50 protein-coding genes, 1 tRNA gene and 2 pseudogenes (1 of these 53 running past the window's edge) are annotated in these 56319 nt (G+C 66.9%); 26 read left to right on the top strand and 27 right to left on the bottom strand.

Features of this window, described 5'->3' with window-relative positions:
- The 3 genes in view from prmC to hemA are tightly spaced (at most 3 nt apart) and all read right to left on the bottom strand, a layout consistent with a single transcriptional unit that may run on beyond the window.
- Positions 1 to 784: the 5' portion of a peptide chain release factor N(5)-glutamine methyltransferase gene (gene prmC / locus AR540_RS18395; RefSeq protein ID WP_059230763.1), read on the bottom strand. It extends 47 nt beyond the left edge of the window; the window shows 784 of its 831 coding nt (coding positions 1-784); its start codon is at positions 782 to 784; the stop codon falls past the left edge of the window.
- Positions 785 to 787: 3 nt separating this feature from the next.
- Positions 788 to 1870 (bottom strand): peptide chain release factor 1, encoded by a 1083-nt coding sequence (gene prfA, locus AR540_RS18390; RefSeq protein ID WP_059230761.1) that lies wholly within the window; start codon positions 1868 to 1870, stop codon positions 788 to 790.
- Positions 1867 to 3135 carry a glutamyl-tRNA reductase gene (gene hemA / locus AR540_RS18385; protein WP_059230758.1) on the bottom strand — a complete coding sequence of 423 codons (1269 nt, stop codon included), beginning with the start codon at positions 3133 to 3135 and terminating at the stop codon, positions 1867 to 1869. Before hemA ends, prfA begins: the two co-directional genes overlap by 4 nt.
- A 245-nt stretch (positions 3136 to 3380) precedes the next feature.
- Here hemA and AR540_RS18380 point away from each other — a divergent pair, with 245 nt between their 5' ends.
- From AR540_RS18380 to AR540_RS18340, 9 genes are all read left to right on the top strand, one after another.
- Positions 3381 to 5105 carry a tetratricopeptide repeat protein gene (locus AR540_RS18380; RefSeq protein ID WP_059230757.1) on the top strand — a complete coding sequence of 575 codons (1725 nt, stop codon included), beginning with the start codon at positions 3381 to 3383 and terminating at the stop codon, positions 5103 to 5105.
- Positions 5102 to 5722 carry a lipoprotein insertase outer membrane protein LolB gene (gene lolB, locus AR540_RS18375; protein ID WP_059230755.1) on the top strand — a complete coding sequence of 207 codons (621 nt, stop codon included), beginning with the start codon at positions 5102 to 5104 and terminating at the stop codon, positions 5720 to 5722. Before AR540_RS18380 ends, lolB begins: the two co-directional genes overlap by 4 nt.
- Positions 5719 to 6579, top strand: coding sequence for a 4-(cytidine 5'-diphospho)-2-C-methyl-D-erythritol kinase (gene ispE, locus AR540_RS18370; RefSeq protein WP_059230753.1), 861 nt, complete (start codon positions 5719 to 5721; stop codon positions 6577 to 6579). Before lolB ends, ispE begins: the two co-directional genes overlap by 4 nt.
- Positions 6580 to 6604: 25 nt before the next feature.
- Positions 6605 to 6679: transfer RNA gene (locus AR540_RS18365), tRNA-Gln, on the top strand.
- Positions 6680 to 6720: 41 nt separating this feature from the next.
- Entirely contained in the window at positions 6721 to 7662 is a 942-nt protein-coding gene (locus AR540_RS18360; RefSeq protein ID WP_017641089.1) for a ribose-phosphate pyrophosphokinase, read from the top strand.
- A 262-nt stretch (positions 7663 to 7924) separates the two neighbouring features.
- Positions 7925 to 8545 carry a 50S ribosomal protein L25/general stress protein Ctc gene (locus tag AR540_RS18355; protein ID WP_059230751.1) on the top strand — a complete coding sequence of 207 codons (621 nt, stop codon included), beginning with the start codon at positions 7925 to 7927 and terminating at the stop codon, positions 8543 to 8545.
- A gap of 34 nt (positions 8546 to 8579) precedes the next feature.
- A complete protein-coding gene (gene pth, locus AR540_RS18350) occupies positions 8580 to 9164 on the top strand; it encodes an aminoacyl-tRNA hydrolase (protein WP_059230749.1) in 585 nt (194 codons plus the stop codon).
- A 41-nt stretch (positions 9165 to 9205) separates the two neighbouring features.
- Positions 9206 to 10306 (top strand): redox-regulated ATPase YchF, encoded by a 1101-nt coding sequence (gene ychF, locus AR540_RS18345; RefSeq protein ID WP_059230747.1) that lies wholly within the window; start codon positions 9206 to 9208, stop codon positions 10304 to 10306.
- Between the two features lie 170 nt (positions 10307 to 10476).
- Positions 10477 to 11355, top strand: coding sequence for a LysR family transcriptional regulator (locus tag AR540_RS18340; protein ID WP_059230744.1), 879 nt, complete (start codon positions 10477 to 10479; stop codon positions 11353 to 11355).
- A 5-nt stretch (positions 11356 to 11360) separates the two neighbouring features.
- Here AR540_RS18340 and AR540_RS25785 read toward each other — a convergent pair whose 3' ends face one another.
- Together AR540_RS25785 and AR540_RS18325 are read right to left on the bottom strand one after the other, a co-directional pair.
- Positions 11361 to 11876: a hypothetical protein gene (locus AR540_RS25785; protein ID WP_177339255.1), complete on the bottom strand. Its 516-nt coding sequence runs from the start codon at positions 11874 to 11876 to the stop codon at positions 11361 to 11363.
- 109 nt (positions 11877 to 11985) lie between these two features.
- Complete coding sequence (locus AR540_RS18325; protein ID WP_059230743.1) at positions 11986 to 13173, bottom strand: MFS transporter; 1188 nt, start codon at positions 13171 to 13173, stop codon at positions 11986 to 11988.
- Positions 13174 to 13275: 102 nt separating this feature from the next.
- Between AR540_RS18325 and AR540_RS18320 the strand changes: the two genes are divergently transcribed.
- Together AR540_RS18320 and AR540_RS18315 are read left to right on the top strand one after the other, a co-directional pair.
- On the top strand, positions 13276 to 14151 hold the full coding sequence (locus AR540_RS18320) for a LysR family transcriptional regulator (RefSeq protein WP_059230741.1): 876 nt from the start codon (positions 13276 to 13278) through the stop codon (positions 14149 to 14151).
- A gap of 124 nt (positions 14152 to 14275) precedes the next feature.
- Positions 14276 to 14566, top strand: a complete 291-nt coding sequence (locus tag AR540_RS18315) for a VOC family protein (protein WP_236712088.1) — start codon at positions 14276 to 14278, stop codon at positions 14564 to 14566.
- 795 nt (positions 14567 to 15361) lie between these two features.
- On the opposite strand, the gene AR540_RS18305 is transcribed toward AR540_RS18315, so the two are convergent.
- Entirely contained in the window at positions 15362 to 15730 is a 369-nt protein-coding gene (locus AR540_RS18305) for a hypothetical protein (protein WP_059230737.1), read from the bottom strand.
- A 265-nt stretch (positions 15731 to 15995) separates the two neighbouring features.
- On the opposite strand from AR540_RS18305, the gene AR540_RS18300 reads away from it, so the two are divergent.
- Complete coding sequence (locus tag AR540_RS18300) at positions 15996 to 17255, top strand: MFS transporter (RefSeq protein WP_059230735.1); 1260 nt, start codon at positions 15996 to 15998, stop codon at positions 17253 to 17255.
- Here the strand turns inward: AR540_RS18300 and AR540_RS18295 are convergent.
- The 7 genes from AR540_RS18295 to AR540_RS18265 all read right to left on the bottom strand — a co-directional run bounded on the left by AR540_RS18295 (position 17233) and on the right by AR540_RS18265 (position 24365).
- The gene (locus tag AR540_RS18295; protein ID WP_059230733.1) at positions 17233 to 18144 is read right to left on the bottom strand and encodes a LysR substrate-binding domain-containing protein; all 912 of its coding nucleotides are present in this window, start codon (positions 18142 to 18144) and stop codon (positions 17233 to 17235) included. The genes AR540_RS18300 and AR540_RS18295 overlap by 23 nt on opposite strands.
- Positions 18145 to 18212: 68 nt before the next feature.
- Positions 18213 to 18836: an isochorismate family cysteine hydrolase YcaC gene (gene ycaC, locus AR540_RS18290; protein WP_017641105.1), complete on the bottom strand. Its 624-nt coding sequence runs from the start codon at positions 18834 to 18836 to the stop codon at positions 18213 to 18215.
- Between the two features lie 46 nt (positions 18837 to 18882).
- Positions 18883 to 20481, bottom strand: a complete 1599-nt coding sequence (locus tag AR540_RS18285; RefSeq protein ID WP_059230731.1) for an MFS transporter — start codon at positions 20479 to 20481, stop codon at positions 18883 to 18885.
- A gap of 10 nt (positions 20482 to 20491) precedes the next feature.
- Positions 20492 to 22333, bottom strand: a complete 1842-nt coding sequence (locus AR540_RS18280; protein ID WP_177339265.1) for an amidohydrolase — start codon at positions 22331 to 22333, stop codon at positions 20492 to 20494.
- Positions 22334 to 22498: 165 nt separating this feature from the next.
- On the bottom strand, positions 22499 to 23317 hold the full coding sequence (locus AR540_RS18275; RefSeq protein ID WP_059230727.1) for an alpha/beta fold hydrolase: 819 nt from the start codon (positions 23315 to 23317) through the stop codon (positions 22499 to 22501).
- Positions 23314 to 23943 carry an antibiotic biosynthesis monooxygenase gene (locus AR540_RS18270; RefSeq protein ID WP_059230725.1) on the bottom strand — a complete coding sequence of 210 codons (630 nt, stop codon included), beginning with the start codon at positions 23941 to 23943 and terminating at the stop codon, positions 23314 to 23316. The genes AR540_RS18275 and AR540_RS18270 overlap by 4 nt, the downstream gene beginning before the upstream one ends.
- Positions 23940 to 24365, bottom strand: a complete 426-nt coding sequence (locus AR540_RS18265; protein WP_059230723.1) for a DoxX family protein — start codon at positions 24363 to 24365, stop codon at positions 23940 to 23942. Before AR540_RS18265 ends, AR540_RS18270 begins: the two co-directional genes overlap by 4 nt.
- A gap of 296 nt (positions 24366 to 24661) precedes the next feature.
- On the opposite strand from AR540_RS18265, the gene AR540_RS18260 reads away from it, so the two are divergent.
- Positions 24662 to 25072 (top strand): DoxX family protein, encoded by a 411-nt coding sequence (locus AR540_RS18260; protein ID WP_059230721.1) that lies wholly within the window; start codon positions 24662 to 24664, stop codon positions 25070 to 25072.
- Between the two features lie 35 nt (positions 25073 to 25107).
- On the opposite strand, the gene AR540_RS18255 is transcribed toward AR540_RS18260, so the two are convergent.
- A complete protein-coding gene (locus AR540_RS18255; protein WP_059230718.1) occupies positions 25108 to 26028 on the bottom strand; it encodes a LysR family transcriptional regulator in 921 nt (306 codons plus the stop codon).
- Between the two features lie 97 nt (positions 26029 to 26125).
- Between AR540_RS18255 and AR540_RS18250 the strand changes: the two genes are divergently transcribed.
- The 4 genes from AR540_RS18250 to AR540_RS26125 all read left to right on the top strand — a co-directional run bounded on the left by AR540_RS18250 (position 26126) and on the right by AR540_RS26125 (position 29461).
- Entirely contained in the window at positions 26126 to 27340 is a 1215-nt protein-coding gene (locus AR540_RS18250; protein ID WP_059230716.1) for an MFS transporter, read from the top strand.
- A gap of 171 nt (positions 27341 to 27511) precedes the next feature.
- Complete coding sequence (locus AR540_RS18245; protein ID WP_059230715.1) at positions 27512 to 28234, top strand: pirin family protein; 723 nt, start codon at positions 27512 to 27514, stop codon at positions 28232 to 28234.
- A gap of 80 nt (positions 28235 to 28314) precedes the next feature.
- Positions 28315 to 28905: a DedA family protein gene (locus tag AR540_RS18240; protein WP_059230713.1), complete on the top strand. Its 591-nt coding sequence runs from the start codon at positions 28315 to 28317 to the stop codon at positions 28903 to 28905.
- Between the two features lie 115 nt (positions 28906 to 29020).
- Complete coding sequence (locus AR540_RS26125; RefSeq protein ID WP_082707043.1) at positions 29021 to 29461, top strand: helix-turn-helix domain-containing protein; 441 nt, start codon at positions 29021 to 29023, stop codon at positions 29459 to 29461.
- A gap of 621 nt (positions 29462 to 30082) precedes the next feature.
- Here the strand turns inward: AR540_RS26125 and AR540_RS26300 are convergent.
- The 3 genes and pseudogenes from AR540_RS26300 to AR540_RS18220 all read right to left on the bottom strand — a co-directional run.
- A pseudogene (locus tag AR540_RS26300) lies at positions 30083 to 30775 on the bottom strand (winged helix-turn-helix domain-containing protein); the annotation flags it as partial.
- Positions 30776 to 30955: 180 nt separating this feature from the next.
- Positions 30956 to 31909, bottom strand: coding sequence for a GlxA family transcriptional regulator (locus tag AR540_RS18225; RefSeq protein WP_177339254.1), 954 nt, complete (start codon positions 31907 to 31909; stop codon positions 30956 to 30958).
- A gap of 229 nt (positions 31910 to 32138) precedes the next feature.
- On the bottom strand, positions 32139 to 33638 hold the full coding sequence (locus AR540_RS18220) for an MFS transporter (protein WP_059230707.1): 1500 nt from the start codon (positions 33636 to 33638) through the stop codon (positions 32139 to 32141).
- A gap of 140 nt (positions 33639 to 33778) precedes the next feature.
- On the opposite strand from AR540_RS18220, the gene AR540_RS18215 reads away from it, so the two are divergent.
- Positions 33779 to 34702 (top strand): LysR family transcriptional regulator, encoded by a 924-nt coding sequence (locus tag AR540_RS18215; protein WP_059230705.1) that lies wholly within the window; start codon positions 33779 to 33781, stop codon positions 34700 to 34702.
- Here AR540_RS18215 and AR540_RS18210 read toward each other — a convergent pair.
- The 5 genes from AR540_RS18210 to AR540_RS18190 all read right to left on the bottom strand — a co-directional run bounded on the left by AR540_RS18210 (position 34683) and on the right by AR540_RS18190 (position 40587).
- Positions 34683 to 35801 carry a metallophosphoesterase gene (locus tag AR540_RS18210; protein WP_059230703.1) on the bottom strand — a complete coding sequence of 373 codons (1119 nt, stop codon included), beginning with the start codon at positions 35799 to 35801 and terminating at the stop codon, positions 34683 to 34685. The two genes, AR540_RS18215 and AR540_RS18210, sit on opposite strands and share 20 nt — an antisense overlap.
- A 98-nt stretch (positions 35802 to 35899) precedes the next feature.
- Positions 35900 to 37192, bottom strand: a complete 1293-nt coding sequence (locus tag AR540_RS18205; RefSeq protein WP_059230701.1) for an NTP/NDP exchange transporter — start codon at positions 37190 to 37192, stop codon at positions 35900 to 35902.
- A complete protein-coding gene (locus AR540_RS18200) occupies positions 37193 to 38110 on the bottom strand; it encodes an aldo/keto reductase (RefSeq protein ID WP_059230699.1) in 918 nt (305 codons plus the stop codon).
- A gap of 321 nt (positions 38111 to 38431) precedes the next feature.
- Positions 38432 to 39508 (bottom strand): UV DNA damage repair endonuclease UvsE, encoded by a 1077-nt coding sequence (uvsE, locus tag AR540_RS18195; protein WP_059230697.1) that lies wholly within the window; start codon positions 39506 to 39508, stop codon positions 38432 to 38434.
- Positions 39509 to 40209: 701 nt separating this feature from the next.
- On the bottom strand, positions 40210 to 40587 hold the full coding sequence (locus tag AR540_RS18190) for a hypothetical protein (protein WP_059230695.1): 378 nt from the start codon (positions 40585 to 40587) through the stop codon (positions 40210 to 40212).
- 287 nt (positions 40588 to 40874) lie between these two features.
- Between AR540_RS18190 and AR540_RS18185 the strand changes: the two genes are divergently transcribed.
- The 8 genes from AR540_RS18185 to copD all read left to right on the top strand — a co-directional run bounded on the left by AR540_RS18185 (position 40875) and on the right by copD (position 49155).
- Entirely contained in the window at positions 40875 to 41672 is a 798-nt protein-coding gene (locus AR540_RS18185) for an outer membrane protein OmpK (protein ID WP_059230694.1), read from the top strand.
- A gap of 70 nt (positions 41673 to 41742) precedes the next feature.
- Entirely contained in the window at positions 41743 to 43119 is a 1377-nt protein-coding gene (locus AR540_RS18180; RefSeq protein WP_059230692.1) for a uracil-xanthine permease family protein, read from the top strand.
- A gap of 70 nt (positions 43120 to 43189) precedes the next feature.
- Positions 43190 to 43846, top strand: a complete 657-nt coding sequence (locus AR540_RS18175) for a TetR/AcrR family transcriptional regulator (RefSeq protein WP_059230690.1) — start codon at positions 43190 to 43192, stop codon at positions 43844 to 43846.
- On the top strand, positions 43843 to 44427 hold the full coding sequence (locus AR540_RS18170) for an IMPACT family protein (protein WP_059230689.1): 585 nt from the start codon (positions 43843 to 43845) through the stop codon (positions 44425 to 44427). Before AR540_RS18175 ends, AR540_RS18170 begins: the two co-directional genes overlap by 4 nt.
- Positions 44428 to 44623: 196 nt before the next feature.
- A complete protein-coding gene (locus tag AR540_RS18165) occupies positions 44624 to 45835 on the top strand; it encodes an ammonium transporter (RefSeq protein ID WP_059230687.1) in 1212 nt (403 codons plus the stop codon).
- Positions 45836 to 46058: 223 nt separating this feature from the next.
- Complete coding sequence (locus tag AR540_RS18160; RefSeq protein WP_059230685.1) at positions 46059 to 47837, top strand: SulP family inorganic anion transporter; 1779 nt, start codon at positions 46059 to 46061, stop codon at positions 47835 to 47837.
- A 34-nt stretch (positions 47838 to 47871) separates the two neighbouring features.
- Positions 47872 to 48246, top strand: coding sequence for a copper homeostasis periplasmic binding protein CopC (copC, locus tag AR540_RS18155; RefSeq protein ID WP_059230684.1), 375 nt, complete (start codon positions 47872 to 47874; stop codon positions 48244 to 48246).
- Positions 48247 to 48261: 15 nt separating this feature from the next.
- Positions 48262 to 49155 carry a copper homeostasis membrane protein CopD gene (copD, locus tag AR540_RS18150; protein WP_059230681.1) on the top strand — a complete coding sequence of 298 codons (894 nt, stop codon included), beginning with the start codon at positions 48262 to 48264 and terminating at the stop codon, positions 49153 to 49155.
- Between the two features lie 34 nt (positions 49156 to 49189).
- Here the strand turns inward: copD and AR540_RS18145 are convergent, their stop codons facing one another.
- From AR540_RS18145 to AR540_RS26295, 5 genes and pseudogenes are all read right to left on the bottom strand, one after another.
- Entirely contained in the window at positions 49190 to 49795 is a 606-nt protein-coding gene (locus AR540_RS18145) for a hypothetical protein (protein WP_059230680.1), read from the bottom strand.
- A 166-nt stretch (positions 49796 to 49961) separates the two neighbouring features.
- Positions 49962 to 50972, bottom strand: a complete 1011-nt coding sequence (locus AR540_RS18140) for a class 1 fructose-bisphosphatase (protein WP_059230678.1) — start codon at positions 50970 to 50972, stop codon at positions 49962 to 49964.
- Positions 50973 to 51138: 166 nt separating this feature from the next.
- Positions 51139 to 53235 (bottom strand): glycogen debranching protein GlgX, encoded by a 2097-nt coding sequence (gene glgX / locus AR540_RS18135; RefSeq protein WP_059230676.1) that lies wholly within the window; start codon positions 53233 to 53235, stop codon positions 51139 to 51141.
- A 201-nt stretch (positions 53236 to 53436) separates the two neighbouring features.
- Positions 53437 to 55878, bottom strand: coding sequence for a glycogen/starch/alpha-glucan phosphorylase (locus AR540_RS18130; RefSeq protein ID WP_059230674.1), 2442 nt, complete (start codon positions 55876 to 55878; stop codon positions 53437 to 53439).
- A gap of 321 nt (positions 55879 to 56199) precedes the next feature.
- Positions 56200 to 56319 (bottom strand): annotated as a pseudogene (locus AR540_RS26295) (IS30 family transposase); the annotation flags it as partial.

The raw sequence follows: 56319 nt of genomic DNA, 5'->3' as shown, positions 1-56319 counted from the left end.
CGCGCCGACTCTCGACCGCGCGGAAGCCCTGGCGCTCCAGCAGCTCGCGCACCGCGGCGGCCTGCTCGAAGCCATGCTCCAGCCACAGCCAGCCATCGGGCTGCAGGTGGGCGGGTGCTGCCATGATCAAGTCGCGGATGTCGTCCAGGCCATCGGCGCCGGCGACCAGGGCGCTGCGCGGCTCGAAGCGCACGTCGCCCTCGTCCAGATGACGATCGCTACCGGCGATATAGGGCGGGTTGCTGACGATGAGCGCGAAACGCTGGCCTTCCAGGGCGCTGAACCAATGACTCTCGACGAAGCGGACAGTGCCCAGGCGCAGGCGCTCGGCATTGCGACGGGCCAGTTCGACTGCGGCGGGAATACGATCCACCCCGAGGACCTGCCAGCGCGGCCGTTCATGGGCCAGGGCCAGGGCGATGGCGCCGGTACCGGTTCCCAGATCCAGCACCCGGGCCTCGTCGGCCAGCGGCAACGCGAGGGCGGTCTCCACCAGCACCTCGGTGTCCGGGCGGGGAATCAGCGTATCGGGGCTCACCTCCAGATCCAGCGACCAGAAGCCCTGCTGCCCAAGGATGTAGGCCACCGGCTCGCCCTGGCGGCGGCGCTCCAGATCGGCCTGGAAGCGCGCCAAGACCTCGCGCGACACCAGCTTTTCCGGCCAGGTGCGCAGGTAACTACGCGGCTTGCCCAGGGCGGCGGCCAGCAGCAGCTCCACGTCGAGGCGAGCGCTGGACGAGTCCGGCAACTGGGTTTCGCGCAGCAAGGCGCCGATGGTGGCCATGGGTCAGTCTCCCAGCGCCGCCAGTTGATCGGCCTGGTACTCCTGCAGGAGCGGGTCGATCACCTGCTGGACATCGCCGTTCACCACCTCACCCAGGGAGTAGAGCGTCAGGTTGATGCGGTGATCGGTGACCCGCCCCTGGGGGAAGTTGTAGGTGCGGATGCGCTCGGAGCGGTCACCGGAACCCACCAGCAGCCGACGGGTATCGGACATCTCCTTGTGCGCCGCCGCATCCTGCTGATCGTTGAGCTTGGCCGACAACCAGGCCATGGCCTTGGCGCGATTCTTATGCTGCGAGCGCTCTTCCTGGCACTCCACCACGATGCCGGTGGGGAGGTGGGTGATACGCACGGCGGAGTCGGTCTTGTTGACGTGCTGACCGCCCGCGCCGGAGGAACGATAGGTATCGACGCGCAGATCGGCCGGGTTGATCTCGATGGCCTGCTGCTCGTCGGGCTCGGGCAGTACCGCCACGGTGCAGGCCGAGGTATGGATGCGACCCTGGGATTCGGTCTCCGGCACCCGCTGCACCCGGTGCGCACCGGACTCGAACTTGAGCTTGGCGTAGACGTTGTCGCCCTCGACCCGGGCGATGACTTCCTTGAAGCCACCGTGCTCGCCCTCGTTTTCCGACAGCACTTCCAGCCGCCAGCCCTGCCGCTCGGCATAGCGCGAATACATGCGGAACAGGTCGCCGGCGAAGATCGCCGCCTCGTCGCCACCGGTACCGGCGCGGATTTCCAGGAAGACGTTGCGCCCATCGTTGGGGTCCTTGGGCAGCATCATGCGCTGCAACTCGTCCTCCAGCTCCTGCAGCCGCGCCCTGGCGGTAGCGACCTCTTCCTCGGCCATCTCGCGCAGGTCCGGATCGCTGTCCTTGAGCAGCGCCTGGGCGCCCTCCAGGTCGGCCTGCACCTTGCGATACTCGCTGAACGCCTGGCTCACCGGCTCGAGTTCGGCGTACTCCTTGGAATAGGCGCGGAACTGGGTCTGGTCGCTGATGACCTCGGCGTCGCCGAGCAGCGCCGTCAGTTCCTCGAAACGATCCTGCAGACCGTCGAGCTTGTGCAACAGAGAGGTCTTCATGTCTTGTCCAAACCCTCGTCGAGGGCGAAGAGTTCCTGGGCCAGGGTCAGCGCATCGACGCGTCCCTCGGCGGATAGTTTCTTGAGCTGCACGCTGGGCGCGTGCATCAGCTTGTTGGTCAGGCTACGCGCCAGGGCCGCCAGGGCTTCCTGAGGATCGGCGCCGTTGGCCAGCAGGCGCTGGGCACGGGCCAGTTCGTCGTCGCGGATCTGCTCGCCCTGCTGGCGATAGGCGCGGACCACGTCCACCGCGGCGCGCTCGCGCAGCCGCTGCATGAAGTCCTCGACCCCGGCCAGCACCAGCTTCTCGGCGGCCTGGGCGGCGCCCTGGCGACTCTTGAGATTCTCCGCCACCACCTCGTGCAGGTCGTCCACCGTATAGAGGTAGACGTCTTCCAGCTCGCTCACCTCCGGCTCGATGTCGCGTGGGACGGCGATGTCGACCATGAAGATGGGCTTGTGCCGGCGCTGCTTGAGTGCCCGCTCGACCGCGCCCTTGCCGAGGATGGGCAACTGGCTGGCGGTGGAGCTGATGACGATGTCGCTGTTGACCAGTTCGTCGGGAATATCGGCCAGCAGCACGGTATGGGCGCCGAATTCTTCCGCCAGGTGGCTGGCACGTTCCAGGGTGCGGTTGGCGACCACGATCCGGCGTACGCCCTGATCGTGGAGATGGCGGGCGACCAGGGTGATGGTCTCGCCGGCGCCGATCAGCAGCGCCTGGCTGCGACTCAGGTCGCTGAAGATCTGCTTGGCCAGGCTGACCGCGGCGAAGGCCACCGACACCGGGTTCTCGCCGATCGCCGTGTCGGTGCGTACCGCCTTGGCGGTATTGAAGGTGGCCTGGAACAACCGTCCCAGCAGCGGGCCGACGGTGCCGGCCTCGCGCGCCACGGCATAGGCCGACTTCAACTGGCCGAGGATCTGCGGTTCGCCCAGCACCATGGAATCCAGGCCCGCGGCCACCCGCATCATGTGGCGCACCGCGGCTTCGTCCTGATGCAAATAGATGCTGGCGCGCAGATCCTCCAGCGGCACCCGGTGATACTGGGCGAGCCAGGCCAGCACGGCTTCCGCCAGACTGGGCTCCACCTCCAGGTAGAGTTCACTGCGATTGCAGGTGGAGAGAATGGCCGCTTCGCGGCTGTGGGTGGCCTGCTCCAGCTGGCGCAGGGCCTCGACCGTCTGCTCCGGAGTGAAAGCCACACGTTCGCGCACCTCAACCGAGGCGGTCTTGTGATTGATGCCGAGCGCGAGAAAGGCCATGGACGCAAGCAGTCGAACGGATAGGAAAGCCGGCCATTGTCCTACGCGCGGGCGGTGGCGACAACCAGCAGCGACGAGCCGTCGGACAATGGCCGTCATAGCCTGGGCGAATGAATCTTGCCGGACAAAAGGCGTCAACAGCCTCGACCACCGCACTTCCCGTGCGCGTCGCCACGCGTGGGCAACGCGGCCACGGCGACTCTTGTGGCATGATGGACCGACTGTAAAAAGGCCGCCCCGACCCTATGACCAGATACCTCGCGCTGCTGACGACCGCCCTGTTGCTCGCCGGCTGCCAGAATCTCGGCCGTCAGCCGACGCCCGAAGCCGCCATTCCTGCGCCCACCGCCAAGACGAGCACGCCACAACCGGCCGGCTCCTTTCGCGAAGACACCCTCTACGACCTGCTGGTCGCCGAGTTGGCCGGCCAGCGCAATAGGTTCGACATCGCCCTGACCAACTACGTCGAGCAGGCCAAGTCGACCCAGGATCCGGGCGTGGCCGAACGGGCCTTCCGCATCGCCGAGTACCTCGGCGCGGACACCCCGGCGCTGGAAACCGCGCAGATCTGGGCCCGCAACGCCCCGGACAACCTGGACGCCCAGCGCGCCGCCGCCATCATGCTGGCCCGCGCCGGGCGCTATGACGAATCCATGGTCTACATGGAAAAGGTGCTCCAGGGCCAGGGCGATACCCATTTCGACTTCCTCGCCCTGTCCGCGGCGGAAACCGACGAGACCACCCGCGCCGGCCTGCTCAAGAGCTTCGACCGACTGCTGACCAAGTACCCGCACAACGGCCAGCTGCTGTTCGGCAAGGCGCTGCTGCTGCAGCAGGACGGTCGTGCCGACGAAGCCCTGAAACTGCTGGAGCGCAATCCGGCGGCCAAGCGCGAAGTCGCCCCGCTGCTGCTGCGGGCCCGCCTGCTGCAGAGCGAGGATCGCAGCGCCGAGGCCCTGCCGCTGCTCGAGGCCGGCATTCGCCAGCATCCGGAAGACCGTCGCCTGCGCCTGGCCCATGCGCGCCTGCTGGTGGAGCTGGATCGCCTGGACCAGGCCAAGCGCGAATTCGCCGAGCTGGTCAGCCAGTTCCCCGATGACGACGACCTCCGATTCTCCCTGGCGCTGGTCTGCCTGGAGGCCCAGGCCTGGCAGGAAGCCCAGGTCTACCTCAAGGAGCTGGTCGCCCGCGGCAGCCATGTGGACGCCGCGCACCTCAACCTGGGGCGCAGCTACGAAGAGCTCGACCAGCCCGAGCAGGCCCTGGCCGAATACGCCCAGGTCGGTCCGGGTACCGATTACCTGGCCGCCCAGCAGCGCCAGACGGAAATCCTGCTCGGTGCCGGCCGCACCGTCGAGGCACGCCAGCGCCTGGCCGAGGCCCGCAAGCGCCAGAGCGAATACGCCGTGCCGCTGTACCTCCTCGAGGCCGAAGGCCTGGCCAGCGCCGACCAGCTCGCCCTCGCCGACCAGACCGTGCAGCAGGCCCTGCAGCAGTACCCCAACGACCTCAACCTGCTCTACGTCCGCTCCATGCTGGCGGAGAAGCGCGGCGATCTCGGTCAGCTGGAGAGCGACCTGCGCTACATCATCGCCCACGACCCCGACAACGCCATGGCGCTCAATGCCCTGGGCTACACCCTGGCCGATCGCACCCCCCGCCTGGCCGAGGCGCGCCAGCTGATCGACAAGGCGCACCAGCTGAGCCCGGACGATCCGGCCATCCTCGACAGCATGGGTTGGGTCCGCTATCGCCAGGGCCAGTTGGCCGACGCCGAGCGCTACCTGCGCCAGGCCTTCGAACGCTTCCCCGATGCCGAGGTGGCCGCCCACTTCGGCGAGGTGCTCTGGGCCCGGGGCAAGCGCAGCGAAGCCCGCAAGGTCTGGCGCGCCGGTCTCGACGCCGATGCCGACGACACCATCCTGCGCAGCACCCTCAAACGCCTGACTGGAAGCGAAACCCTCCGATGATCCGCGTGCGTACCCTCCTCACCCTGTTCCTGCTCGCCCTGCTGGCCGGCTGCGCCAGCACCTCTCGCCAGGAGGCCGTGGAAGGCCAGGGCAACGCTGCCCAGTGGCAAGCCCACAAGCAGCGCATCGCCGCCCTCGACGGCTGGCAGATCGACGGCAAGGTCGGCATCCGTGCCCCGCGCGATTCCGGCAGCGGCACCCTGTTCTGGCTGCAGCGCCAGGACTACTACGACATCCGCCTGGCCGGCCCCCTGGGGCGCGGCGCCACCCGCCTCACCGGTCGTCCGGGTGCCGTCACCCTCGACGTCTCCGGCCAGGGCAGCTACCAGGCCGACTCTCCCGAAGCCCTGCTCGAACAGCAACTCGGCTGGCGCCTGCCGGTCTCGCACCTGCTCTGGTGGGTCCGCGGCCTGCCGGCACCGGACAGCCGCAGCCAGCTGACTCTGGACGCCGACAGCCACCTGGCGCGCCTGGTGCAGGACGGCTGGACCGTCGAATACAGCCGCTATACCGAACAGAACGGCTATACCTTGCCCGAGCGCCTCAAACTCACTGGCAAGGATCTGGAAGTCATCCTGGTGGTGAAGAGCTGGCAGCCGCGCGAGCTGGGCAAATGACCGCGGCACCCGCCTTCACCCTGCCGGCGCCGGCCAAGCTCAATCTGTTCCTGCACATCCTCGGTCGCCGGCCGGACGGCTATCACGAACTGCAGACGCTCTTCCAATTCCTCGACTGGGGCGACGACCTGGGCTTCGCCGCGCGTGACGACGGCGCCCTCGAGCTGCACGACGGCCTGCCCGGAGTCGCTCCGGAACAGAACCTGATCCTGCGCGCCGCCCGCCTGCTGCAAGAGGAAGGCGGTATCACCCGCGGCGCCGATCTCTGGCTGACCAAGCGCCTGCCCATGGGCGGCGGCATCGGTGGCGGCAGCTCGGATGCCGCCACCACCCTGCTCGGCCTCAATCACCTCTGGGGGCTCGGCGCCAGCCTCGACGATCTGGCCACCCTGGGTTTGCGCCTGGGCGCCGACGTCCCGGTATTCGTTCGCGGCCAGGCTGCCTTCGCCGAGGGCGTGGGGGAAAAGCTCACCCCCGTTTCACCACCGGAACCCTGGTATCTGGTGGCCGTGCCGCAAGTCTCTGTTAGTACTGCAGAAATTTTTTCCGATCCGCTGTTGACACGTGACACTCCCGCCATTAAAGTTTGCGCCGTTCTCGAGTGGACAGGTCGGAATGACTGCCAGAGTACGGTCGAGAAGCGTTACCCAGAAATTCGTAACGCTTTGATCTTGCTAAACAAATTTGTTTCAGCTAGATTAACCGGCACTGGAGGTTGCATATTTGGAAGCTTTCCAAGTAAGACCGAAGCTGATACAGTAGCGAGCCAGCTACCAGCATCACTTCCAGGCTTCGTAGCCAAAGGCAGCAACGTTTCGATGTTGCACCGAGCGCTGGCAAGTCTGACCAGAGAATGAGTACAGCTAGTACTCAGCAAGATACAGGGGCGTCGCCAAGCGGTAAGGCAGCAGGTTTTGATCCTGCCATGCGTTGGTTCGAATCCAGCCGCCCCTGCCATTTTCCTTCCAAGACCCACCTCAAGCCGCAGGAACTGCAGCGTGTCCAAGATGATGGTCTTCACGGGGAACGCCAACCCCGATCTGGCACGGCGCATCGTGCGCCAGCTGCACATCCCTCTCGGTGACGTCTCTGTCGGTAAGTTCTCCGATGGCGAGATCAGCGTCGAAATCAACGAGAACGTGCGTGGCAAGGATGTCTTCATCATCCAGCCGACCTGCGAGCCGACCAACGACAACCTGATGGAACTGGTGGTGATGGCCGATGCCTTCCGCCGCTCCTCGGCGACGCGTATCACCGCAGTCATCCCCTATTTCGGCTATGCGCGCCAGGATCGCCGTCCGCGTTCCGCGCGGGTCGCCATCAGCGCCAAGGTCGTCGCCGACATGCTGACCGTGGTGGGCATCAACCGGGTGCTCACCGTCGACCTGCACGCTGACCAGATCCAAGGTTTCTTCGATATTCCCGTGGACAACATCTACGGCTCCCCCGCCCTGGTGGACGACATCGAAGACCAGCGTTTCGAAAACCTGATGATCGTCTCCCCCGATATCGGCGGCGTGGTGCGTGCGCGTGCCGTGGCCAAGAGCCTGGGTGTGGACCTGGCGATCATCGACAAGCGTCGTCCCAAGGCCAACCAGTCGGAAGTGATGCACATCATCGGTGACATCCAGGACCGCACCTGCGTGCTGGTCGACGACATGGTCGACACCGCCGGCACCCTGTGCCATGCGGCCAAGGCCCTGAAGGAACACGGCGCCGCCAAGGTCCTGGCCTATTGCACCCACCCAGTGCTGTCGGGCCGTGCCATCGAGAACATCGATAACTCCGTGCTGGACGAGCTGGTGGTGACCAACACCATTCCGCTGTCCGCCGCGGCCCAGGCCTGCAGCCGGATCCGCCAGCTGGACATCGCGCCAGTGGTGGCCGAGGCGGTACGCCGGATCAGTAACGAAGAATCCATCAGCGCGATGTTCCGTTAGAAGCGGTTCAAGACCTCGCGAGCTAGAGACAAACAAGGCGAAAAGGCCTGAGGAAGCGGAGTTTACGAATGGTAAATGAGCATTCCGAAGGCCTTTTCAATGCAGTTTGACCGACGCGCAGCAGGTCTTGAAATGCTTCTGGAACAGCCGCTCTGGAAGCGCCCCGGAAGGCCATCTTGGTCTACCGGGGCTTTTTAGTCGGTAGGGCGCAGGAACTGGTCGCAAGTTCTCGCCCGCCGATTCCTTATCCTGGAGATTCACAATGGTTGATTTCACTCTGAATGCCGAAGTGCGTTCCGACCTGGGGAAAGGTGCGAGCCGCCGCCTGCGTCGTAACGCCGGTAACGTTCCCGCCGTGATCTACGGTGGCGACAAGGCCCCGACGTCCATCACCCTGGTCGGCAAGGACCTGGCCAAGATGCTGGAAAGCGAAGCCGCTTTCGCCAGCGTCATCACCCTGAAGGTCGGTGGCAGCAACGAAAGCGTCCTGGTCAAGGCCCTGCAGCGTCACCCCTCCAAGGGCTACGTCATGCACGCCGACTTCCTGCGCGTCATCGCCGACCAGAAGCTGACCGCTCACGTACCCCTGCACTTCATGAACCAGGAAACTTCCGTGGGCGTGAAGCAGCAAGGTGGCGAGATCCTGCATACCGTCAACGAAGTCGAAGTCTCCTGCCTGCCGAAAGACCTGCCGGAATTCATCGAAGTCGACATGGCCAAGGTCGAGCTGGACCAGATCGTTCACCTGAGCGACCTGAAGGTCCCGGCTGGCGTCGAGCTGGTGTCCCTGGCCCACGGCAGCGATCTGCCGGTTGCCAGCATCCACCTGCCGCGCATCCGTGAAGAAGCAGCTGACGGTGCCGAAGAAGGCGCTGCCGAGTAAGCTCGCGCACGCCTGACCGATAAGGGCCCCTGACATGACTGCCGTTCAACTGATCGTCGGCCTGGGTAATCCAGGCCCCGAATACGACCAGACCCGGCACAATGCAGGGGCCCTCTTCGTTGAGCGTTTGGCTGCCGCCCAGGGCGCGAGCCTGGCTGCCGACCGCAAGTACCATGGCCTCGTGGGGCGCTTTCGCCACGCGGGCAACGACGTTCGTCTGCTCATTCCCACCACCTACATGAACCGCAGCGGCCAGGCCGTGGCGGCGCTCGCCGGCTTCTTCCGCATCCCGCCGGCAGCCATCCTGGTGGCCCACGACGAACTCGACCTGCCACCCGGCACCGCGCGTCTCAAGACCGGCGGCGGCCATGGTGGCCACAACGGGCTGCGTGACATCATCGCCCAGCTCGGCAATCAGAACGGTTTCCAGCGCCTGCGCCTGGGCATCGGCCATCCGGGCCATGCCAGCCTGGTGTCCAACTTCGTGCTGGGCCGCGCACCGCGCAGCGAGCAGGAACTGCTCGACGCCAGCATCGATGCCGCCCTGGAGGTGGTACCGGAGTTGCTGGCCGGTGACCTGACCCGCGCCATGCAGCGCCTGCACAGCCGCAAGGCCTGACCACCCTACCCTCTTCCTTTTCTTCCGCGAGGACACACACCATGGGATTCAATTGCGGCATCGTCGGCCTGCCCAACGTCGGCAAGTCCACCCTGTTCAATGCCCTGACCCAATCCGGTATCGCGGCGGAAAACTTTCCCTTCTGCACCATCGAGCCCAACAGCGGCATCGTGCCCATGCCCGATGCGCGGCTGAACGCCCTCGCGGAGATCGTCAAGCCCGAGCGGGTGATCCCTACCACCATGGAGTTCGTCGACATCGCAGGGTTAGTGGCGGGCGCGTCCAAGGGTGAGGGCCTGGGCAACAAGTTCCTCGCCAACATCCGCGAGACCGATGCCATCGCCCACGTGGTGCGCTGCTTCGAAGACGAGAACGTCATTCACGTCGCCAACTCGGTGGATCCCAAGCGGGATATCGAGGTCATCGACCTGGAGTTGATCTTCGCCGACCTCGACAGCTGCGAGAAGCAGCTGCAGCGCGTCACCCGCAACGCCAAGGGCGGTGACAAGGAAGCCCTGGCGCAGAAGGCCCTGCTGGAACGGCTCATCCCCCACTTCGAGGCCGGCAAGCCTGCCCGCAGCCTGCTGAAGGGGCTGGACGAAGAGCAGAAGCGCCTGGTGCGCAGCTTCCACCTGCTGACCAGCAAGCCAGTGATGTACATCGCCAACGTCGCCGAAGACGGCTTCGAGAATAATCCACACCTGGACGTGGTCCGCGCCATCGCCGAGGAAGAAGGCGCCGTGGTGGTGCCGGTGTGCAACAAGATCGAAGCGGAGATCGCCGAACTGGACGACGACGAGGAAAAGCAGATGTTCCTCGAATCCATGGGCATGGAAGAGCCGGGCCTGAACCGGGTGATCCGCGCCGGCTACGAGCTGCTCAACCTGCAGACCTACTTCACCGCCGGGGTGAAGGAAGTCCGCGCCTGGACCGTGCGCGTCGGCGCCACCGCGCCCCAGGCGGCCGCGGCCATCCATACCGACTTCGAGAAAGGCTTCATCCGCGCCGAAGTGGTGGCCTACGACGACTTCATCGCCTTCAAGGGCGAGAACGGTGCCAAGGAAGCCGGCAAATGGCGCCTGGAAGGCAAGGACTACATCGTCAAGGACGGTGATGTCATGCATTTCCGCTTCAACGTCTAAGCAACAGCGAACCTCAGAGCCCCCTCCTCACCGCAAGGTAAGGAGGGGGTTTTCTTTTGCGCGCAGGTTAGCTGTCAAAGCGCAAAGGCACGGTTCACGGGGCATTGATTTGGCACAATGACCGCCAATCGACCGCCCGCGAAAGCGCTACCCGCCGCCTGGATGCCGCCATGAATTTCGATGACCTGCGCCTGTTCGTCACCACCCTGAACGAGGGCAGCTTCACCGCTGCCGCCGACAAGCTGGGGCTGTCCAAGCAGTTCGTCAGCCGGCGGACCCTGTTGCTGGAAGAGAGCCTTGGCGTGCGGTTGATCAATCGCACCACGCGGCGCTTGCAGGCGACCGAGCTGGGGGTGCTGCTCTATGAGCGGGCGGTGAAGATTCTCGAGGACGTCAACGATACCGAGGAGCTGCTGTCCAGCCGGCGCACGGTGCCCCAGGGCGTATTGCGCGTGAGTGCGCCCATGACCTTCGGCACGCTGCACCTGAGCCCCTTGCTGCCGGATTTTCTTGCCGCCTATCCGCAGATTCGCCTGGAGCTGGATCTCAACGACCGGGCGGTGGATCTCCTGGCGGAGGGTTACGACATGTCGATCCGGATCGGCACCCTGGCCGATTCCAGCCTGATCGCCAAGCGGTTGACCGAGATGCAGCTGGTGACCTGTGCCAGTCCGGATTATCTACAGAAGGCGCCGCCGCTGGCGCAGCCGGAGGATCTGGCCAGGCACAGCTGTCTGCTCTATGGCCATGGTCGCCAGGTGGAATGGCGTTTCCAGCGCGGGGGCAAGCCACTGGTGCTGCCCATGCAGGGTCAGCTCAGGGCCAACAACGGGGAGGTGGTGCGGGATGCGGCCATTGCCGGCCAGGGGGTAGCGGTGCTGCCGACCTTCATCATCGGGGACGCCTTGGCCGCCGGGACATTGGTGCAGGTATTGGAGGACTTCACCCTGCCCAGTGCCGCGGTCTATGCGGTCTATCCCCAGCATCGCCAGTCGGCGCGCATCGTCCAGCTGTTCTCGGACTATCTGCGCGACCGACTGATGATCTAGCCGGCTCACGCCACGGCGCCACGGGTCGGCTGGCGCTGCGGCCATTGCTGGAGGGTGCGCTCGGCACCGTCCGCGGCCAGGCGCTGGCCATCCAGGCGCTGCTGCTGGCGCTCGATAGAAGGCTGCAAGCTGCGGTCGGCGCCGTTCTCGGCCAGGGCGCGACGCGGCTCCAGGCGTTGCTGCTGGCGCTGGATCGAGGGCTGCAGGCTACGGTCAGCGCCGTTCTCAGCCAGGGTGCGGCGCGGCTCCAGGCGCTGCTGCTGGCGCTCGATAGAGGGCTGCAAGCTGCGGTCGGCGCCGTTCTCGGCCAGGGCGCGACGCGGCTCCAGGCGTTGCTGCTGGCGCTCGATAGAGGGCTGCAAGCTGCGGTCGGCGCCATTCTCGGCCAGGGTGCGGTCGGTCTGCTGGTGTTTTTCGATCAGCGAGCCGAGGGGACGCAGGGCGCTCTTCTCCGCCTGGGCCGACTGGACGACGGCAGCGGTGAGCAGGGTGGCGGCGAAGAGTGCGGTGAGGGTTTTCATGGCGAGTACCTTGTCGGGTGGGTGTGGACTCATTGTCCCCAGCCTGGCCCTCGCCTAGAAATCGTCTCGCGGGATAGCGATCATCGACCGCGCTGATGATCGCCCAGGACTAGCCCCGTGCCTGGCCTTGACGCAGCAGGAACAGGCACCAGACACCCAAGGCCGTGGCCGCCAGCAGGCAGCCGGCCAGGCTCACACCGGTCCAGCCGAAGTGTTCGTACAGCCGCGCCGACAGCAGCGAACCGAGGGAGCCGCCGAGGAAATAGCCGGTCATGTAGCCGGCGTTGAGGCGGCTACGGGCTTCCGGGCGCAGCCGATAGACCACGTTCTGGTTGCTGACGTGACTGAGCTGCACGGCGAGATCCAGCACCAGGATGCCGAGCAGCAGCGCTGCCAGGGAGTGCTGGGCGAGGGCCAGGGGCAGCCAGGCGAGCGTCAGGGACAGGAGGCCGATACTGGTGGCGAGACTGCCCTTGCCCTGGTCGGCCATGCGCCCGGCCAGGTTGGCGGCCAGGGCCCCCACCGCGCCGGCAAGACCGAACAGGCCGATGGTGCCGTCGCTGAAGCCATAGGGCTCGGCGGCGAGCAGGAAGGCCAGGGGCGTCCAGAACACGGCGAAGACGGCGAAGCCCAGAAAACCCAGCAGGGTACGCAAGCGATGCAGGGGTTCGTCGCGCAGGAGCACGAACACCGAGCCCAGCAGTCGCGGATAGCTCAGGCCCGCCGACTGCTGGTAGCGCGGCAGCGCCAGGCGCAGGGCCAGGGCGGTGGCCAGCATGAGGCCGGCGGCCACGGCGTAGACGGTGCGCCAATCGCCGAGGGACGACAGCGCCCCGGCCACGGTACGGGCCAGCAGGATGCCGAGGATGAGGCCGCTCATCACCGTGCCCACCGCCCTGCCCCGCTGCTCCGGCGCGGCCAGGGTCGCGGCGAAGGGCACCAGCACCTGGGCCACCACCGAGAAGAGCCCGGTCATGGCGGTGCCCAACAGCAGCCAGGGCAGGCTGGTGGCGGTGGCGCTCAGGGCCAGGCCGGCGGCGGCGATCACGCTCATGGTGACGATCAGCCGCCGCCGCTCCAGTAGATCGCCCAGGGGCACCAGCAGCAGGAGTCCCGCGGCGTAGCTGAGTTGGGCGGTGGTGACGATGCTGCCAGCCTGGGTGTAGCTGAGGTCGAAGCGCTGGGCGATGGTGTGCAGCAGCGGCTGGTTGTAGTAGTTGCTGGCCACGGCGATGCCGGTGGCGACGGCCATGAGCAGGGTCAGCCAGCGGCTGAGGGGTGGCGTGGGAGTCGACATCCGTGAGGTCCGGAACAGGAAAGAGTGGTGAGTATCGGACAACAGCAGCCATCGGTTAAATGAATCGTTAAGATGACTTCGATCTCAGTTAAAGATAGCACCATGACTCTCAAGCAACTGGAATTCGCCGTGGCCCTGGCCGAGGAACGGCACTTCACCCGTGCCGCCGAGCGCTGCCATGTGGTGCAGTCGGCCCTCAGTCACCAGATCGCCCGGTTGGAAGCCGAGCTGGGCGCCACCCTGTTCGAACGGCTGCCGCGCCAGGTGCGGATCACCCCGGCGGGCGAGGCGCTGCTGGTCAATGCGCGCCAGGTGCTGGCAGCGGTGGAGCGGCTGCAGCAGGACGTGGCGGCGACGGTGGGCGACATTCGTGGCAGCCTGACGGTGGGCCTGATCTCCTCGGTGCCGCGCCTGGACATCGTCGAGCTGCTGGCGGCCTTCCACGCCCGCCATCCGCAGGTGGACATCGAGCTGCGCCAGGACAAGAGCGAGACGCTGCTGGCGGCGGTGCGGGAGCGGCAGCTGGATTTCGCCCTGATCGGCGTCTCGCGGCAGGTGCGGCTGGAGGGGATCGAAAGTCGTCTGCTGCTCAGCGAGGAATTGGTGGCGGTGCTGCCCGCGGCGCATGCCCTGGCGGGGCGGGACAGGCTGTCGCTGCACGAGCTGGTGGATCTGCCACTGGTGGATCTGCCGGCCGGCAGCGGCGCGCGGCGGCAGACCGACGAAGCCTTCGCCGCCCTGGGCCTGCCGCATCGGGTACGCTTCGAGACCAGCCACATGCAGCTGCTGGAACGCTTCGTCCGCCGCGGCCTGGCGGTGGGGCTGGTACCACGCAGCCTGGCGCTGACCTTCAGCGGCCTGGCCTGCGTGCCGGTGAGCGATGCGCCGCAGCGTAACGTTTATGCCATCTGGTCGCGGCTGCCGACGCCGGCGACCCGGGAGTTCCTGCAGATCGTGGCAGAGGCGCTGGGCGACTAGCGCTCGACGAAGGTACCGATGCGCCTGGCAGCTCGGTCGTCACTGCGCTGTACCGGGCCGTACCCCGCTGCCAGGATTCAGCGCTTTGCCAAGCTTCCAGGTCCATCCCGGGGAGACGTCAGCCATGAAGATCACGCGTATCCTGCCGAACCTCGCGACCGAACAGTTGGCCGCCATGAAGGCCTTCTACGGTGAAGTGCTGGGCCTGACGCTGGCGATGGATCACGGCTGGCTCCTGACCTTCGTCGGCGCGGGCCAGAGCAGGCCCCAGGTCAGCTTCGCGGTGGAAGGTGGCTCGGGCACGCCGGTCCCGGAGCTGTCGCTGGAAGTCGACGACCTGGACGAGGTCTTGCGTCGACTGGAACGGGCGGGCTACGCGCCGGAGTACGGCCCGGTGACCGAGCCTTGGGGGTGAGGCGTTTCTTCGTCCGCGATCCCGGGGGGCGGCTGTTGAATTTCCTGGCGCATGCCTGAGGGCTTGGCGCAGGGCGAGAGCCACGGTCTGATCGCCGTGGCGGTCTACCGCTGCGGCCACTCCTGCGGGTACGGGATCAACTGTAGGAGTCACTGTCTTGATCGCCTATCGCGGCCATGGGCCGCTCCTACAGGCTCGAGGTAACCGTCGGAGCGGTCCATGGCCGCGATCAACAAAACACCGGAGTGCCGTAGCGTCGTCGCGTGGAAAACGGCGCAGCCTTTTCCAGGGGTGGCGTCGTTGTGCGGCGCGCCCTCACCCCAACCCTCTCCCAGGGGGAGAGGGGGCTAGCCGAGCAGGAGTTCAGCTCCCTCAGCGCCGGCAAGATCGCAAGCAGAGCCGTAGCGTGGAAAAACGGCGCAGCCTTTTCCACGGGTGACGGCGTTGCGCGGGGCGCGCCCTCACCCCAACCCTCTCCCAGGGGGGAGAGGGGGCTATCTGAGCAGGCGATCAGTTCCCTCAGCGCCGGCAAGATCGCAAGCAGAGCCGTAGCGTGGAAAAACGGCGCAGCCTTTTCCACGGGTGACGGCGTTGCGCGGCGCGCCCTCACTCCAACCCTATTCCAAAGGGTGAGGGGGCTATCCGGGCAGGCGATCAGCCCGGTCAGCTCCATCAACTCCATCAGCCACGGCCAGATCGCGATCAGCCGTCATATCCTGGTCCGTTAGTAACGACAACTTCGCGCCCTGCCTTCACCGCCAATGGCCGAACGCCCGGTAGCCTCCTGAGCCACCCTCAACCCTCGCTCACCGGCAGGCGGCGGACGAAGGTGCCGACGCGCCAGGCGAATTGCTCGCCCTGGCACTGCACGAGCAGGTTGCGTACCCGGTAGGACTGGCCGGCGACGCTGGCCTCGGCCTCGGCCTCGCTGGCGCCGTCCAGGTGATTGCGGGCCAGCACCTGGTAGCTGCCGGTGGAGCAGCGCGCCGCCGCTTCGCTGGCGCAGCCGGACCAACTGCCGAACACCCCGTTGCACTGCACCAGGTAGGCCGTGCGGCCGTCCTGCAGGTAGGCGGTGTGGGAGCTGGCACAGCCGGCCAGCAGGGCGAGAAAGCCGGCACAGGCCAGCAGGCGGAGGGCGGTGCGGAAGGCGGCGAGGGACATGGGAGTGGCTCCGAACGATATGGAGCCATCGTAGAAAGCCAACCCCCTCTTCCATAAATCGTACCGGCGGATAGCGCTTATCGATGCGGCTGATGGCGACCGCGGGCTACCCCCGGTCAGGTCGGGAAGATGGTGATGTCCACCTTAAGGTTCCGGTAAGCCGGGCGGGTGGAGGCTGGCGGCACAACCACTACAACCCTGTCGCCCCTGTACCCGGCCGCGCCTGCCGCCAGGGACAGGAAGCCCTTCGGGCAAGGAGATCGCCATGTCTACCTGGACTTCGACGCAGCGCAACGTGGCCTTCGCCACCTTCGCCAGCTGGACGCTGGATGCCTTCGACTTCTTCATCCTGGTGTTCGTCCTCAGCAATCTGGCGCAGTACTTCCAGGACTCCGTGACCGACGTATCCCTGGCGATCATGCTGACCCTGGCCGTGCGGCCGGTGGGCGCCCTGCTGTTCGGCCGGCTGGCCGAGCGCCATGGACGCAAGCCGATCCTGATGCTCAACATCGTGCTGTTCTCGCTGTTCGAGATCCTCTCCGCCTGGTCGCCGACCTTCACGGCGTTCATGGCCTTCCGCATCCTCTACGGAGTGGCCATGGGCGGCATCTGGGGCGTGGCCTCATCGCTGGCGATGGAAACCATCCCGGATCGCTCGCGGGGGCTGATGTCGGGGATCTTCCAGGCCGGCTATCCCTGCGGCTACCTGCTGGCCTCCATCGTCTACGGGCTGTGCTTCGAGGCGGTGGGCTGGCGTGGCCTGTTCCTGATCGGCGCCGTGCCGATCCTGCTGCTGCCCTTCATCTACTTCAAGGTGCCGGAGTCGCCGGTGTGGCTGGCGGCCCGGGAGCGCAAGGAGAGCACCGCCCTGCTGCCGATCCTGCGTCAGCATTGGCCGATCTGCCTGTACATGGTGCTGCTGATGGCCTGCTTCAATTTCTTCAGCCACGGCACCCAGGACCTCTATCCGACCTTCCTCAAGGTGCAGCACCAGTTCGACGCCCATACCGTGAGCCTGATCGCCATCGGCTACAACATCGCGGCGATGCTCGGCGGGGTTTTCTTCGGCTCGCTGTCGGAGCGCATCGGGCGCAAGAAGGCGATCATCCTGGCCGCCCTGCTGTCGCTGCCGATCCTGCCGCTGTGGGCCTTCGCCAGCGGTTCCTGGACGCTGGGCATCGGCGCCTTCCTGATGCAGTTCATGGTGCAGGGCGCCTGGGGCGTGATACCCACCTATCTCAACGAACTGGTGCCGGGCAATGCGCGAGCCGTGCTACCGGGCTTCGTCTACCAGATGGGCAACCTGCTGGCCTCGGTCAACGCCACCCTGCAGGCGCAGATCGCCGCGGCCCACGGCGGCAACTACGGTCTGGCCATGGCACTGGTGGCCGGCACCGTCGCCGTGCTGATCGTGCTGTTCGTGGCCTTCGGCAAGGAAACCCGCGGCATGCGAATTTCCGGGGCGGTGGCCGATCCGTCGACCGCCCCTCAACCGGCACAGCTCACACAGCCGGTTCGCCCATGAACCTGAGGATCTCGCCCCGTAGCCAGCGCTCGCCCGGGTCCTGGTCCTGGGCCGCGCGCCAGACCAGCGACAGTTTGGCCGGGACGATGGGAAACGGCGGTTCCTCGATGCGCAGGCCGCCGCCGGCGGCCAGGGCCCGGGCGGCGTAGTCGGGCACGGTGGCGAGTAATTCGCTGCCGGCCAGCAGGGCGCCGAGGCCGTTGAAGTGCGGCACGCCCAGGGCCACCTTGCGACTGCGGCCGAGGCGCGCCAGGTCGTCGTCGATGTTGCCACAGAGATCGCCGGACATGGACACCAGCACATGGGGCCGGGCGCAGTAGTCATCCAGGGTCAGGGGCGCGGGATCGCGGTCGGCGCGCACCACCAGGGCGCGGATGTGCCTCAGGGTGCGGCACCTGGCATTGGCCGGCAGCTGGGTGGTGTAGCTGATGCCCAGGGACACCTCGCCGCTGGCCAGTAGGCCGGGCAGGAGCAGGAAGTTGGCGTTGCGCACCACCAGCACGCAGTGCGGCGCCGCCTCGCGCAGATGGGCCAGCAGTGGCGGCAGCAGGCCGCATTCGACGTCGTCGGACATGCCCAGGCGAAACACCGCGCGACTGGCGCCGGGATCGAAGTCGTCGACCTCGCTCAAGGCATTGGACAGGCCGTCCAGCGCCGGCCTCAGCCGTTCGAGAATGGCCAGGGCCCGCGGCGTGGGCTCCATCGCCCGGCCGCTGCGCACCAGCAAGGGATCGTCGAAGAATTGCCGCAGGCGCACCAGGGCGGCGCTGATGGCCGGCTGGCCGAGAAAGAGCTTTTCCGCGGTGCGGGTGAGGTTGCGCTCGTGCATCAGGCTTTCGAACACCACCAGCAGGTGCAGGTCGATGCGGCGCAGATCGTTGCGGTTCACGGCATCCCTCCGCGAAGGTCTGGCAGGGATGGTCCGGCGCCAAGGGAGGCGCCGGACCATCGTTCCCCTTACTTGGCGGACAGCTTGGCGTAGCTGGTCATCAGGTTGCGGTAGTTGGGGATGTGGTTGGACAGCAGGGCACCCAGGCCCTCGATGTCGTTGCGCCAGTCGCGGTGCAGTTCGCAGGCCACGCTGAACCAGTTCATCAGTTGCACCCCGGCGGCGCTCATGCGCGCCCAGGCGGCCTGTTGCACGGTCTTGTCGAAGGTGCCGGAGGCATCGGTCACCACGAAGACATCGAAGCCCTCGGCGATGGCCGCCAGTGCCGGGAAGGTCACGCAGACGTCGGTCACCACCCCGGCGATGATCAGCTGCTTGCGACCGGTGGCCTTGATGGCGGCGACGAAGTCTTCGTTATCCCAGGCATTGATCTGGCCGGGCCGGGCGATGTAGGGCGCCTCGGGGAACAGCTCGACCAGCTCGGGCACCAGCGGACCGTTGGGGCCCTGCTCGAAGCTGGTGGTGAGGATGGTGGGCAGGCCGAAGAACTTGGCGCTGTTGGCCAGGGCCAGGACGTTGTTCTTGAAGTCGCTGGGAGTGAAATCCTGTACCAGGGAGATCAGACCGGCCTGGTGGTCGATCAGCAGGACGACGGCATCGTTCTTGTCGAGACGGTTGTAGGGCTTGCTCATGGTGGAGTCCTCAGTGGAGTGGTGGTGCTTGGGATGAAGGGCGACGTCAGGCGCCGCCCAGGAGATGGCGGATGGCGATGGGCACGCCGGGGGTCTGGTACTGCCGCGCCGCCGCCTCCAGGCGCTGTTCGCCCTGGGTCACGCGGTGGTGGTGGCGCAGGTGTTCCAGCCAGGATTCGTCGCAGAAGAAGAATTCCTGCCAGCGGCGCGGCTCGGCGCTGTCCTGCAGCAGGGCCCAGGAGAAGGCGCCGTTGCGCCGGCGCATGGCGCCCACCGCCTGCATGGCCTGGCGGAAGGCCGGGCCGTGCTCGAGGGCGATGTCGTATTCCAGGGTGACCATCACCGGGCCGCGCTCGCGGTCCAGGGAATCGTCGAGGATGGGCGCCGGCCAGTGCAGCGAAGGGGCGATGTCCGCCGCCGGGGTGACCGGCAGGCGCAGGCGCCAGGTCAGCCCGATGCCGGCCAGCAGCACCCCGGCCGCCGCGCTCAGGGCCAGGCTCAGGGAGAAATGACTGGCCAGGGCGCCCCAGACAACGCCACCCAGGGCGCTGGTGCCGAAGAACACCAGGATGTAGACGGCCAGGGCGCGGGCGCGCACCCAGCCGGGCACGGCGGTCTGGGCCGCCACCTGCAGGCTGGAGAGCACGGCGATCCAGGCCAGGCCGCTGGCGAGCATCACCGGCAGCAGCCTGGCGAAGTCGCGAATCCAGGCCAGGCCCAGCAGGACCAGGGCATAGAGCGCGCTGGCGCTGGCGATCAGCAGGTCACTGGACAGCCGTTCGCGCAGCCGCGGCAGCAACATGGCGCCGCCGATGGCACCCAACCCGACGCACCCGAGCAGGATGCCGAAATCCAGGGCGGTGCCCTGCAGCGCCTGGCGTACCAGCAGCGGCAGCAGCGCCATGCCGGCGCTGGCACCGAGGAAAAACGCGGCGGTCCGGGCCAGCACCACCTGCAGCCGGGGAGAGCTGCGGGCATAGCGGAAACCGACCCGGACCGCGCCCAGCAGGCGCTCCGCGGGCAGCACGGCGGCTGCAGGCTCTCGCCGCCAGGTCAGGAGCGCGACGATGACGGCAAGGAAAGAGACGGCATTGAGGGCGAAGGTCAGCCAGGGACCGGCCAGGCTGACCAGCACCCCGGCCAGCGCCGGACCCAGGGCCCGCGCCACATTCATGCCCAGGCTGGACAGGGCGATGGCCGCGGGCAGCTCGCTCTTGTCGACCAGCTCGGGGGTGAGCGCCGACCAGGCCGGCAGCATCAACGCCGTGCCCACGCCCATGGCCAGGGTCAGGCCCAGCAGCAGCGGTACGGTCATCCAGCCGGCCAGGGTCAGGCCCGCCAGGGCCAGGGCCACCGCGGCCATCCACAGCTGTACGCCGAGCAGGTAGCGGCGGCGATCGACGATGTCGGCCAGGGCGCCGGCCGGCAGCGCCAGCAGGAACATCGGCAAGGCGCCCGCCACCTGGACCAGGGCCACCGCCAGGGGGCTGGCCGACAGCGAGGTCATCAGCCAGCCGGCACCCACCTCGTGCATCCAGGTACCTATGTTGGAGGCGATACTGGCCAGCCATAGCCAGCGGAAGGCGCGCTGGCGCAAGGGCTGCCAGGGCGAGGCGGCATTGGGGGTCAGGGTGGCGGCGGTCATGGCGGCGTCCTCAGAAGCTGAAGCAGGAGCAGCCGAAGGCGCCCCAGAAGCCACTGAAGTCGCTGACCGGCACCTTGCTCTGGCGCGCTCGTTCATGGCCGTGGCCATGCACGGCACAGGCGCCGGCGCACTGGTGCACGGCGGCCTGCAAGGGCGCGCCGGGCTTCCAGTGCCCGGGCACCTTGACCACCGGCGACCAGTCCGGGGTGACCGGCAGGGGTGCCGGACCCAGGCGATCGAATTCCTCGGCACCATGGACGATGCGGCCGCCGACCACGGTCAGCACCGACTCCAGGTGCTTGATGGCCTCTTCCTCGACGCTGAAGAAATCCGCCGAGAGCACTGCCACGTCGGCCAGCTGGCCCACCCGCAGCTGGCCCTTCTTGCCCTGTTCCGAGGAGAACCAGGCACTGCCCTGGGTGAACAGTTGCAGGGCGGTGGCGCGCGGCAGGCCTTCCTGGTAGAGCGCCAGGCCCCCTACGGTACGGCCGCTGACCAGCCAGTACAGCGAGGTCCAGGGGTTGTAGCTGGAGACGCGGGTGGCGTCCGTCCCAGCCCCCACCGGCACGCCTTCGGCCAGCATCCGCTGGATCGGCGGCGTCTGCTCGGCGGCCTGGGCACCATAGCGGTCGACGAAGTATTCGCCCTGGAAGGCCATGCGATCCTGGATGGCGATGCCGCCGCCGAGGGCCTTGACCCGCTCGATGTTGCGCGGGCTGATGGTTTCGGCGTGATCGAAGAACCAGGGCAGACCGTTGAAAGGCACGTCGCGGTTGACCCGCTCGAAGACGTCGAGCATCCGCGAGATGGATTCGTCGTAGGTGGCGTGCAGGCGGAACGGCCAGCGCTGTTCCACCAGGTGGCGCACCACCGGTTCCAGATCCGCTTCCATGGTGGGCGGCAGGTCCGGGCGCGGTTCGAGGAAGTCCTCGAAGTCGGCCGCGGAGAAGGCCAGCATCTCGCCGGCGCCGTTGTGCCGGAGGAAGTCGGTGCCCTGGTGCAGGGTGACGCTGCTGGTCCAGTTCTTGAAGTCGGTCAGCTCTTCCTTGGGCCGCTGGGTGAAGAGGTTGTAGGCGATGCGCACGGTGAGCTGGTCGGCATCGGCCAGTTCCTGGATCACCTGGTAGTCGTCCGGGTAGTTCTGGAAACCGCCGCCGGCGTCGATGGCGCTGGTCAGGCCCAGGCGATTGAGTTCGCGCATGAACTGGCGAGTGGAATTGACCTGGTATTCCAGCGGCAGCTTGGGCCCCTTGGCCAGGGTAGCGTAGAGGATCATGGCGTTGGGCCGGGCGATGAGCATGCCGGTGGGCTCGCCGCGGGCATCGCGCTGGATCTCGCCACCTGGCGGATTGGGCGTGTCCTTGGTGTAGCCCACGACCCGCAGGGCGGCGCGGTTGAGCAGCGCCCGGTCATAGAGGTGGAGGATGAACACCGGGGTGTCCGGGGCCGCCTGGTTGAGTTCGTCCAGGGTCGGCAGCCGGCGCTCGGCGAACTGGAATTCGTTCCAGCCGCCCACCACCCGCACCCACTGGGGCGCCGGGGTGCGCTCGGCCTGGTCCTTGAGCATGCGCAGGGCATCCGCCAGCGAGGGCACGCCCTCCCAGCGCAGTTCCAGGTTGTAGTTGAGACCGCCGCGGATCAGGTGCAGGTGGGAGTCGTTGAGGCCGGGGATGGCACGGCGCCCGCGCAGGTCGACCACCTGGGTGGCCGGACCGCGATGGGCCATGGCGTCACTGTCGCTGCCCACGGCGATAAAGACGCCGTCCCTGATGGCGACCGCCGTCGCCTCGGGGCGCTCGGGATCGACGGTGTGAAGCTTGCCGTTGTGCAGGATCAGATCGGCGTGTTGCATGGTGCCTCCAGAGGCGTTGTCGGCGCGTCCGGCCAGGGGCAGGACGGACCAGAGCGCGCCGGCGGCGCCCAGCAGGAGGGCGCGGCGGCGTTGGGGGTCCAGGGGTTCTTGGCTCATGGCGGCGCTCGCGGCCCGGCCAGCGCCTGGGGCTGCCCGGGCGGGTACTCAGCTCGCCACGAAGGCCAGCAGGTCCTGGTTCAGCTGCTCGGCGTGGGTCACCGCGAAGCCATGGGGCGCGCCGGCATACACCTTGAGTTCGGCGCCGCGGATCGACTCGGCGGCCAGCTTGCCGGTGGTCGCGAAGGGCACCACCTGGTCGGCGTCGCCGTGGATCACCAGGGTGGGCACGTCGATCTTGGCCATGTCCGGGCGGAAGTCGGTCTCGGAGAAGGCGATGACGCAGTCCAGGGTGCCTTTCAGCGAGGCCAGCAGGGCGATGTTGAGGGTCTGGGTGAAGACGCCCGCGGAGACCTCCTGGCCCTGGTTGGTGCCATAGAAGATGGGTGCGAAGTCGGCGAGGAACTGGGCGCGGTCCTTCAGCAATCCGCCGCGGATACCGTCGAAGACGCCTTTATCCACGCCCTGGGGGAAGTCCGGCTTCTGGCCGAACAGCGGGGTGACGGCGCCGAGCAGCGCCAGCTTGGCCACCCGCGCCGAACCATGGCGCGCCAGGTAGCGACTGACGTCGCCACCGCCCATGGAGAAGCCCACCAGGGTGACGTCGCGCAGGTCCAGGTGCTCGATCAGCTCCTTGATGTCGTCGGCGAAGGTGTCGTAGTCGTAGCCATTCCAGGGCTGATCGGAGCGCCCGAAGCCGCGGCGGTCGAAGGCGATGGCGCGATAGCCGTTGGCGGCCAGATGGTGCATCTGGTAGTCCCACATGTCGGCGTCCAGCGGCCAGCCGTGGCTGAACAGCACGGGCTTGCCGCTGCCCCAGTCCTTGAAATAGATCTCGACGCCGTCGCGGGTGGTGAAGGTGCTCATGGTTGTTCGCCTCGGTGAGTGGAAGGAGTGGAAAAGGCGCCCGAGCGGGCGTTGAGCCAGGGTGCGCACAGGCGGCTCACCCTGGGCATGATCAGGAACACCACCAGCGGCACGATGCAGAGGGTGATCAAGAGGTTGCTCGGTACCGGGCCGGCCAGCAGCGGGTAGCGGGCGAACAGCGGGTGCCACAGCGGCGGGATGAGCATGGTCAGGGGCGCGATGACCAGATAGGTCAGCACCGCCTGCTTCCAGGCCGGCGGCTGGCGTACACCGGGGCGCGGCGGGTTGAACCAGAACTCGGCATCGGCGTGCACCTCGGGGGCGTCGGCCTCGCAGAGCAGCGGCGCCACCTCCGCGATCAACGCCTGGCGCTGCGGTGAGGCCAGCCAGGCCTGCAGCAGATCGACGTCGGCGAAGCGCACCAGGGTGGTGAAGGCAGCGCCCTCCTCGGCCGGCGGGATGACGTCCACACCGAGATGACCACAGGCTTCGCGGGCGGCGGTGACGGCGCGCTCCAGCCAGCGCTGGTAGGCCTGGTGCTGGCCGGCCAGCGGCTGGTGACGGATCACCAGGGTGACGATGCGGCCGTGGGTCTGTTGCGGGTCTTGCCCGAGTGCGGCGGTCATGACAGCGCCCTCGCGAAACCACCCTGGGGCGCGCGGCGTCCAGCCAGCCAGGCCGCCAGCGAATAGCGCCCCGGCCCGGTGAGCGCCAGGGTGCCGAACAGCACCAGCAGCAGCCAACCGAACTGGCCCTCTTCCAGGGACCACTGCGGATGCACCACCAGGAGGGCGATCAGCAACAAGCCGAGGATCGGCAGGCAGGCCAGGCGCGTCGCCCAGCCCAGGGCGATCAGCAGCGGGCAGAGCACCTCGGCGAAGACGGCGAAACCCAGCGTCGGCCAGGCACCGAGGTGCAGCGGGTCTTCGATCAGCCCGAGCTGCTGGCGAAAGTGCAGCGCCTTGGGCAGGCCATGCACCGCCAAGAGCAGCCCGGCGCCACCCAGGCGCAGGAACAAGAGCCCCAGATCCAGCCGCGCGTCACGCATGGCCCATCCTCCTGATGAGAGAGTCGGCTGCGAGAAAGACCCCGCGCCGTCGATGGGGCGGACTTTCGCCCGGCCGGCGGGGCTCGGCCTTGGACGCCTGTGCTGGTTTTTGTACGCCTGTGCTGTGGCGTGCAGGTGAAAGGATTCAGGTCACAACAACGACCTGGACGTGCTGAACAGTCAACTCATACGTGACGGTAAAACACCGGTCAGCCACTTAATCGGGATAAGAGTGGACAGTAATCTGCACCCATCGCATCCACGACGGATGCCAGACCTTGAAAGGACCGCTGACGATGAACACCGCCCAAGCCTTCACCGCCACCACCGGCCGCCTGTTGCTGGCCAGCCTCTTCCTGTTCAGCGGCGTGGGCAAAGTGCTCGCCCCGGCCGCCACCAAGGGCTACATCGCCGCCATGGGCATGCCCTTCCCGGACCTCGCCTACCTGGGCGCCCTGGTGGTGGAGCTGGGCCTCGCCAGCCTGCTGCTGATCGGCTATCGCACCCGCCCGGTGGCGCTGGCCATGGCCGCCTTCACCCTGGTGACCGCCCTGGTGTTCCACCACAACTTCGCCGACCAGAACCAGCTGATCCACTTCCTCAAGAACGTCGCCATCGCCGGTGGCCTGCTGCAGGTGGCGGCCTTCGGCGCCGGGGTCCTGAGCGTGGATGGTCGGCGGCCGGTGCGGGCGGCCCGGTTGGCCTGATCGCGCTCGGTTGATGCGCCCGCCTGATTCCGCGGTCAGGCGGGCGCCGTCACGTCCAGCATCTGCGCGCAGGCCTCGCGCAGCAGGTCGAGGAACAACCGTAGTCGTGCCGGATAGACCCGGGCGTAGGGATAGATGAGATAGAGCGGCAGGGGCGCGGCCTGCCACTCGGGCAGCAGGTGCGCCAGTCGCCCTGCTGCCACGTCCTCGCGCACCATCCAGTGGGACAGCGCCGCACAACCCAGGCCGCGGACCGCGGCATGGCGCGCCACGAACAGGCTTTCCGTAGCCAGGCGCGGGCGCAGGGTCACCACGTGGCTCTCGCCCGAGGCGCGGCGCTCCAGGCGCAACTTGTTCTGGTAGAACTGGCTCATGGCGATCCAGGGCAGCGCCGCCAGGTCCTCGGGCCCGCTCAGGGTTCCGGCCAGCTCCGGCGCCGCGACCAGGATGCGCTGGATATCGCCCAGGCGCACCGCCACCGTCTCCGGGTCATCCACCCCCCCTACCCGGATGGCGCAGTCGACGCCATCGGCGACGAAGTTCGGCGCCCGGTCGCTGAGCACCCAGTCCACCTGCATGCCCGGATAGCGCCGTAGATAGGTCTCCAGGGGATCGAGCAATTGCTCCTGGCCGAAGGCGTGGGGCATTACCACCCGCAGCCGCCCCTCGGGTTCGGCATGGGCGCCGTGCAGCGCGGCGGCGAAGGCCTGCCAGTCGCCGAGCAACTGCTGCGCCTGGCGATAGCAGCGCTGGCCGTCCTCGGTCAGGCGCAGGGCGTGGGTCGAGCGTTGTACCAGGCGGACCTGCAGCGCCGCTTCCAGCGCCTGCAGGCGCCGGCTGACGGTGGGCTGGGTAGTGCCGAGCTGACGTGCCGCCGCCGATAGACTGCCAGCCTCGACGATACGGACGAAGGTTTCCAGCAGGTCGAGACGATCATGGGAAAAGGTCGTGTTCATACGGCCTACGTATACCCCCTGTACCCGGCGTTCGGCTACACGCAGCGAAATATCTGGCGAAGAATGCGCTCATCGTCTTCCCACCCGGAGAATCATCATGACCGACATTCCACTTTCGCATAGCCAGACATCAGCTCACCGCAGCAGTTTGTCCCCTGCCCTGCTCGGCCTGCTCGCCACCGGCGCCGGCCTCAGCGTGGCCAACCTCTATTACAGCCAACCCCTGCTCGGCATTCTCGCGGGCGCCCTGCCGGCACCTGCCGCCGACGTGGGCCTGATTCCTACCCTCACCCAGCTCGGCTATGCCCTGGGGCTGCTGTTGCTCGCGCCCTTGGGTGATCGCTTCGACCGCCGCCGCATCATCCTGGCCAAGCTGGCCGTGCTGCTGCTGGCACTGCTCGGCGCCAGCCTGGCGCCGGGGCTGCACGGGCTGCTGGTGGCCAGCCTGGTCACCGGCCTGGCCGCCACCGTGGCCCAGGACCTGGTGCCCGCTGCCGCGACCCTGGCGCCGCCCGCCGCGCGCGGGCGCATCGTCGGCACGGTGATGACCGGCCTGCTGCTGGGCATTCTGCTGTCCCGGGTAGTGAGTGGCCTGATCGGCGAGTGGCTTGGCTGGCGGGCGGTCTATCTGTTCGCCGCCCTGAGCATCGCCGCCATCGCCGTGGCGGTCTGGCGCGGCCTGCCGGCCTTTGCCGCGACCACCCGGCTCAGCTATCCGGCCCTGCTCGGCTCGCTGGGCGCGCTCTGGCGCCGGTATGCCGCCCTGCGCCGGGCGACCTTGGCGCAGGGGCTGCTGTCCGTCGGTTTCAGCGCCTTCTGGTCGACCCTCGCCCTCTATCTGCATGCCGGTCCCTTCCAACTGGGCAGCGCCGCGGCCGGCGCCTTCGGCCTGGCCGGAGCGGCCGGGGCCCTGGCCGCGCCCTGGGCCGGACGCCTGGCGGATCGTCACGGCTCGGAATGGGTGACGCGCCTGGGCATCGGCCTCACCGCCCTGGCCTTCGCCAGCCTGCTCACCTTGCCCTGGCTGCCGGGGGTGACCGGTCTGGTCCTCCTGGCGGTGGCGACGGCGGTCTTCGACCTCGGCGTCCAGGCCACGCTCATCGCTCACCAGGCACAGGTCTACGGCCTGGAACCCGAGGCGCGCAGCCGACTCAACGCCGTGCTCTTCACCGGTATGTTCATCGGCATGGCCAGCGGCGCGGCCCTGGGCAGCCTGCTCCTGGCCCGGCTGGGCTGGAGTGCCGTCGCCGGCCTGGCCCTGGCGACCGCTTTGGCCGCGCTGTCGGTCCGGGCCTGGCCCGCGGCTAGGTAGCGCTTTTGAGGCTATCGCGGGGTCGGAACACAGCACCTGGCTCCGCCATAGTCAACCAAAACAGGACGAACCTTCCCCTTCCAGCTCGTTAATCAAAGCCTCTGGCCACAGTAGGATGACTTCCATGGCGTCGGAACAGACCACGCCCTTATCCACAGAAGGAGCATCATCATGCTGGCCATTCGTAAAGCTTCCGATCGCGGCGCCGCCAACCACGGTTGGCTCAAGTCCTTCCACACCTTTTCCTTCGCCAGCTATCGCAACCCGGCGGAGCAGGGCTTCTCCGACCTGCTGGTGATCAACGATGACACCGTGGCCCCGGGCCAGGGCTTCGGCGAGCACCCGCACCGCGACATGGAGATCTTCTCCTATGTGCTCGAAGGCGCCCTGGAGCACCAGGACAGCCTGGGCACCGGCTCGGTGATCCGTCCCGGCGACGTCCAGCTGATGAGCGCCGGCAGTGGCGTGAGCCACAGCGAGTACAATCACTCCGACAGCGAGCGGGTGCACTTCCTGCAGATCTGGATCGTGCCCAACGTGCGCCGCGCCGAGCCGCGCTATCAGCAGCGGCATTTCAGTGACGCGACCAAGCGTAGCCGCCTGGCGCTGATCATCTCGCCGGATGGCGCCGAGGGCTCGCTGGAAGTCCGCCAGGACGCCCGGGTCTACGCCGGTCTGTTCGACGGCGCGGAAAGCGCCACCCTGCAACTGGCCCCCGAGCGCCATGCCTATGTGCACGTCGCCCGCGGCAGCCTGGAGCTGAATGGCGTCTTGCTGCAGGCCGGTGATGGCGTACGGCTGCGCGGCGAGCGTGAATTGCAGCTGGCCCAAGGGACGGACGCCGAGGTGCTGGTGTTCGATCTGCGGCCCAACGAACTGCCGCAAATGCCCTGACTACGATTTGCTCGCGAAATCGTAGGCCTAGTTTGCGCTAGGAGCCCGCTGCCACGGCCTCCCCTTGCCGAGAACCCGCCATGAGCCCTCAAGCCCTGACCTCCCTGATAGCCGGTAACGCCACCTTCTGGCTGACGCTGAACGTCTTCGGCGAACAGCTGGGCCTGCCGATACCGGCCTATCCGTCGCTGGTGGTGATGGGCGCGGCGGCCGATGAGACCGAGTTGCTCCTGGCGCTGCTGGCCACCGTCGCGGTCACCGGGGTGGCCGATCTGCTCTGGTACTGGGCCGGTCGGCGGCATGGCGCCTGGCTGTTGCGTCATCTACCCGGCCAGCACGTCCCTGCCGCCACTCGCCTGCCCAGCCTGCTGCTGATCGCCAAGTTCGTCCCCGGCGCCGCGGCCCTCGCCACCCTGAGCGCCGGTGCCAGTGCCATGCCCTTGCGGCGTTTCCTGGCCTACGACCTGGGCGGCGCCACCTTGTGGATCGGCTCCGGCCTGGCCCTGGGGCGGCTGTTCGACGAACACATCCTGGCCCTGCTCGACGCCCTCCAGGCCTATGGCCCGGCGCCCCTGCTGCTGGCCGGACTGCTCGGCCTCGCCCTGCTGGGCTGGCACCTGCTGGCCCGCCGCCACGGTCGGCCAAGCCCGTCGCGACAGTATTGCGCCTAGGCCGTTGCCGTTTTAACGCTAATTAACGATAGCCAACTCGCACGTCAGACAACCGTACGGAATCATTCTCATCTAGGCCAGCGCGCCATGCGGCTGGTTTGATAGGGAGAGCGCCATGTCCACGACCGTCGATAGCACCTTGGCTCTATCCAATACGCGGCTGGTCGGCTTGGCCGCCTGGCAGGAACGGCTGGCCAAGGAAGTGCTGCTGCAGCATCTGGAGCGCGGCATCAGCGTCAGCCAGGTCGCGTCCGTCTGCGGCCTGTCGCGCAGCCACTTCACCCGCCAGTTCAAGCTCAGCGCCGGGCTCGCTCCACTGGAATGGTTGCGGCAGCAGCGCATCCACCGCGCCCAGCAATTGCTCGCCGAGCGCGAATCACCCCTGGCGGCGATCGCCCTGGAATGCGGCTTCTTCGATCAGGCCCATCTGAGCCGGGTATTCACCCGCGCCGTCGGGATCCCGCCGCTGGCCTGGCAGCAGCAAGCCCTGGAGCGGCGGTTGCTGACGGAACTGGCGCAGGTGCAGTCGCAGCATGGCCAGCAGGCGGTAGCCTAGGGTCGCCCCACTGCCCTCCACCAGGATCAGCGACTTGTCCACCAATTGCCCCAGGAGGGGGATGAACAAGGCTTCCTCCAGCCCGCGCTGCGCCGCCAGCCTCAGGGCTTCCTGACGACTGAAATGCTCGCCGGCCTCGGCCAGGGTCGCCAGCACGCCGAACTCGGATTCGCTCAGGCTGTGCAGACTCCAGTCGAGCATGGCGCCAAGGCTGCGCTGGCGCTGCGGCGCAGTACGCCGCCCGGCCACGCTCAGGTAATAGCCGCCGTCGAGTTGCGCCAGCACTCCGTTCAGGCCCAGGGCCGCCACCTGCTCGGCAAGGATCTCCAGCGCCAGGGGCACACCTTCGCTGCGACGACAGATCTCGCCCACCAGCTGCACGTCGGCCGGCCGCAGTTGCAGCTCCGGCAACCGCGCCCGGGCGCGCCGGACGAACAAGCGGAAGGCCGGCTCGCGCATGGCATCGCGCAGGTGCCGCGAGGGTGGATTCGCGACCGGCAACGGTGCCAGTCGCAACACGGCTTCCCCCGCTACCCGCAGGGCCTCGCGACTGGCGACCAGCACCCTGAGCTGCGGACAGCCTTGCAGCAGGTTTTCCACCAACCAGGCCGCGGGCTCGACCAGCCGCTCGGCATTGTCCAGCACCAGCAGCAGGCGCCGCGTGGCCAGGGCGTCCTGCAGCGCCGGCAGACCACTGCCACTGGCGAGTCCCAGGTCACTGGCGAGCCGTTCCACCAGCGCCATCATGTGGCCCAGCGCGGCGAGATCGAGACTCTGTATCCCGTCCGGAAAGTCCTCCGCCAAGGTTGGCAGCAGGTGCTGGACCAGCAGTGACTTGCCGACACCACCGGCACCCACCACCGACACCAGACGGCGCTGGGCAAGCAACCGGCGCAACTCGACCAGGCTGGTCTCGCGACCTTCCAGGGGCGTCAGGGGCAGCGGCGTCTCGGCCAGCGGCGTCAGGTCCTCGTCGCCCGGGCGCTCCACCGCGAGGGCGAAGCCGTACCCGCGATGACGGGCGCTGAGGATGGGATCCCGGGCACTGTAGGGGCGCAATACCCGACGCAGGGCCGAGATGTGCACCCGTAGGTTGATGTCCTCCACGACGCTACCGGGCCAGACCCGCGCCATCAGGGTCTGCTTGTCGATCAGCTCGCCGGGGTGTTCCAGCAGCACCCGCAGGATGTCCAGTGCCCGCCCGCTCAGCGGCAGCGGGCGCTCGCCATCCAGCAACAGGCGTCGTCGCGCATCCAGGACCAGGCCGCAGAAGCGGAAGGCACTGGCGTCTTCCAGGGACTCGAGCTCTTGCATGACCATGTCGCGCACCTTGCCTCGGGTCCTGCGGGCGCCAGGCTCCGCAGCCCCTCGACCGTGTGCGCCTCTCCTTGCCGATAGGTACGACCATTCTGGCCGCTGCCCGGGCAAGCCGTATGACGATATACGGCCAGAAGCTGCCATCGATGGGCGTGATACCGCCACCAGGAGCCGATTTCAGCTGAACTGGTAGCGATACTGGGCCGGGGTCAGACCGAGATGGCTCTGGAAGGCGCCGCGCATGCAGCGGTCGCTGGCGAAGCCGCTGCGAAAGGCCACGGTCTTCAGCGGCAGCTCGGAGGTCTCCAGCAATTCGCGCGCATGATCGATGCGCGCCCTGAGCACGAACTCCAGCGGTGTCATGCCGGTGTCGCGCTTGAACACCCGGGCGAAGTTACGGGTGCCCATGGTCGCCAGTTCGGCGAGCCGGCTGATCGAATACGCCTGGTCGATGTTCGCCACGACATGGTGCTGCACCCGGGTGATGGCGGTGGCTGCTTCCGGTTCGTCAAACAGCGGACTGAACTGGGCCTGCTTGCCCTGGCGCTGGGTCACCACCACCAGCACCTTGGCCACCTCCCGGGCGATGGCCTTGCCGTGGTCCTCGGCCACCAGGGCCAGCGCCAGGTCGATGCCGGCGGTGACCCCGGCCGAGCTCAGCAATGGGCCATCGCTCAGGTAGATGTCATCGGCGGTCACCTGGGCACGGGGAAAGCGTCGCGCCAGCCGCTCGCGATAATTCCAGTGGGTGGTTACCCGCCGACCATCGAGCAGACCGGCGCTGCCGAGCAGAAAGGTGCCGGTGCAGACCGCCCCGTAGCGCGTGCACTGCGCGGGCACCAGCCGCAGCCAGGCCGCGACGTCCGGATGGGGCTCCAGATAGGCCCCCGGCCCACCGGGCACCAGCAGCAGGTCATAGGTCCCAGGCGGCTGCTGGGTGGTGAGCTCCGTGCGTATCGTCATGCCATTGGAACAACGCAGGGTCCGCCGCCGCCCGGCGGCGATGGTCACGATGCGATAGTGGTCGGCGGCTGGCAGATAACGATTGGCGATGGAGAACACCTCCACCGGCCCGGCGAAATCCAGCATCAGCACCTCGGGGACCAGCAAGAAGGCCACTGTCCTCGTCATGGCGATACATCCTTATCCGTGTTGCGATTTTCCTTGGACGATGGGGCGTCCGGGTGAAGTTGAGGTGAGGATAAGAACTTACGCCATGAGGGCAAGCGGCTTTTTCCGCGTGGTTCACGGATTTCAGCTTTTGTCCGAGTCGAGCTGCGGTCATCGATGGTGGCCGACATCAGCAGCATCCCGCCGCCGTTTGGCGGGACATCGCGGAGCCCAGGTCTGCCAGATCGCTCTAGCTCGGGCGTGCCGGCCTCAGCATCACCAAGGTGACCAACCCGATCAATGCGGTCACGAGACTCGCGCCTTGCAGTAGGGTGTCGAAGCTATGCAAGTAAGCACGTTGGAGCACGCCGGACGTGGCCAGAGGTAGATTCTTCAGATCGCCCAGCGCGACCTGCTGAGCCAGCGCCAGCCTCGCCGGGGCGGACCAACCGACCAGCGAGTGGGTGAGCTGCCGCTCTATCAGGGCGCTCAAGAGCGCGAAAGCGATTGCCAGGGCGACACCCTCACTGGCGACCCGGACGGTATTGAAGATACCGGCCACCATGCCGGCCCGTTCCCTGGGTACAACGCCTATCGCCAGGCCATCCATCAGCCCCCAGGGCAGCCCCGTCCCCACGCCGATCACGATCAGGCACAGCAGTACCGGCCACTCGCCACCCACGGGCAGGTGGCTGAGCGCCAGCAGACCCGCCGCCGCGAGGAGGAAGCCGAGGGCGCAGAGGCAACCGGCAGACAGCCAACGCGTCAACCAGGCCGTCAGCAGGGGGACCACCAGCAACGGCAGGGTCAGGGCCAGCAGAATCAGGCCCGCCTGGGTCGCCCCCAGGCCTTCTACACCGATCAGGCGCAGGGGCAACAGGACGATGAACACGATGTAGCAGACGCAGGTCCCGATGGGCAGCAGCTGCACGCCGAGAAAGCGCGGCAGGCGAAACAGCCGCACGTCCAGCATCGGGCGTTGACTCCTCAATTGCCCGCGCACGAACAGCAGCAAACCGAACGCAGCGAGCAGAAACAGGGACGTCGCCGCGAGCGAGGCCCATCCCTGGCGCGGCCCCAGGATGATGGCGGAGGTGAAGGCGATCAGCGTGGAGGAAAAACTCAGTACTCCCGGTACATCGAGACGACCCGCCTGCGGATCGCGACTCTCGCGCAGCCACTTCCAGGCGACCAGCGCGGCACTGCCGGCCAGCATGGCGGTACCCAGGAAGATGGCCCGCCAGCCCCACTCGTCCAGCAAGATCCCGGCAAGCAACGGGCCGAAGGCCAACCCCAGCCCGAAGGTCGTGCCGAGCAGGCTGAAGACGCGCGTGCGCGCCGGCCCCTCGAATTCCTGGGCCAGCGCCGCGCTCCCTCCCGCCAAGGCCGCGGCTGCCGCAACGCCCTGAGCGGCCCGCAAGCCATCGAACCAAAGGATCGAAGGGGCCCCCGCAAGCAGCAGGGAAACCAGGGTGAAGCCCGCCACGCCGGCAAGAAAGAGGCGCTTGCGGCCATAGCGATCGGCCAGGGCTCCCGCCGCCATGAGCAGGCTGCCGAAACTGAGCATGAAGGCATTGGTGATCCAGGCCATGGCCATGGCATCGGCGCGCAATGCCACGCCTATGGCAGGCGTCGCCACCGCGCCGCCCGTGAAACTCAGTGGCAATACCAAGGCGGCCAGGCAAATGGCCAGGACAACCGGATAACGACCTGATGCCGTGGGCATGGCTACGGCTGGAGACTGGTGCATGGAAGAGTCCTGCGGAACAGGCAGTTGGCCGGACTGCCGGGGTAAGCGCGCGACGGGATTGCACTCACCTTATTCAGGACGCAATCGGTGATAAACAGGGCTAATATCCACTGATAACGGAACAAAGGGATTCAATCGAGATGGATAGCCTGACCAGCCTGGTCGCCTTCGTGAAGACCGCGGATGCCTTGAGCTTCGTCAATGCCGGACAGGCCATGGGAATCTCGGCGTCCGCCGTCGGCAAGAACGTGGCGAAGCTCGAAGCCTCCTTGCAGGTGCGGCTGTTCCATCGCAGCACGCGCAAGGTCAGTCTCACGCCGGAAGGCGTCTTGTTCCACGAGCGCTGCAAGCGAATTCTGGATGAGCTGGAAGATGCCCGGGCGCTGCTCTCCCAAGCCGCCCGAACGCCCCAGGGCCGGCTCAAGATCAGCCTGCCGACCATCGGCTATCGTTTCCTGCTTCCTCACCTCGCGCCCTTTCGCCAGCACTATCCGGAGATCGAGCTGGAGCTGGATTTCAACGACGAACTGGTCGACGTGATCGACGCAGGCTTCGATGTGGTCATCCGCAGTGGCGGCCTGGCCGACAACAAATTGATGACCCGGCGCCTGGGGCCCTTTCGCTTCCTGCTGTGCGCCGCACCTGGCTATCTACAGCGGCGTGGGTATCCCACTGTCCCGGCAGAGCTGGAACGGCATGACTGCCTGCGCTACCGCTTCGTGACTACCGGCAAGATCATGGATTGGAGCCTTTCAGCCGACCCGTTGCTCACCCGCCTGCACCTGCCGACCACCCTGGTCCTCAACAACATGGAAGCCATCCTCATGGCGGCGCAGGACGGCCATGGCATCGCCTTCATGCCGGACTTCCTGGTGCAAGACGCCCTCGCCGCGGGCAGGCTGGAGACGCTGCTGGACGCCTATACCCAGGACGAAGGCCAGTTCTGGGCGCTCTGGCCTTCCAGCCGCCATCTTTCCCCCAAGGTGCGGGTGTTCGTCGACTTCATCGAACAGCGGCTGTTCAAGGCCGCTGGCATGGCCAATCCTAGCCCCGCCGCAACCTGATCAAGGTGATTTCGCTCGGCGCGCCGAAACGCAGCGGCGGGCCCCAGTAGCCGGTGCCGCGGCTGATGTAGACGGTGAGGCGGCCGAGGCGGTGGCTGCCGGCGACCCAGGGTTGCTGGAAGCGTACGAAGTACATCCAGGGCCAGAACTGGCCGCCGTGAGTATGGCCGGAGAGCTGCAGGTCGGCGCCGGCGGCCTCGGCCTTGGGCGCCGAGCGCGGCTGGTGGGCCAGCAGCAGGCGGAACAATCCTTCCGGAGCGCCTGCGAAGGCGGCCGCGGCGTCGCTCCTGTGGCTGGGGACATAGAGCGGCGCCGAGTAGTCGGTGATGCCGGCCAGTACGAAGGGCGTGCCCTGGTGCTCCAGCACCCGATGCTCGTCGATCAGCATCGCCAGTCCCTGGTCACGCCAGGCGCGCACCCAGGCCTCGGCGCCGGAGTAGTACTCGTGGTTGCCGGTGATGGCGTAGGTGCCCAGGCGCGCCTTGAGCCCTTGCAGCGGCAGGAATTCGTGCTGCAGCTCGGCCACGCTGCCGTCCACCAGGTCACCAGTGATGGCCACCAGGTCGGCGTCCAGGCCGTTGACCCTATCGACGATGCGTTGCAGATACCCGGCCTTGATGGTCGGGCCGATGTGCAGGTCGCTCAGTTGCACGATGCGCAGCCCGTCCAGGCCGGCGGGCAGCGCCGGCAGGGCCAGCTCCACCTCCTTGACCTTGGCCGTGCGACGGGCGTTGTAGAGGCTACGCAGCGCCACCAGCAGCACCAGGCCCAGCACCGCCCAGGCGCTACCGGCCCGCCAGGCGGCGTCGAGCGGCTGGCCTACGAGACTCGCCAGGGCCATGACCAGGCCGCGCAGCAGGCTGAAGATCGCCAGGCTGGAAAACACCCCCATGGCGATCAGCGCCGTCCAGGCCAGTAGCCGGGAGCGCATGTCGCGCGAGCGAAAACCCAGGGGGACCAGGACGAAGGACAGGATCAGCAGCAGCCAGAACGGCAGTTGCCCTACCAGCGACAACCCGAGATCGCCGATCAGGCTGACGCCGATGAACAGGTGCAGGGCGAGAAGGACCAGGTACATCGCGGTGCGGGAGCGGAACATGGAGGGCCCTGGGGCAAGGAGAAGGTTCTACCTTAGCACCCTACCGACCGGGCGCCGGAGCCCCGGAGTGTTTCCGGCTACAACGATTCAGCCGGTATTCAGCGCCGCTCCGTGGCGCTCGCCTGGACCGCCTGATCCGCCCGCCGGCCCAGGTAGAAGCCGAGCCAGGCCCAGAGCGCCGCACAGCCCGCGCCGACCAGCGCCGGCAGCCAGGCGCCGTGGCCGAGCAGGTCCAGCAGGCTCTTGGCCCAGCCGCTGGCGGCGTCGCCGGCGCGATAGACCACGGTGTCGATGAAGTTCTTGGCCTTGTACTTGGTCTCGGCGTCCAGCGGCGCGAAGAGCATCTCGCGGCCCGGGCGGATGAAGGCGTATTCGCCGATGCGTCGCACGATCATCAGCCCCGCCAGCACGGCGAAGGTGGGCAGCAGCGCCAGCCCCACGAAGCCCACGCACATCAGCAGCGGCACCCCGGCCAGCAGTACCCGCACGCCCAGGCGCTGGGCCAGGCGGCCGGTGATCAGCACCTGGCTGGCCAGGGCGCCGGCCTGGACCACGAAGTCCAGCAGGCCGAACACCTGCACCTGGCGCGCACGGTCGGGAAACAGCTCGGCCACCAGCCGCGCCTGCTCGAAGTAGAGAAAGGTACTGACCGTGGCCAGCAGGATGACGAAGGCGCTCACCGCCAGCAGATAGGGTGACGCCAGCACCCGGGTCAGGCCGCTGAAGGGATTGCCGGCCACCGGCCGGCGCGGACTTTCGGTCGGTGGCGCGCCTGGGCGCCCGGCGCCCCGGATCTCGCGCCAGCCCAGCAGATAGGCCTTGAGCGTGAGCGCCAGGAGCAGCAGCGCGGCGGCCAGCAGCGCCAGGCCGGCCTCGCCGACCAGCGGGGCCAGGGCCGCGGCCAACACCGGACCGAGCAGCCCGCCGACGCTGGCCCCGGCGGCGATGAAGGCGAACAGCCGCCGCGCCTGGGCACCATCGAAGACATCGGCCATCAGACTCCAGGCCACCGAGACCACGAAGAGGTTGTAGACCGAGATCCAGACATAGAAGGTGCGCGCCAGCCAGACGCTGTCGCCCAGGCCTGCGAAGCAGGCGGCGAAGGCCAGCAGGTTGAGGGCGAAGAAGCCATAGACCCAGTCGACGAAGCGCCGGCGCGCCACCCGCGAATTGAGCCAGGCGAACAGGGGTACGGCGACCAGCATCACCACGAAGGTGGCGGTGAACAGCCACTGCAGATTGTCCACCCCACCGGCGATGCCCATGGCCTCGCGGATCGGCCGCAGCATGAAGTAGCCGGCGAACAGGCAGAGGAACAACGCGAAGCCCGCCAGGGCCGCGGGCGACTCGCCGGCACGGGCGTCGAGGACGCGGCCGAGCCAGTCCTTCATCTAGGCGAACAACCCGGCGATGGCCTCGCGCTGACGGGTATCGGGCAGCCGCCCGCGCCCGGCCTGGAGGTTGTCGACCATGTAGCGCGGATTGCTGGTGGCCGGAATCACCGCGGTCACCGCCGGGTCGGCGAGGATGAACTTGAGCAGCAACTGCGCCCAACTGGTCGCGCCTAGTTCGGCGGCCAGCGGTGGCAGCGGCTTGCCGCGGGTGCCGGAGAGCAGATTGCCGCGCTGGAACGGCCGGTTGATCAGCACGGCGATACCCTGGTCACGGCAATAGGGCAGCAGGCGCTTTTCGGCTTCGCGCTCGCCCACCGAATAGTTGAATTGCACGAAGTCGACCTGCTCCTGTTTCAGGGTGGCGAGCAGATCGTCCAGCGCCGCCTCGCGGTAGTGGGTGACACCCACGTAGCGCACCTTGCCGGCCTGCTGCTGTTCGCGCAGCAGGGCGAGCTGGTTGGCGGTGTCCTGCAGGTTGTGCACCTGGACCAGATCCAGGCGGTCGGTCTGCAGGGCCTGGAAGCTGGCGGCCAGTTGCGCCGCGCCGCGTTCGCGCCCGGTGGACGACACCTTGGTGGCGAGAAAGACCCGCTCCCGGGCCTGGGCGCGCTTGACCAGCTCGCCGGCCACCCGCTCGGAGTTGCCATAGCTGGGCGCGGTATCGATGAGGCTGCCGCCGCCGTCGAGCAAGGCCTTGAGCACCTCTTGCAGCGGCGCCAGGGCGGCGTCGGTCAGCTCGACGTTCAGGTTGCCCGAGGTGCCCAGACCGATGACGGGTAGCGCCTCGCCGCTGCGCGGGATCTTGCGGGTCAGCAGCGGCTCGGCGGCCAGGGCGCTCTGCCACAGCCAGGGCGCCGCGGTCACGGCGGCGACCAGGGCGGTGGTGGTCTGCAGGAAATGACGACGGGTCGGCATGGCGGGCCTCGCGACGATCAGTGGGGAAGGATGACCCTTGAGTTAAGCCCTTTGCCTGGGGTGTCGCTTGTCAGGCTCATTGCAGCATGTTGCGTCCTTCGTACAGCCGGCCGGCGGGAGATCTTTGTAGCCTGGACAAAGACACAGCCTTGTCCAACGTTCATGTCCGAGCCTCTCAGTGGAAAACACTACGCGGTTTTCCACGCTACGACGCAAGGCAAGCGGCTGGGGAAAGGCTCCCGGTAGCGTGGACAACGGCGCAGCCTTGTCCACTGATGGCGTCAGGGCCCACCCGTGGAAAACGCTGCGCGGTTTTCCACGCTACGGGTTGGCGGCATCCTGGCCCGCGAGAATGCCATGATCCGCCGGCGGCAGGCTGCCATCGCCACCCAGATAGCGGTCGTAGAAATCCCGCACCGTCACGTTCTTGTGCTTGGCCTCGAACATGATGTCGAAACGGTCGAGGAACTGGCAGGCGTAGCGATTGCACCAGTCGTTCCACATCATGTCGCTGTGGCCGTAGAGCAACCGCTTGCTGATCTCTTGCAGCAGGAACTTGATATCGATCCGCTCGCTGGGCGAGACGCCCATTTCCAGCAGTGCCTCCGGCGGCTGGGAGTAGTGCATGGCCGGGCGCACGCCGCGCCAGCTGTCGATGATCCGCGCCACGCGCGGCTCCCAGGGATCGATGTAGGCCTCCTCGTGGATCCAGCAATGGTGGATGTCCAGCACCACCGGGGCGAGGTCGGCCAGTTGCAGGCAGTCGTCGACGCCATAGGTCTTTTCATCGTTCTCGAAGGTGATGCAGTTGCGCGCCTCGCTCGACAGACGCGGCCAGACCGCGCGGATGCCGGGCACGCCCAGGCGACCGGCGATGTGCACGTTGCACTTGAAGTCCTGGAATCTCTGGCCGTAGCCCATCAGCCGGATCATGTCGGCGTGGTATTCGAATTCCGCCAGGCTGTTCTCCACCACCTCGGGGCGATCCGAACCCAGCACGCAGAATTGCCCCGGATGCAGCGACAGCCGCACGTCGCGGCGGCGCGCCAGCTCGCCCAGCCGGCCGAAGCGATCCTCCAACAGTTGTTGAAGCTCCTGGGAACGATAGAAGTAGGCGAACTCGGCGTGGCTGTAGAAGGGCAGCAGGTCACTGCTCAGGCGCAGCATGCGCAGGTTGTCCGGCAGGTCGGCGACGTGCTCGACGAATCTCAGCTGGGCATCCAGGTTGTGGGTGACCACATCGAGCAACTTGGCCTCGGCGGCGGCGCGCTCGACGCTGCCCAGCCAGCGCAGGGTGGTGGTGCGGGTATTGAAGGCCCGCTCGACCTGCTCCAGTGCCTTGAGCGACAGGCTGCGCTCGGGGTGACGGTACATGCAGGCGAAGCCGATTCGATACATGGGACGCTCGGGACAGGGACTCTAGGGATTAGTCCGCAGCGCGCCGCCTGGGTGCGGGTGGGGTGATGGGTGGAGGGGTGGTGCCTTGGAATGCAGGGGCCGGGGTTGCCCTCACCCCGGCCGGAGAGGGGGCGGTATGGCAGCGGTAAGCTATTGAGATCCAACGTTAGCGCGGCCATCGCGGCCATGGGCCGCTTGTGTCTTGGCTTGCCGTTAGGATGGAGGTGAGAGCAGCAGGGGGCAGGCTGTAGGGCCGCAGTGTTTCGAGCACGTGTAGGAGCCGGTCCCGCCCCCTGCTGACCTCTCACAAGCACCCACACGAATTGCTTGATTCAACTTGTTAAAGAGCAGTTGGCTGCGACCCGAGCCGCTAACCGAGGCGCGCATTCTACGCCAGCCTCACATCCTGTCAAGCGTTGATTTGAACTTTTCGTTTCAACTCAACCACTTGCGCCACCCTGACCGGCCTAGCCAATCTCGGCAGCGGGAGGCGAATCCTACAGCATCCCAAGACGCTGTCAACCCCTCCCCTTCACTGCGCCATCACCCGAAGGCGTTGACCCAACCGCGAGGACTCCGTGGAGCACTCGCCCGACCCAGACCTAAGTGCTTGATTTTCAAGCCGCTTCAGCGGCTGCGCCGGAAGTGGGGCACATTATAGGGGAGTTTTGGGGCAGGTCAACAGGTTATTTCGAGAATATTCAATAAAGGGGAATGGGCGCCAGGCGATAGCCCGCCTCGGTGCCGATGATCCGGTATTGCTTGATCTCGCCGGGCGCCAGGAGGATGGACTGGGACACGGCACTGGCCATGGGAGCGGCACAGGCGCCGGGACCGGATGAGGTGAGGCTCACCGCGATCTCTCCCGGAGGCAGGTTGAAGGAGGCACTCTGGCCAGCCATGAGGGTTCCGGCCAGGCGTCCCTGGATCACCAGGCCGATATCGCACCCCGAGCCCGGGTAGGCGTCATTGCGCGTGATCATCAGAATGCCCGGCTGCCCCGTCCCGCCCTGGGCGACCTGGGCAAGCGCAGAGGTACTACAGAGCAGGACGGCGAAAACACCAGCAAGCCATTTCATGACGGTCTCCTCCGAGTCGTTACGAACCTTAGCACCGGCCAGCCGGAACCGCGCTCCCTTTCGAAGCACGGGCACCCAGGCAGACGCCTGCCCCGCACAGAAACTGAGCGAGCGGTCAGGTTCCAGGCCTGAGGCACCTGCCTGCAGCCATCCCAAGCGATATCTATATCATTGAAAAACAATCACTTTATCCACAATCGCGGAAGTGGCTTCGATATTGCTAACGACGGCGATACCTGGCCGTGGGGACAGGAAACCATAACGAGAAAGTCATCTGGGGAGCTGAAATGCGCAGAATCTTAACCGCCACACTACTGACGGGCAGCCTGTTGGCCACAGCTACAGTCGAGGCCGACGACAGCCCGCTGCTGTGGCATGGCGAAAGCCTCACCTATCTATATGGCAAGGATTTCCGGGTCGATCCGCACATTCAGCAGACCGTCACCTTCGAGCACGCCAGCGCCTGGACCTGGGGCGACCTCTTCCTGTTCGTCGACAGCATCTGGTTCAACGGTGCGAGCAATGCCAGCGATGGACACCAGGGCTTCTATGGCGAGGTCAGTCCGCGGCTGTCGTTCGGCAAGCTGTCCGGCAAGGATCTTTCCTTCGGGCCGGTCAGCGATGTCCTGCTGGCCACGACGCTGGAGTACGACCAGAACGATGGCAGCGGCGCCGGCCGCGACCAGCGCAACTACCTGGTGGGCCCGGGCTTCGATCTCAAGGTGCCAGGTTTCGACTACTTCCAGCTGAATCTCTATTACCGCAAGCCCGATGGCGGCAGCGCGCCTTCCGGGGCCTGGCAGCTCACGCCGGTGTGGGCCTATACCCTGCCGCTGGGCAACTCGGACCTGCTCATCGATGGCTACATGGATTGGGTGATGAACAACAAGGGCGGCTACCACGCCAACCTGCACTTCAATCCGCAGATCAAGTACGACCTGGGCAAAGCCATGGGCTACGAGGCCAAGCACCTTTATGTAGGTACCGAGTACGACTACTGGTCGGACAAGTACGGCATCAAGGACAGCGAGGGTTTCCGTACCGACCAGAGCGTCTTCAGCTTCCTGGTGAAGTATCAATTCTAAGTCGCCCAGGGCCATCCGCGGTCCTGTCGCTGCCGTCCGCACCCGCGGATTCGATGTGAGGTAATCATCCATGACCACTCCTTCCCGGGACGATCTTCTCTATGGCCTGGACGATCGCCCAGCGCCCCTCGCGGCCTTTTGCGCCGCGCTGCAGCATGTGCTGGCCAGCTTCGTGGGAATCGTCACTCCGCCGCTGATCATCGCCGGCGCCCTGGGCCTGCACGAGCACCTGCCCTATCTGATCAGCATGGGACTGATGGTATCGGGTGTCGGCACCTTCCTGCAGGCGCGGGCCCCAGGCGGGCTGGGCGCCGGCATGATCTGCCTGCAGGGCACCAGTTTCTCCTTCCTGTCGGCGGTGCTGGCGGCGGGAATGCTGGTAAAGCAGCGCGGCGGCACGTCGGAGGACATCCTGGCGATGATCTTCGGCGTCTGTTTCTTCGGCGCCTTCGTGCAGATAGGCCTGAGTCAGTGCCTGGGTCTGTTACGCCGGGTGATCACGCCCCTGGTGACGGGCATCGTCATCACCCTGATCGGTGTGAGCCTGATCAGGGTGGGCGTGACCGACCTCGGCGGCGGCGCCAAGGCCAGCGACTTCGGCGCACCGACCAACCTGGCATTGGGTGGACTGGTGCTGGTGGTCATCATCGGCCTGAATCTGTCGCGACGGCCCTGGCTACGGCTGTCGGCGGTGGTGATCGGCCTGCTGGTCGGCTCGCTGGCCGCCTGGGCCTGCGGCCTGCTGAAACCCCAGCCCTTGCCGCCGCTGCCTTTGGTGAGCGTCCCCCTCCCCTTCCACTTCGGCTTCGCCTTCGACTGGTCGGCCTTCCTGCCGGTGGCGCTGATCTATCTGATCAGCACTCTCGAGACCACCGGCGACCTGACCGCCAACTGCCTGATCTCGCGGCAGCCCATCGAAGGACCGGCCTATCTGCGGCGCATCCGGGGCGGCGTGCTGGGCGATGGCGTCGCCTGCCTGGTGGCGGCCACCTTCAATACCTTTCCCAGCACCACCTTCGCGCAGAACAACGGCGTGATCCAGCTCACCGGCGTAGCCAGTCGCTACGTAGGCTACTGGATCGGCGGCATCTTACTGTTGCTGGGCCTGTTCCCGGTGCTCGGCGCCGTCCTGCAGCAAATCCCCAAGCCGGTGCTGGGGGGTGCGACGCTGGTGCTGTTCGGCAGCGTCGCCGCGGCGGGTATCCGCCTGCTGGCGCAGTGCAGCCTGGACCGCCGCAGCCTGCTGATCATCGCCACCTCCCTGGGCGTAGGGCTGGGCGTAGCCAGCCAGCCGACGTTGCTGGATCAGCTACCGCCGCTGGTGAAGAATCTGTTCGATACCGCGATCACCAGTGGCGGCATCACCGCCATCCTCCTCAACCTGCTGCTGCCCGAGGAGCGCACTGCACCGGTGACCGAGGGCAACCCCTCGGCGCAGCACCCTTGAGCGGAGACTTGTGTCCGAGGCAAGGGGTGCGCTATTGATGCCTGCCCCGCCCTCGGACCCTGCAGTCGTCATGACCCTACTCGTACCCGCCCACTACACCGGCCAGGACAAACCGGCCGGTCGCATCCGGCAGAAGAACGAGGAGCTGATCCTCGCCGCGGCGGAGGAGGAATTCGCCCGCAATGGCTTCAAGGGCACCAGCATGAACACCATCGCCCAGCGCGTGGGGCTGCCCAAGGCCAATCTCCACTACTATTTCAACAACAAGCTCGGCCTCTATATGGCGGTGCTGGGCAACATCCTCGAGCTGTGGGACAGCACCTTCAACCATCTGACGGTGGACGACGATCCGGCCGAGGCGCTGGCCCGCTACATCCGCGCCAAGCTGGAGTTCTCGCGCCGCCAGCCACTGGCCTCGCGGATCTTCGCGATGGAGATCATCGGCGGCGGCACCTGCCTGTACGAGTACTTCAACCAGGACTACCAGGCCTGGTTCCGCAGTCGGGCGGCGGTGTTCGAGGCCTGGATCGCTGCCGGCAAGATGGACCCGGTGGACCCCATCCATGTCATCTTCCTGCTTTGGAGCAGTACCCAGCACTATGCCGACTTCGCCAGCCAGATCTGTCGGGTGACGGGACGTACGCGCCTGACGCGGCAGGATTTCGAGGAGGCATCCCGGACCCTGACCCATGTCGTGCTGAAGGGACTGGGTCTCAAGGCACCATGACATTCACGCTGACGCAGGACGCCTCCTGCGAGGAAGAGGTGCGCAAGAGTCGTTTTCTCGCCCTCGCCGCCCCGGTGGCGAGCGTGGACGCCGCCATGGCCTTCATCGAGCGGGTGAGCGTGCCGACCGCGACCCACAACTGCTGGGCCTGGAAGCTCGGCAACCAGTATCGCTTCAACGACGATGGCGAACCCGGGGGTACCGCCGGCCGCCCCATCCTGGCGGCCATCGAGGGGCAGGATTGTGATCAGGTCGTGGTGGTGGTCATTCGCTGGTATGGCGGCATCAAGCTGGGTACGGGCGGACTGGTGCGTGCCTATGGCGGTTGCGCCGCGCGCTGTCTGCAGCAGGCGGACAAGCAGCCGCTAGTGGTGCGCCAGGAGTTCGGCTTCGCTTGCACCTATGCAGAGTGGCCGTTGCTCAAGGCGCGACTGGCGACCCTGGCGGTCGTGGTACTCGACGAGGACTACCAGGCCCTGGAGGTCGCACTGCGGATCGCGGTAGAGCCGCCACGACGGGACGAGGTGGCGACGCTCCTGACCAATGTGAGCAGCGGACGCATCGTCCTGCGCGCCCTCTAGCGGCACGACCTTTGCTACCTGGCGGTGCACGCCTTCATGACCCGCACCGCCTTGGCGCACTCCTGCGCCATTCCGGCACCGAGTCCTATCCGGCGGCAAGAGTGAAACTGCCGAGAGTCGTATTGCGCACAAAAATAGCGCATCAAACGACCGATGAGCATGTTTTTGGTGCAAACCCTTTCAGAAGACTGCCCTGATGAACGAACTGCCTTCCGCCGTGGCCACCCTGGTCCAAGGTGCCAATACCCTGTTCCTGCTGGCGGGTGCCGTGATGGTACTGGCCATGCACGCCGGCTTCGCCTTTCTCGAAGCGGGTACGGTCAGGCACAAGAATCAAGTGAATGCCTTGTCCAAGATCCTCGCCGATTTCGCCATCTCGACCCTGGTGTATTTCTTCGTTGGCTACTGGATCGCCTACGGCGTGACCTTCTTCGCCCCGGCGCAGGTACTGACCGCCGACAGTGGCTACGGACTGGTGAAGTTCTTTTTCCTGGCGACCTTCGCCGCGGCCATCCCGGCGATCATTTCCGGAGGCATCGCCGAGCGCGCGCGCTTCGCACCGCAGCTGTGCGCCACGGCGCTGATCGTGGCCTTCGTCTATCCCTGCTTCGAGGGCCTGGTGTGGAACAACAACCTGGATCTGCAGGACCGCTTCGAGGCGCTGTTCGGCGCGCGCTTCCATGACTTCGCCGGCTCGGTGGTGGTCCATGCGGTGGGCGGCTGGCTGGCGCTGGCCGCGGTGATGCTGCTGGGACCGCGGCAGGGGCGTTATCGCGAAGGGCGGCTGGTGGCCTTTCCGCCGTCGAACATTCCCTTCCTGGCGCTGGGCTCGTGGATCCTGATCGTCGGCTGGTTCGGCTTCAACGTCATGAGCGCCCAGAGCCTGGCCGGTGTCAGTGGCCTGGTGGCGCTGAATTCGCTGATGGCCATGGTCGGCGGGACGGCCGCCGCGCTGTTGCTGGGACGCAACGACCCGGGCTTCTTGCACAACGGTCCCTTGGCCGGGCTGGTGGCCATCTGCGCCGGTTCCGACCTGCTGCATCCCATCGCCGCCCTGGTCACTGGTCTGGTGGCGGGAGCGCTGTTCGTCTGGGCCTTCACCGCCGTGCAGACGCGCTGGAAGCTGGATGACGTCCTGGGGGTCTGGCCGCTGCACGGACTGTGCGGTGCCTGGGGCGGCATCGCCTGTGGCCTGTTCGGCCAGGCGGCGCTCGGCGGGCTGGGGGGCGTGAGCCTGCTGGCGCAACTGGCCGGCACGGCGCTGGGTATCGCCATCGCCCTGGTCGGCGGGCTGGCGGTGTATGGACTGCTCAAGGTGGTACTGGGTCTGCGCCTGAGCCGGGAAGAGGAGTACCAGGGCGCCGACCTGTCGATCCATCGCATCGCCGCCAACAGTCACGACGGCTGATCGCTCGGGTTACCCACAATGCCCGTGCACAGGGATGTGGATAACCCGTGCATGAAGCCAGCAGAACGCCACCTAGAGAGCTTCGCTGGCGACTGGTGAAGAAATGAACACGGTGCGCCGTCGGCCCGGCATGTCGTGGCGACGACCGTGGACGGCGGGACATCGGTAGCCCAGCGGTCGCCGGAATCGGTACAGTGGCTCGTCCCTCGTCAAGGAGTGCCCCATGTCCGCCCTCTCCACCCTGCTGCCCTGGCTTCGCGAGGTGGACCGCAGCACCCTGAAAGCGGATCTGGGCGCGGGCCTGTTGGGGGCGGTACTGGCGCTGCCTCAGGGCGTGGCCTTCGCCACCCTGGCCGGATTGCCACCGCAGTACGGGGTCTACGGCGCCGTGGTGCCCTGCATCGTCGCCGCCCTGGCGGGTTCCAGTCGCCATGTGGTCACCGGGCCGACCAACGCCAACTCCCTGGCCCTGCTCGCCGCCCTCTCGCCATTGGCGCTCGCGGGTTCGGGCCCCTACATAGACCTGGCCCTGGCGGTGACCCTGCTGGTCGGCCTGCTGCAATTGACGGTGGGGGCGCTGCGTCTCGGCGCGGTGGCCAACTTCATCTCGCCCTCGGTGCTGCTGGGCTTCATGAGCGGCGCCGCCGTGCTGATCGGCCTCTATTCACTGAAGGATCTGTTCGGGCTGTCACCGCCGCTGGGCACCTCGGCGTTCGGCATCCTCGGCTACCTCTTCGCTCATCCGCTGGCGATCCACTGGCCGTCGCTGGTGATCGGCCTGGTGACCCTGGCAGCCACCCTGCTGCTGCGCCGGCTGAAGCCGCGCTGGCCGACGATGCTGCTGGGGCTGCTGGCCGGCTGTCTCTGCGCCTGGCTGCTGGAGCGCGGCCTACCCGGCGCGGCCCAGGGGATCGCCACGGTGGGACGCATCCCTTCGGCATTGCCACCCTTCCATCTGCCAGACGTCACCCTGACGGACCTGGGCAATCTCTCCGGGATCGCCGTGGCCCTGACGCTGGTGGCGCTGGGGCAGTCGCTGTCCATCGCCAAGGCGGTGGCCCAGCGCTCCGGCCAGCGGCTGGACATCAATCGCGAATTCATCGGCCAGGGGCTGGGCAATCTCGCCGGTGGCTGCTTCTCGGCCTATGTGTCCTGCGGGTCGCTGAACAGATCCATGCCCAATCTGGAGGCCGGCGCCCGCACGCCCCTGGCAGCGGTGTTCGCCGCCCTGCTGGTGGTGGCGCTGGTGGCCTTCGGCGGCGCGCTGATCGCCAGCATTCCACTGGCCGCCATTGCCGCCACCCTGCTGCTGGTGGCCCGCGGCCTGCTGGATGTGGGGCGCTGGCGCGAGGTGCTGCGGGTCAGTCGCACCGAGGCGCTGGTAGCGGGCGTGACCTTACTGGCGACCCTGACCATTCCGTTGGACCGCGCGGTGCTACTGGGCACCCTGGTGTCGCTGGTGGCTTATCTCTATCGCACCTCGCATCCGGCGATCCGGCCGCTGGTGCCGGATGCCAGCACGCCCGAGCGCCGCTTCACTCCGCTGGACGAACTGGGCCATCAGGCGCAGGAATGCCCGCAGCTGAAGCTGGTGCGGGTGGAAGGTTCGGTGTTCTTCGGCGCCGTGCAGCATGTCACCGACCAGTTGGACGGCTTCCGCCGGGCCCAGCCAAGCCAGAAGCACGCGCTGTTCATGACCAAGAGCATGAATTTCATCGACCTGGCCGGTAACGACCTCTGGCGCCGCGAATGGCGCGAGCGCCGCGCCCAGGGCGGCGATCTGTATTTCCATCGCCCACGGACACCGGTGCTGCAGTTGTTCGCCAAGACCGGCTTCCTCAAGGAGCTGGGCGAGCACCATGTGTTCTCGTCCAAGGACCAGGCCTTGCGCAGCATCTATCCACGCCTTGACCCGGAGGTCTGCCGCACCTGTACCGCGCGGACCTTCGTGGAGTGCGCGGCGCGAGCGGCCGAGACGGACGCGCGCCAGCCGGACTGCTAAGCTGGCGCTTTGCATCCTGCCACTGGAGATCGTCATGCCCGTTGTCCCGCCCCGTGTTCGTTCGCTCGCCCTGGCCTGCCTGCTGGTGCCCGGCCTGGCCCTGGCCCATGGTCATCTCAAGAACGCCGAGCCCGCGCCGGACAGCACCAGCAGCCAGGCACCCAAGCAGTTGAGCCTGACCTTTTCCGAGGGCATCGAGGCATCGCTCAGCCAGGTGCAGTTGCAACGGCTGGACGGCCAGGCCAGTACGGCGATCACCACCGGCAAGGTCATTTCCGGCACGGATGCCCGGACCCTGGAGGTGCCGCTGGAAGCGCCGCTGCCGGCAGGTCGCTATGAGGTGAAATGGCGGGTACTGGCCAAGGATGGGCACAAGACCCAGGGCGACTATCGCTTCACCGTCCAGTAAGGGCGGCACGCTTTCATGGACGGCGGACTGGCGACGCCCGACGCCTGGCGACCGCTCAGCCGCGCGCTGCTGCTGCCACTGTTGCTGAGCTGGGGCTATCTGGTGCTGGCGCTCGGCCTGGGGCGGCCTGGGCTACGCGGATGGCTGCTGCAGCGCGCCCGCACCGCGGCACGTACCCTTGGCGCCCTGCTGTTGCTCGGCCTGGTCGCCCAGTTGCCTTTGCAGGCGGCGCTGGTGGGCGATGGCTGGGCGGACGCCTTCGACCTTTCCCTCTGGCGTCTCTATCTGGCCACCGAGGCAGGACAACCCTGGCGCTGGCAATTGCCCCTGGGCTGCCTGGTGGCGCTCTGGCTGCTGAGCGGACGGCAGGAGCGGGGCAGCTGGCTGCTGGCCGGGCTGAGCGGAGCGCTGCTGGCCAGCTTCGCGCTGGGTGGGCACGCGGCGGCGATCGGCGGCGGACTGGGCCTGGCGCACCAGTTGAATCAGGGGGTACATCTACTGAGCGGCGGTCTCTGGCTGGGTAGCCTGCCCGGGGTGCTGCTGTGCCTGTCGCGACCGCCTGCGGTCCTGAAGGACGATGTCCAGTCTCTGTTGCGGGGGTATTCGCTGCCGGGCCAGGTGAGTGTGGCGCTGGCCCTGCTGAGCGGAGCGTGCAACAGCCTGCTGATCCTCGGCCCCGAGGGCCTGGTGCACCTCACGCCCTACTCCGGTCTGCTGCTGGCCAAGGTGCTGGTGGTGGGCGGGATGGTCGCCCTGGCCCTGGTCAATCGCTACGTGCTGGTGCCGCGACTGGGTCGGGAACCGCAGGCCCTGCGCTGGCTGCGCCGGGCCACCGCCGTGGAGATCGGCCTCGGCGTACTGGCCGTGGCGCTGGTCGCCGTCTTCTCGGGCCTGGATCCGTACTCCTGAAGACCGGGGCGGCGGTCACCGCCCCGGCGACGTCTCAGAAGTAGACGTTCATGCCCAGGTAGATTTCCTTGGTGCTGTCGAGCTCGGTCGAGCCGAGCTTGGTGCCGTCCTGGTCGATGTCCGGCTTGGCGTTACTGCGCAGGTAGCGGTAGCCCGCCTCCAACGAGGTACGGTCGTTGACCTGCTGCAGGATGCCCGCCTGGACACCGGCCAGGTAGCCGGTATCGCCGTTGTGGCTGTAGCTGGAGCCATCCTGGGTGACCCGCGTCAGGCCCAGGGTGCCACCGCCGAACAGCTTGGTACTGTTGCTCAGCGGGTAGAAGGCATCGTAGCTGCCGGTGAGATCCTGCTGCCTGAGCTTGATGCCATCACTGCTGCCGCTGACCTGGTCGAGGGTGGCGTAGTAGCGCCCGGCGTCGTTCTGCTGGCCGAGGCGCAGGCCCCAGGTGTTGTTGCCGTCGATGGCGCCGTCGGTGTCGGGGCTGTTCAGGTTGCGATTGAGCGCGTGGCTGTTGTCGAAGTTGTCGTAGCTCTTGCCGTAGGTGAGGCCGGCGAAGTTCTGGGTATCGGCGGCGAAGACCGAGTGGCTGGCCAGGGCCAGCAGGCCGAAGAGGACGACACGGGATTTCAGGGCATTCATGTTGATGACTCCTCACGCAATTCGAATACAGCCCGACCGGCTGCGGGGCCATCTTGGCGGCGTGCAGGTTATCGGCGGATTAACGGTACTGAATCGAAGCTGAACGGCAGGAGAGGTGGAGAGCGAAGCGACCGGACCACCCGTTGCAGGCGGTCCGGCAGAGGAATCAACGCTGACGGTGGTACTCGGTCACGCGCAGGACTTCTTCCTTGGAGCCCAGGAACACGGCTACCCGCTGGTGCAGGCCGTCGGGCTGGACGTCGAGGATGCGCTGGTGGCCGTTGGTGGCGGCGCCACCGGCCTGCTCCACCAGCAGAGCCATGGGATTGGCCTCGTACATCAGGCGCAGCTTGCCGGGCTTTTCCGGCTCACGGGCGTCGCGGGGATACATGAAGATGCCACCGCGGGTGAGGATGCGATGGACGTCGGCCACCATGGAGGCGATCCAGCGCATGTTGTAGTTCTTGCCCAGGGGGCCTTCCTTGCCGGCCAGCATCTCGTCGACGTAGCGCTTGACCGGGGCATCCCAGTGGCGCTGGTTGGACATGTTGATGGCGAATTCGGCGGTGGTCTCGGGGATGGTGATGTCTTCGTGGGTCAGCACGAAGCTGCCCAGCTCGCGATCCAGGGTGAAGCCCTTGACGCCGTCGCCCAGGGTCAGCACCAGCATGGTCTGGGGGCCGTAGATGGCGTAGCCGGCGGCCACCTGCTCGGTGCCCTTCTGCATGAAGGCTTCTTCGGTCACGTCACCGGTGGTGCTGCTGACGAAGTCCTTGCGCAGGATGGAGAAGATGGTGCCGACGGAGACGTTGACGTCGATGTTGGACGAGCCGTCCAGCGGATCGAACATCAGCAGGTAGGCACCCTTGGGGTAGTGACCGGGGATCTGGTGAACCTGGTCCATCTCCTCGGAGGCCATGCCGGCCAGGGTGCCGCCCCATTCGTTGGCTTCCAGCAGGATCTCGTTGGACAGGACGTCCAGCTTCTTCTGCACCTCACCCTGGACGTTCTCGGTGCCCATGCTGCCGAGGACGCCACCCAGCGCTCCCTTGGACACCTCGTAGCTGATGCGCTTGCACGCCCGCGCCACGACTTCGATGAGGAAGCGCAGGTCGGCCGGGGTCTTGTGGCTGCGGGTCTGCTCGATGAGGTAACGACTGAGGGATATCCGGGACATCGCGGTGCTCCTTGTAATGATGGGCGCGAGTGTAGCGCCAAAGCTCAAGCTCCGTCTCAAGCAGAGCGAAGGGACCAGCCAGGGCCGGGACGCACTGCACGCCAGGAGGCGACGCCGGCCCAGGGCGGGCGTCACCGACATCGCCAGGGGCGACGTCTCGCGGTGCTCAGGACGCGTCCGGGGTCTCCACGGCCAGCAGTACGCCTCGGCCAGCACGGAGATTTTCGGCGCTGGGATAGACTGCCGAGCCGGGTTCCAGTTCAGGCTGGCGACTGTCCAGCTGTATCACCCAGTGATGTCCGTCACGTGACGGGGGCAGGTGCAAGGCGATTTCCTCGCGGCGGGGCTGGAAGGCCAGCCAGATTCGCGCCGCCTGTGGCTGACCGTCGCCGTCCAGGGGTTCGAGGGTGAGGGCGAGCGGCAGGCTGCCGGCGGTCTGCCAGCGACCGTCGTTCATGGGCGTACCGTCGGCATCGAGCCATTCGATCTGAACCCAGCCATTGGGATCAGGCCGCCCGAGCAGGCGCCGGGCCTGCAGGGCGGGATGGACGCGGCGCAACGCCATGAGCCGGCCGACGAAGACGTTCTGCCGTTGCCCTGCCGGGCTGGCGGCCTGCTGCCAGTCGAGCCAGGAAAGTTCATTGTCCTGCACGTAGGCATTGTTGTTGCCCTGCTGGGTGCGACCGAATTCGTCACCGGCGGTGAGCATGGGCTCGCCCCCGGCGAGGATCAGGGTCGCCAGCAGGGCACGCTGGTCGGCGGCGCGAGCTTCCTTGATGGCCGGGTCGTCGCTCGGTCCTTCCACGCCGTTGTTCCAGCTCTTGTTGTCGGTGGTGCCGTCCCTATTGCCTTCGCCGTTGGCCTCGTTGTGCTTTTCGGCATAACTGACCAGGTCGGCCAGGGTGAAGCCATCATGGGCGGTGATGAAGTTGACGCTGGTGCGCAGCGGGCGATCGCCCACGCCGAACAGGTCGGCACTGCCAGCCAGGCGGGTGGCCAGGGCACCGCGCAGGCCCTCGTCGCCACGCCAGAAACGACGCACGTCGTCCCGGAAGGCATCGTTCCATTCCTGCCAGGGAGCACGGAAGGCGCCGACCTGGTGGCCGCCGGGCCCTATGTCCCAGGGTTCGGCCACCAGCCGCACCTGGCGCAGCAGCGGATCCTGGGCCAGGGCCTGGAGCAGCGGCGCATCGCGATCGAAGCCGCTTTCCAGCCGACCCAGCGCGGGCGCCAGATCGAAGCGGAAGCCGTCGACGCCCGCAGCGGTGACCCAGTGGCGCAGGCTGTCCAGGGTCAGACGCAACGCCGGCGGGCTATAGAGCGCCAGGCAGTTGCCGCAGCCCATGTCGTTGATATAACGCGCCGGATCGTCCGGCTGCAGCCGGTAATAGCCGGCGTTGTCCAGGCCGCGCAGGTTGAAGGTGGGGCCGAGTTCATCACCTTCGCCGGTGTGGTTGAAGACCACGTCGAGCAGCACCTCGAAGCCGGCTGCCTGCAGGGTGGCCACCGTCTCGCGCAGCTCGCCCAGGGCATTGGACCCGGCCAGGCGCGGATCGACGGCGCCCATGACTACCGGGTTGTAGCCCCAGTAGTTGGCCAGCCCCAGGGCCGGCAGATGGCGATCATCGGCCCAAGCAGCGATGGGCAGCAATTCCAGGGTGGTGACGCCCAGGCGCTGCCAATGCTCGATCAACGCCGGATGGCGCAGCGCGGCCAGGGTGCCGCGCTGGCGGGCCGGGACCCTGGGATGCAACCTGGTCTGGCCGCGCACGTGCAGTTCGTAGATCAGGCCGGCGTCGCGGCGCTTGGGTGCCGGGGTCAGGGCTGGTAAGGGCGGCAGGACGATGGCCTTGGGGACGTGGGGGCCGCTGTCGCGTTCGTCCGGGCGGCTGGGATCGTCGGGGTGGAAGCCGTAGGTGCTGGGGTGCAGTTGGAAGGGCCGATCCACCGCCAGGGCCCAGGGGTCCACCAGCAGCTTGCGGACATTGAACCTGAGGCCGTCCTGGGGGCGATAGGCCCCTTGGGCGCGTAGGCCATATCTCAGGCCTGGCTTGGCACCGGGCAGGAAGCCATGCCAGACCCCACCTTCATGCTCGCGAAAGACCAGGCGCTGGGTTTCAGCCTCGCCCTTGGCAGCGTAGAGGCAGAGTTCGACGGCTTCGGCAGCGGGCGACCAGACGGCGAAGTTGATCCCGTCGTCGACGAGGGTGGCGCCGTAATGGTCGGGGCAGCCCGCCTCGAGGCGGGTGAAGGTGCGGGGCATGGGGACTCCGGTGACAGGCTTGCGGGGCGGATGCTTCAGGAATGTAGACGCCGGGGGCAACAGGGGTTCTCAGTCGGGACCCGTTCCGGTGTGGCTTTAATCGCGGCCATGGGCCGCTCCTACAGGTGTATCAAGCGCCCGTAGGAGCGGCCCATGGCCGCGATACATCGGCTGAACGGCCGCGCTCAGACAACCAGCCGATTACAGCGCCTTCCAGATTTCCGTGGCGTATTCGCGGATGGTACGGTCCGAGGAGAACCAGCCCATGCTGGAGGTGTTGATCACCGCCGATTGCCACCATTTGTCCGGCTGCTGCCAGCGCATTTCCACCTGGCGCTGGGCGTCCCAGTAGGCATCGAAGTCGGCGCAGACGAGGAAGCGGTCGTGCCAGGTGAGGACGTCGAGCAGGCTGTTGTAGCGCGCCGGGTCCTCGGGCGAGAACTGGCCGCCGCGCAGGCCCGCCAGGACCTGGGAGAGGCGCGGCGAATTCTCGATGATGTCCGAGGAAATCCCGCCGCTGCGCTGGCGCTCCTCTACCTCGGCGGCCTTGAGACCGAAGATGAACATGTGCTCGGCACCGATCAGTTCGCACATCTCCACGTTGGCACCATCGAGGGTACCGATGGTGAGGGCGCCATTGAGGCCGAACTTCATGTTGCTGGTGCCCGAAGCCTCCATGCCGGCGGTGGAAATCTGCTCGGACAGATCCGCCGCCGGGATCATGACCTCGGCCAGGCTGACGTTGTAGTTGGGCAGGAACACCACCTTGAGCAGGTCGCGGGTCAGGGGATCGTTGTTGACCACCTTGGCCACGTCGTTGGCCAGCTTGATGATCAGCTTGGCCTGGTGGTAGCTGGCCGCGGCCTTGCCAGCGAAGATCTTGACCCGTGGCGTCCAGTCACCATTGGGGTTGTCGCGGATCGCCTGGTACAGGGCGATGGTCTGCAACAGGTTCATCAGCTGCCGCTTGTACTCGTGGATGCGCTTGATCTGGACGTCGAACAGCGCACTGGGGTCGAGGTCGATCTCCATCCGCTGTTTCACCAGACCGGTGAAGGTGTCCTTGTTGCGCTGGCGTTGCAAGGCGAAGCGCTCACGGAAATTGCTGTCGTTGGCGTAGGGCTTGAGCTCCGGCAGGGTCCTCTCGGGATCGTCCAGCACGCCCTGACCGAGGGTATCCACCAGCAGGTCGGTGAGCGCCGGGTTGGCCTGGTGCAGCCAGCGGCGGAAGGTGATGCCGTTGGTCTTGTTGTTGATGCGATCCGGATAGAGGCGGTGCAGCGAGCGGAAGACCGTCTTGCGCATCAGGTCGGTGTGCAACCCGGAGACGCCGTTGATGCTGTGGGAGCCGAGGAAGGCCAGGTTGCCCATGCGCACCCGACGGCCCTGGCTTTCGTCGATCAGGGAGACGTAGGAGATCATGGCGCCATCGGTTTCGCCGCGGGCGCGCAGGGAGTCGAGGAACTGGGCGTTGATCAGGTAGATGATCTGCATGTGCCGCGGCAGCAGGCGCTCCATCAGTTGCACCGGCCAGGTCTCCAGGGCCTCCGGCAGCAGGGTATGGTTGGTGTAGCTGAGGGTGCCGACGGTGGTGCTCCAGGCCGCGTCCCAGGGAATGCCGTGGATATCCACCAGCAGGCGCATCAGCTCGGCGACGGCGATGGCCGGGTGGGTGTCGTTGAGCTGGATGGACACATGCTCGGGCAGGCTGAGCAGGTCGTTGTACTGCTTGAGGTGGCGGCGGGTCAGGTCGGCCAGGGAGGCGGCGACGAAGAAGTATTCCTGGCGCAGGCGCAGTTCCTGGCCGGCTTCGCTGCTGTCGGCTGGATAGAGCACCCGCGAGATGCTCTCGGCGCGGGCTTCGTTGGCGACGGCGCCGACGTGGTCGCCGGCGTTGAAGGTTTCCAGGTGGAGGATCTCCAGCGGCCGGGCACGCCAGAGTCTCAGGGTGTTGGCCCCCTCCCCGCCCCAGCCGATCACCGGGGTGTCGTAGGCCACCGCGCGGATGCGCTCGCCGGGATTCCAGATCTGCCGGCGCGGATCGCCTTCGCCGTAGGGCGCGACATGGCCACCAAAGCCGATCTCGTACACCACCTCGGCGCGCTCGAATTCCCAGGGGTTGCCGAAGTCCAGCCAGTTCTCCGGCTGCTCCAGCTGGAAGCCATCGGCGATGACCTGGCGGAACAGGCCGTGCTCGTAGCGGATGCCGTAGCCGTGGCTGGCGATCCCCAGGGTGGCCATGCTTTCCATGAAGCAGGCCGCCAGGCGCCCGAGACCGCCGTTGCCGAGGGCGGCGTCCGGTTCCAGGCCGCGGATGCGCTCCAGGTCGACACCGAGGTCGGCCAGGGCGCGACGGGTCTCTTCGAGGATACCGAGGTTGGACAGGCTGTCGATCAGCAACCGACCGATGAGGAATTCCAGGGAGAGGTAGTAGACGCGCTTCTGGCCGGTGCGATAGGCCTCGCGGGTACGACTCATCCAGCGGTCGACGATGTAGTCGCGCGCGGCCAGGGCGGTGGCCTGGAACCAGTCGTGGTCGAGGGCGTTGTCCGGGTCCTTGCCGACGGCATAGGTGAGCTTGGAGAGGATGTTGGTACGCAGCGCGGAAACTTCGTTGGGCGAGATGAAGCGGGGTCTTGTCATCAGGATTGACCTCTGCAAGCGCTTAGGCTTGCCTGAAAAGTACCTGCGCATCGGTGATGCTGCGTTAAAAATCAGCTCGGAATGCTCATTTACCGCTCGTAAACTCCGCTTCCTCGCTGATTTTTGCCTTGCCTCACCTTCGCTCGGCGACTTTTCAGACACGCCTTAGGAATCAGATCGCGAAGTGGCCGCGTACAGCGCGGCTGGAACCTTTCCCCCCTACTTGTAGGCGAAACGCCGGGGAGCTCCAAGCTTTTTTCGACCAGCCAGGCCGCGGAAGGTCCCCTGCCACCTTTCTATCGTCAGCTTTTCCCTGTGGATTCAACCGGTCGACGCAACAGCGTGGTTAAAACACTCGGCGGGAGTCGAGTACCCCAGGGTCTTTCTGGGACGCTCGTTTAACTGCCGAGCCACTTCATCCAGTTCGTCCTGCGAATAGAG

It is taken from the genome of Pseudomonas sp. EpS/L25, assembly GCF_001512295.1.
In the GTDB taxonomy this organism is placed as follows: domain Bacteria; phylum Pseudomonadota; class Gammaproteobacteria; order Pseudomonadales; family Pseudomonadaceae; genus Chryseomonas.
The sequence above is the reverse complement of the archived record's forward strand: the minus strand, read 5'-3'. Positions and strand labels throughout refer to the sequence as shown.

Bases quoted from the DNA above. Each gene is read 5' to 3' on its own strand.
- prfA (WP_059230761.1), bottom strand. From the start codon at position 1,870: ATGAAGACCTCTCTGTTGCACAAGCTCGACGGTCTGCAGGATCGTTTC.
- hemA (WP_059230758.1), bottom strand. From the start codon at position 3,135: ATGGCCTTTCTCGCGCTCGGCATCAATCACAAGACCGCCTCGGTTGAG.
- AR540_RS18380 (WP_059230757.1), top strand. From the start codon at position 3,381: ATGACCAGATACCTCGCGCTGCTGACGACCGCCCTGTTGCTCGCCGGC.
- lolB (WP_059230755.1), top strand. From the start codon at position 5,102: ATGATCCGCGTGCGTACCCTCCTCACCCTGTTCCTGCTCGCCCTGCTG.
- ispE (WP_059230753.1), top strand. From the start codon at position 5,719: ATGACCGCGGCACCCGCCTTCACCCTGCCGGCGCCGGCCAAGCTCAAT.
- AR540_RS18355 (WP_059230751.1), top strand. From the start codon at position 7,925: ATGGTTGATTTCACTCTGAATGCCGAAGTGCGTTCCGACCTGGGGAAA.
- pth (WP_059230749.1), top strand. From the start codon at position 8,580: ATGACTGCCGTTCAACTGATCGTCGGCCTGGGTAATCCAGGCCCCGAA.
- ychF (WP_059230747.1), top strand. From the start codon at position 9,206: ATGGGATTCAATTGCGGCATCGTCGGCCTGCCCAACGTCGGCAAGTCC.
- AR540_RS18340 (WP_059230744.1), top strand. From the start codon at position 10,477: ATGAATTTCGATGACCTGCGCCTGTTCGTCACCACCCTGAACGAGGGC.
- AR540_RS25785 (WP_177339255.1), bottom strand. From the start codon at position 11,876: ATGAAAACCCTCACCGCACTCTTCGCCGCCACCCTGCTCACCGCTGCC.
- AR540_RS18325 (WP_059230743.1), bottom strand. From the start codon at position 13,173: ATGTCGACTCCCACGCCACCCCTCAGCCGCTGGCTGACCCTGCTCATG.
- AR540_RS18320 (WP_059230741.1), top strand. From the start codon at position 13,276: ATGACTCTCAAGCAACTGGAATTCGCCGTGGCCCTGGCCGAGGAACGG.
- AR540_RS18315 (WP_236712088.1), top strand. From the start codon at position 14,276: ATGAAGATCACGCGTATCCTGCCGAACCTCGCGACCGAACAGTTGGCC.
- AR540_RS18305 (WP_059230737.1), bottom strand. From the start codon at position 15,730: ATGTCCCTCGCCGCCTTCCGCACCGCCCTCCGCCTGCTGGCCTGTGCC.
- AR540_RS18300 (WP_059230735.1), top strand. From the start codon at position 15,996: ATGTCTACCTGGACTTCGACGCAGCGCAACGTGGCCTTCGCCACCTTC.
- ycaC (WP_017641105.1), bottom strand. From the start codon at position 18,836: ATGAGCAAGCCCTACAACCGTCTCGACAAGAACGATGCCGTCGTCCTG.
- AR540_RS18285 (WP_059230731.1), bottom strand. From the start codon at position 20,481: ATGACCGCCGCCACCCTGACCCCCAATGCCGCCTCGCCCTGGCAGCCC.
- AR540_RS18280 (WP_177339265.1), bottom strand. From the start codon at position 22,333: ATGCAACACGCCGATCTGATCCTGCACAACGGCAAGCTTCACACCGTC.
- AR540_RS18275 (WP_059230727.1), bottom strand. From the start codon at position 23,317: ATGAGCACCTTCACCACCCGCGACGGCGTCGAGATCTATTTCAAGGAC.
- AR540_RS18270 (WP_059230725.1), bottom strand. From the start codon at position 23,943: ATGACCGCCGCACTCGGGCAAGACCCGCAACAGACCCACGGCCGCATC.
- AR540_RS18265 (WP_059230723.1), bottom strand. From the start codon at position 24,365: ATGCGTGACGCGCGGCTGGATCTGGGGCTCTTGTTCCTGCGCCTGGGT.
- AR540_RS18260 (WP_059230721.1), top strand. From the start codon at position 24,662: ATGAACACCGCCCAAGCCTTCACCGCCACCACCGGCCGCCTGTTGCTG.
- AR540_RS18255 (WP_059230718.1), bottom strand. From the start codon at position 26,028: ATGAACACGACCTTTTCCCATGATCGTCTCGACCTGCTGGAAACCTTC.
- AR540_RS18250 (WP_059230716.1), top strand. From the start codon at position 26,126: ATGACCGACATTCCACTTTCGCATAGCCAGACATCAGCTCACCGCAGC.
- AR540_RS18245 (WP_059230715.1), top strand. From the start codon at position 27,512: ATGCTGGCCATTCGTAAAGCTTCCGATCGCGGCGCCGCCAACCACGGT.
- AR540_RS18240 (WP_059230713.1), top strand. From the start codon at position 28,315: ATGAGCCCTCAAGCCCTGACCTCCCTGATAGCCGGTAACGCCACCTTC.
- AR540_RS26125 (WP_082707043.1), top strand. From the start codon at position 29,021: ATGTCCACGACCGTCGATAGCACCTTGGCTCTATCCAATACGCGGCTG.
- AR540_RS18225 (WP_177339254.1), bottom strand. From the start codon at position 31,909: ATGACGAGGACAGTGGCCTTCTTGCTGGTCCCCGAGGTGCTGATGCTG.
- AR540_RS18220 (WP_059230707.1), bottom strand. From the start codon at position 33,638: ATGCACCAGTCTCCAGCCGTAGCCATGCCCACGGCATCAGGTCGTTAT.
- AR540_RS18215 (WP_059230705.1), top strand. From the start codon at position 33,779: ATGGATAGCCTGACCAGCCTGGTCGCCTTCGTGAAGACCGCGGATGCC.
- AR540_RS18210 (WP_059230703.1), bottom strand. From the start codon at position 35,801: ATGTTCCGCTCCCGCACCGCGATGTACCTGGTCCTTCTCGCCCTGCAC.
- AR540_RS18205 (WP_059230701.1), bottom strand. From the start codon at position 37,192: ATGAAGGACTGGCTCGGCCGCGTCCTCGACGCCCGTGCCGGCGAGTCG.
- AR540_RS18200 (WP_059230699.1), bottom strand. From the start codon at position 38,110: ATGCCGACCCGTCGTCATTTCCTGCAGACCACCACCGCCCTGGTCGCC.
- uvsE (WP_059230697.1), bottom strand. From the start codon at position 39,508: ATGTATCGAATCGGCTTCGCCTGCATGTACCGTCACCCCGAGCGCAGC.
- AR540_RS18190 (WP_059230695.1), bottom strand. From the start codon at position 40,587: ATGAAATGGCTTGCTGGTGTTTTCGCCGTCCTGCTCTGTAGTACCTCT.
- AR540_RS18185 (WP_059230694.1), top strand. From the start codon at position 40,875: ATGCGCAGAATCTTAACCGCCACACTACTGACGGGCAGCCTGTTGGCC.
- AR540_RS18180 (WP_059230692.1), top strand. From the start codon at position 41,743: ATGACCACTCCTTCCCGGGACGATCTTCTCTATGGCCTGGACGATCGC.
- AR540_RS18175 (WP_059230690.1), top strand. From the start codon at position 43,190: ATGACCCTACTCGTACCCGCCCACTACACCGGCCAGGACAAACCGGCC.
- AR540_RS18170 (WP_059230689.1), top strand. From the start codon at position 43,843: ATGACATTCACGCTGACGCAGGACGCCTCCTGCGAGGAAGAGGTGCGC.
- AR540_RS18165 (WP_059230687.1), top strand. From the start codon at position 44,624: ATGAACGAACTGCCTTCCGCCGTGGCCACCCTGGTCCAAGGTGCCAAT.
- AR540_RS18160 (WP_059230685.1), top strand. From the start codon at position 46,059: ATGTCCGCCCTCTCCACCCTGCTGCCCTGGCTTCGCGAGGTGGACCGC.
- copC (WP_059230684.1), top strand. From the start codon at position 47,872: ATGCCCGTTGTCCCGCCCCGTGTTCGTTCGCTCGCCCTGGCCTGCCTG.
- copD (WP_059230681.1), top strand. From the start codon at position 48,262: ATGGACGGCGGACTGGCGACGCCCGACGCCTGGCGACCGCTCAGCCGC.
- AR540_RS18145 (WP_059230680.1), bottom strand. From the start codon at position 49,795: ATGAATGCCCTGAAATCCCGTGTCGTCCTCTTCGGCCTGCTGGCCCTG.
- AR540_RS18140 (WP_059230678.1), bottom strand. From the start codon at position 50,972: ATGTCCCGGATATCCCTCAGTCGTTACCTCATCGAGCAGACCCGCAGC.
- glgX (WP_059230676.1), bottom strand. From the start codon at position 53,235: ATGCCCCGCACCTTCACCCGCCTCGAGGCGGGCTGCCCCGACCATTAC.
- AR540_RS18130 (WP_059230674.1), bottom strand. From the start codon at position 55,878: ATGACAAGACCCCGCTTCATCTCGCCCAACGAAGTTTCCGCGCTGCGT.